The organism is Kitasatospora sp. RG8 (assembly GCF_017813315.1).
In the GTDB taxonomy this organism is placed as follows: domain Bacteria; phylum Actinomycetota; class Actinomycetes; order Streptomycetales; family Streptomycetaceae; genus Kitasatospora.
Genome location: NZ_JAGIYX010000029.1, coordinates 1 through 55,997, shown reverse-complemented (window position 1 = coordinate 55,997; position 55,997 = coordinate 1). Strand labels below are relative to the sequence as shown.

The following is a 55,997-nucleotide window of genomic DNA, read 5'->3' as shown; positions in this document are numbered from 1 at the left end:
GCGCGCCGCCGGCCTGCCGGTCACGCCCGAGCGGGCGGCGGCCGTCACGCTGGCCCTGCACGCGGCCGTCCCCCACCTGCTGGCGGGCGGGCCCGGGACGCTGGCCGCAGCGGGCCTGGACGACCTCGGGCGCTTCGTGCGGAGCCTGCTGGACACCGTCTACGGGCCGCCGCCCGCCGCCTGAGGACCATCGTCGCGGGTCGGCCCGGCCGACCGGCAACGGCGGTGACCCCCAGACGGTGAACGTCGGACGGCGAACCTCGAAGGGCGGGCCTCGAGCGGCGGGCCTGAGACCGTGAACCTCAGACGGCGGGCTCATGCGGCGAGCCTCAGCGGCGGAACACCCGGGTGAGCGCGTTCCACCAACTGCGGCGCTGCCGGGGGACGGTGGCGCCGCCGGCGCCCGCAGCGGCCGCCTGCACCGACGGTGCGCCGGGTGCTGCCGACGGTTCCGCACGGTTCAGGGGCGCGGTGAGCGCCGGATCCTCCGGCGGGATGGTCCGCGGGGTGAAGCTCACCGGCAGCTCGACCAGGTGGCGGGAGATCCACGCGGACGTCCACCGCAGGTCCTCCTCGGGGACGGCGATGACGAGGTCCGGCAGTCGGGTGAGGAGGATGTCGATGCCGGTCTCGGCGATGGCCCGGCCGATGTCCTGGCCGGGGCACTCGTGGGGACCGGCGCCGAAGGCCAGGTGGGAGCGGTTGCCGTGCAGGGGCTTGGACGGGTCGGGGCGGACGACCGGGTCGACGTTGCCGGCGGCGAGACCGAGCAGCAGCATGTCGCCGGTCCTGATCTGCTGGCCGCCGAGCTCGGTGTCGCCGGTGGCCCAGCGGCCGGCGACCAGCGACATCGGCGCGGAGTCCCAGAGGACCTGGTCCAGGGCGTCGGCCAGGGTCATGTGGCCGCCGGACAGGTGGGCGCGGAAGCGGCGGTCGGTGAGGACCATCTTCAGCGTGTCGGCGATCAGGTTGACGGTGGTCTCGTTGGCGGCGAGCAGGACGACCCGCAGGTGTTCCATGACCTCGTCGTCGGTGAGCCCGGCCGGGTGCTGGAGGAGCCAGGACACGAGGTCGGCGCCGGGGGAGTGCCGTTTGCGTTCCATGGTGCGGCGCAGGGTCGCCACGACGTAGTCGTTGCTGGCGATGGCGGTCTCGGTGCCCTTCATGAGGTCGCGGGCGGCCTCGACCAGCCGGGGACCGTACTCGTCCGGCATGCCGAGCAGTTGGGTCATCACGAGCATCGGCAGGTGCTCGGCGAACTGGGAGATGAGCTCGGCCCGGCCGGTGGGACCGAACTGGCGGACCAGTTGGTCGGTGGCGCGGGTGACGTGGCGGCGGGTGCCGCGCCGGTCGAAGCGGTTGAGGCTGTCGGTGACGGCTCCGCGCAGGCGCTTGTGCTCCGCGCCGTCGGCGAAGACGCAGAGCGGCTGCCAGGCGATGACCGGCATCAGCGGGGAGTCGGGGGCGACGAGGCCCTTGCGGAACGCCGTCCAGCGGCGGGAGTCCCGGGAGAACCGGGACGGGGTGCGCATCGCGGTGAGGTTCGCGGAGTGCCCGAGGACCAGCCAGGCCGGGAGGTCGCCGTGCAGGAGGACGGGGGCCACTTCGCCGTGCTCGGCACGGAGCTTCTCGTACAGGCCGGCCGGGTCGGCCTCGGCCTCCGGCCCGTAGAGCCGCCGGAGGCCCCCGGCGCCGAGGCCGCCGGGCTGGTGGGCGGGGCAGCCGGGCGGCGGGGTGGGGGAGGCGTCGTCGGTGAACGGGGTGGTCACGGTTTCTCCGGGGTCAGCGGGAGGCGGTGGTCAACGGGAGGCGGTGATCGGGGGGTGATCGAGGGGTGATCGAGGGCGGGCGACGGGTACGGAGTGGCCTCAGCCCCCGGGCGGGACCGAGAGGTTGTACAGGTAGTGCATCAGCGCCAGCAGGACGTCCCGGCTGGATTCGCGTGTCCTGGCGTCGCAGGTGACGATCGGCACCTCGGGCGGCAGGTCGAGCGCGGCTCGCAGCTCCTCGGTGGGGTAGGTCGGCGACTCCGGGAAGGTGTTGGCGGCGACGACGAACGGCACGCCGCGGTCCTCCAGCCGTCCGATCACGTCGAAGCTGACCTCCAGCCGGCGGGTGTCGACCAGGACGACCGCGCCGAGGGCCCCTTCGAACAGGCCGTTCCAGAGGAACCAGAACCGCTCCTGCCCGGGGGTGCCGAACACGTACAGCACCAGCTCCTGGTTGATGCTGATGCGGCCGAAGTCCATGGCGACGGTGGTGGAGGTCTTGCGTTCGATCCCGGCGGTGTCGTCGACGTCGGCGCCGGCCTGGGTCATCGTCTCCTCGGTGGTCAGCGGTCGGATCTCGCTGACGGAGCCGACCATCGTCGTCTTGCCGACGCCGAAACCACCCACGATCACGATCTTGACGGCCATGGTGGCCGTGTCCGGGAGCAGGTCCGCGCTGGGCGGACCCGTCACGGTGTCAGAGCTTCTGGAGTCCATGCATCACCGCCTCCAAGAGGGCGCGGTCGGGGAGGATCGCCTGGGGAACGCAGGCGCGGGCTTCGATCCGTTCCTCGAAGAGGAGGTCGTGGAGCAGCACGGTGACGGCGCTCATCGGCAGTTCCAGGTAGGCGGAGATCTCGGCGACGGACAGCGGGGAGCCGCAGATCCGCAGGATCGCCGCATGCTCGGGCTGCATGGCGGGCGTCGGCTCCGCGCGGGAGACGATGAGGGTGACCAGGTCGAACGTGGTCTGCTCGGCGCCGCTGCGGCCGCGCGTGATCACGTAGAGGCGTTCGGGGTCGTCCTCGTCCCAGTCCAGTCCCTGGTCGGCTGCACTCATGCGACCTGCTCGCCGTTGCGCGGGGGTGTGGTGAGGTGTTCGCCGATCCTGGCGACGAGGTCGCGCATCCGCTGCCCCATCAGCCCGGCGTCGACGCCCTCGTCGGCGAGCACGGCCAGGTAGGCGCGGGCGCCGGCGGCCATCAGGTAGAAGAAGCCGCCGCCCATCTCGATGACGACCAGCCGCATCCGGCCGTCGCCGTAGGGGAACTCGTGGCCGACCGCGGCGGCCAGGCTCTGCAGGCCGGCGCAGGCGGCCGCGAGGCGGTCGGCGGTGTCGGTGTCGGCGCCGTGCTGGGCGATCCGCAGACCGTCGGCGGAGAGGACGATGACGTGACGGGTGTACGGGACGCTCTCCGCCAGGTCCTTCAGCATCCAGTCCATGTTGGTGCGCTGCTGCATCACTGCTCGCCCTTTTCTGCCGACTCTTCGCCGGCGCGGACCGCCGGATCGGCCGACGGTGCTTGTCCGTTCACCCCTTCGGTGAACGCGGCCAGCCACAGACCGGGCTGGACCGGCTCCTTGGCCGGTTCGGGAACGGCGGCGGCCCGGTGGGAGACCGTGCGGGGCGCGGCGTGACGGCGGCGCTGCGGCAGGCCGTTGGCGGTCCGCTCGTTGATCACCGGGATGTCGTCGTCGCCCGCGGCCCGCGCCGCACCGCCCGGGGAGGAGCCGCGCGAAGCGGCCCCGGCGGACGATCCGGCCGGCGATCCGGCGGCCAGCGTCCCCGTGGCGGAGGCGGACAGCGTCCGCGTCCCCCACGGCTGCGGCCCGCCCGCCGCCCGGGAGATGCCGGCCGTGCGGGGCGGCGTCGCGGCGGGCCTGGGCGCGGTGGCCGGCCGGGGGTTGGCGGCGGCGCCGATGCCGTGGGCCCGGCCGGTCGCCGGGGCCGTGGTGATGCACTCCTGGGGGACGATCAGCACGGCGCGCACCCCGCCGTACGCGGAGGGCCGCAGCGAGACCTGGAAGCCGTACGCGCGTGCGAGGCGGCCGACGACGGCCAGGCCGAGCCGGGGGGTCTCGCCGAGGTCGTTGAGGTCGATGCCGGCCTGCGCCTCCCTGAGCATCCGCTCGGCGCGGGCCCGGCCCTCCTCGCTCAGGCTGAGGCCGCCGTCCTCGATCTCGATCGCGATGCCGGTCTGCACCTCGACGGCGGTCAGGTGCACGCTGGTCTGCGGCGGGGAGTAGCGGGTGGCGTTGTCGAGCAGCTCGGCCACGGCGTGGATGAGCGGCTCGACGGCCGGTCCGACCACGGCGACCTCGGACACCGGGTGCAGCTCCACCCGCCGGTAGTCCAGGATCCGGGAGATGCCGCCGCGCAGCACGCTGTACAGCGGCACGGCGCGGCCCCACTGACGGCCGGGGCGGGCGCCGCCGAGGACGGCGATGCTGTCGGCGAGCCGGCCGATCAGCGCGTTGCCGTGGTCCAGCCGCAGCAGGTCGTCGAAGACGGCCGGGTTGGCGCCGTGCCGGTTCTCCATCTCGCGGAGGTCCTGGGCCTGCCGGTGGACGATGGCCTGCACCCGGCGGGCGATGTTGACGAAGGCCCGCTGGGCGGACTCGCGCAGCGCCTCCTCGTTGTCGACCGCCTCCAGGACGGTCCGCAGCATCTCCTGCCGGGAGGCCTCGAACTGCGGTCCGGCGACGGCGTCATGGGACTCGTAGGCCCTCAGCACCTCCGTGACGGAGACGCCGCCGTGCAGGCGGGCGACCGCCGCCGGAAGGTCCTCCCGGGCCAGCCGTGCCGTCTCGCTCTCCTGCCTGGCCAGCCGGGCGAGCAACTCGCGCTCCTGCCGGGCGTACCGCTCCCGCAGGGCGTCCAGCGCGCGCCCCCGGCGCGCCGTCTCACCGGCCACCAGGGCCGCCGCCGCCGTCCCCACCACCCCGCACCAGACGACTCCTGCCCGGGCACCGGTGGAGGCGGTCGCCGCGACGACGGCGACCGCCGCCGTCACCACGACGGGCAGTATCCACACCAGCACGGGAGTGGAGCGCCGACCTCTGGGTGACGATCCAGCACCAAGCATCAGCATCCTCAAACGATCGAAGGAGTACGGGACGACGAGCGGGCACCGGCCCCTGCTGACGGCGTGCGGCGGGTGCGTGGGGCGCCGGTGCGGGCGGCGCTCGGCCGGCCGTCGGCGGTCCTCCGGCCGGACCTCGGCAGCGCTGCTCGGCGGCTGATTCGGTGCCTCCCCGGTCGGTTGTCCCACGCGTCGCGCACACCGCCGGGACGTGCCGGGACGGGGCTGCCGTCCCGCCGTCCGGGTGGTGCGGGAAACAGGTTTACCGCGCCCCGGGCTCGCCGGACCGCAGCCCGCGCCCAGTTCGCCCATGCGGGGGGAATCCCGGCGAAACCTCCACGCACCGCAGGGGGCCGTGCTAGGCACCTCACCCCGAACTCGCAGGAGCAGAAGGGTTCCTGCGGGCGCAGGTGGATGACGGCGGCCACCGTCTGGCAGCATGAGCGGATGGAACGGACGGAACAGGTGGAACGCTTGGAACACGTGGGGCGCATGCGACAGAACGTCGGTTCGGGTTCGCCGTTGGAGCCGCAGATCGGCTTCTCCCGCGCGGTCCGGGTGGGCGACCACGTCGCGGTCGCCGGAACGGCGCCCATCGCGGACGACGGTTCCACGGCGGCGCCGGGCGACGTCCACGGGCAGACGGTCCGGTGCCTCGACATCGCCGAGCAGGCGCTGAAGGAGGCCGGGGCATCGGTGCAGGACGTCGTGCGGACGCGCATCATGCTCACCGACGTCACCCGTTGGAAGGAGGCCGCGCGGGCGCACGGCGAACGGTTCGCGGCCGTCAGGCCCGCCTGCACGTTCGTCGAGGTCTCGCGCTTCATCGACCCGGAGTGGCTGGTCGAGATCGAGGTCGACGCCGTCCTCGGCGGGGACGCGCCCGCCGGCCCCGCCCGGTAGGCGGGCCCGGGCAGGGACGGGCCTGCGCACGGACGGCCTGCGCACAGACGGGCCCGCCCGGCAGCGCTGGAGGCCGGTCCGCCGCAGCATCGCGGGGCCCGATGAGATCGCCTTCCCGTGTCAGTGATCTCCCGGGTCAGTGGCCGTCCGGGGCAGTGACCTCCCGGGTCAGTGGCCGCCCTTCGGCTCGGTGCAGCCGCCCTCCAGGTAGTACCCGTGGGCCTCGACCTTGACGGGGTTGCCGAGCCGGCCGGCGACGCAGGGGCCGGCACCCGGGATGGTGACCTCGAACGAGACCTCACCGTCCGAGAGGTTGACCTGGGCGCTGTTGCGCGGGTAGCCGAGCGACTCCAGGATGCCGTGGACGTCGTCCTGGGAGAGCGGTGATGCGGCGGCGCGAGCCTTGACGGCGGCGGAGATGCGCTTGCTGTGTGCCTCGCCCCGGCAGCGGTCCACCGCGTCGAGGACCACCATCTGCTTGTACATCGAGTTCTCGGCGTGCTTGGCCGCCCAGGGGTCGGCCGGCTCGGCCGGGGCGGTGCCCGTGCCGTCGGCGGAGGGGCTCGGCCGTGCGGACGCGCAGCCCAGCGCCGCCACCTGGGGGAAGAGCCGGTCGTGCTCGGCGAGGCCCTGCCGGCGCTGCTCGGCGTAGTCGGGCGGGACGGACCCGGACGCGGTGGCCCCCGAGGCGGTGGGAGCTGCCGTCCCGACGCCGCCGGCACCGGTGGTGCTCACGCTCCCGCAGCCGGTCGTCGCGACCAGTCCCGTCAGCACGCCCGCTGCCGCCGCCACTGCCAGACGTCTCATCAGCCCGCCCTCCCCGGTCCGACGCGCGCCCGGCCGGGGCGCTTCGTACGGCACCCATCATGCCGGACGGCCGGATCCACCGGGGCCGGGGGGCTGTCGGTGGCAGTCCCATGAGCTCACCGCCGCCCGGGAGTTCACTGCCGTCCGGGAGTTCACCCCGGGCCGGGCGTGCCGATCGCCGTTCCCGTCCGGTACAGCTCCACGAGCAACGGTCGCAGTGCCAGCCCGGTCCCGGTCAGCCGGTAGCTCGTGCGCACCGGGAAGCCGCGCAGCCGCTCGCACCTGGCCAGCCCCCGCTCCTCCAGCGTGCGCAGGCGCTCCGCGAGCACCTTCGGGCTGATCTCCGGCAGCCGCTCGCGCAGTTCGCCGAAGGACAGCGGCCCGTGCATCAGCTCCCGCAGCAGTAGGGTCGTCCACCGCCCGGACACCGCGGCCAGGGCCACCTCGACCGGGCAGGTCGCCTCCGGCCGTGCCGTCCGGCCCTGGAGGCCGGGCACCAACTCGGTGTCCCAGGACCGGTCCGCGGCGTCGCTTTCCGTTTGGTGACCTACGCGGCCGCCGAATTCACTGCCCTCATGACGCATGAAGCCACTGTCACCCTGACCACCGATCCCGGGCAACACCCGGCCGTCTTCGCCGCCGCCTTCGGCACGGGCGACCCGGCCGCCGTCCAGCGGGTCTACGAACCGGGAGGCGTTTTCGTCCCCGCCCCCGGAACGGCCGTGACCGGACCGGAACTCGCCGCTGCCAACGCGGAGTTCCTCGCCCTCGGCCTCCCCATCACGGTGCGCCCGCGCCACACCTACGTCGCGGACGACATCGCCCTGCTCATCGTCGACTGGTCGATCTCGGGCACGACCCCCGACGGCGAGGACGTCCACCTCGAAGGCACCGCGACCGACGTGGCCCGCCGGGGGAAGGACGGGCGGTGGCGGTACGTCATCGACAACCCCTTCGGCACGGCCGGGGCACCCCAGGCAACCCACGCACCCGGAGGGCCCGAGGCAACTGCAGCACCTGAGGCACCCGGATCAGCGCAGGCACCCGGAGCAGCCGACGCACCCGGAGCAGCGCACGCACCCGCGGCCGCAGGCCCTGCCTGAGACCGGCCGCCGGCCGGGCGCAGATGCGCCCGGCCGGCGGCCGCGTAGCGGGTACTCGGGGCTGCCTGCCGTCAGCCGATCGCCCAGAGCTGGAGCGCCGAGCCGGTGTCGGCCTGCTGGGTGACCTTGGCCCCGTCCGCGGTGGACGCGGTGGTGAGCAGCAGGCCGCTGTCCGAGGCGATCCGGTAGCCGCCGGGGGCCGGGGTGATCCGCCAGCGCTGGTTTGCGCCGCCGGTGCAGGGCCACTGGATCACCTTGGCGCCGGCCGCCTTGGAGCCGCCGCTGACGTCCATGCAGAGCCCCGACTCGCCGTTGGCGATCTGGTAGCCGCCGTCGGCCTGCCGGGTGAGGACCCAGTTCTGGTTGGCGCCGCCGTTGGCCGTCCAGGTGACCAGCTGGGTGCCCCGGGTGGTGGAGTGATCGGGGGCGTCCAGGGCCTTGCCGGAGGCCGTGAGCGTGTGGGTGCCGTCCAGCGGCGGGTCGGGGACGGTGCCGGTGGCGGTGAAGGTGAGGGTCTGCTCGGCGGCGGTGCGGGCACCGCCGACGGGGTTGCCGCTGGTGTCGGTCCAGCTCCGGACGGGGGTGGTCTCGGCGGAGCGGCCGCTCGCCGAGGAGAGTCCGAGGACGAGACCGCTGTAGCGGTTGACCAGTTTGAACGCGCCGGTGGCGGCCCCGGCGGAGGAGCTCCCGGGGACGACGAACCACTGCTGGCCGACGCCGGGCCCGCCGGTGCCGGCGGCGGTGACGGTGGGGCGGGCGCCCCAGGCACGGCCGGCGACGGCGGTGGAGTCGACGCCGAGCAGCAGGCCGGTGGAGGCGTTGGCGATCCGGTAGGAGCCGTCGCCGTTGGCCGCGAAGCGCCAGGACTCCAGTGCCGATCCCGTCGCGGCCGCCACCGAGGTGGTGGTGGAGCCGCCGGGGACCTGGGCGAGCACCCGGCCGTCGGCGCTGCCGATCCGGTAGGTCCGGCCGAGGTCGACCGGGGGAGTGGCGGGCGCGGAGCTGCCGATCGTCACGTCCACGTACTCGCCGTCCGAGGTGCCCGAGCAGCTGATGGCGCAGTACGAGCGGAAGGACCTGCCGACGATCGCGGAGCTGCTCCGGTTGGCGCCGTCGAGGAACCAGCGGTACCAGGACGCGGTGTGGTACTTGTCGGTGTCGCCGATCGGGACCCACTTCTGGGTGGAGAGGTCGGCGGTCGCGTAGTACTGCTGGGGCGCCGCACCGCTCTGGTCGACCGCCTGGGGTTCGCCGATGTAGAGCCCCAGGTAGGCGTTGTAGGTGATGTCCATGACGAACAGGGGCGAGGTCGGGGGCATCTTGCCGGCCGCGACCTGCTGGGCGACGGTCCCGGGGTTGGCCGGGTCGTAGTCGCCGGAGGCCGGGGTGTAGCCGGTCGGGTGGGCGGGGTCGGCGGGCACCATGTTGCTCTCCCGGCCGCCCACGCCGGGCTGGGACCAGGCGCCGTCGTACCACTTCTGCCACGAGCCGGGCGCCATCTTCTCGGAGATCGGCGCCCGGGCCACGTGCTCGTGGTAGGCCTTCCAGCCGTCGCCCTTCTCGACGACCCGCGAGCCGTAGAAGACGTAGAAGTAGCCCGAGGCGGTGTCGACGAACAGCCGCTGGTCGCCGTCGCCGTAGTGGAAGGTCTGGTTCGGGAAGGCCGCGTCGTCACCCCGCGCGGTGCTGTACGGCGAGGTGATGACGTGGTCCTCGATGGTCCACGTCCGGCCCTGGTCGGTGGAGACCGCGTAGTCGATCGCGTCGAAGTGGACGCGGTCGCCGAAGGGTTGCGGCGTGAACTCGTTGTGCACCAGCCCGTACCAGTGGCCGGTGTCCGGGTCGACCCAGACGCCGGAGAGGTCGCAGTAGTTCTTCTGGGAGTACGAGGAGCCGGCGGGCGCGTAGCTCGCGGTGCGGCCGGTGGGGCTGTTGTTGCAGCGCCAGGTGGTGTCGTTGTTCCGGTCGTTCGCGTTGGCCGGGTTGACGGCGTCGCTGATCGCGCCCGACCGGGTGGCGGAGTCGAAGTCCCGGCCGGTGAAGAAGTCCCAGTACCGCGCTTCGGTCGCGCCGTACAGGGCGGCGGACTGCTGGAAGTAGAAGGTGCCGTCCTTGTCGGTGTAGGGGATGGCGGGGGTGTCGGTGGGGTGCTTGTAGACGACGGGAGTGCCGACGCTCACGGTGTAGCCGGCGGATGCGGCGGCGGGCAGCGCGATGACGGGTGCGACGGGGGCGGCGGGCGGTGCGGCCGAGGCCGGAACGGCCAGGCTCGCGTTCAGCGCCAGGAGCGCCGGGGCGAGGGCGGCGGCGAGTGCTCTGAGGGGTGGGGCGGACATGGGGGTCTCCTTCGCTGGGGCGGGAGCCGGCGGCGGGGCCGGTCCCGACGTCGAGTGCAGCGGCCTGCAGTATCCGACCCGGGAACACACAAATGTCAACACCTTCGATCAGAAATCTGCAATCCAGGTTCCCCAATCTGCTCGAAGCTGCTTGAATCAAGCCCCAACGCGTCATGTCTAGGCATTCGCCGCGTCTGTCGGCAAGCACCGCGCCCGCCGGCAACCACAGCACCGCTCGCCACCACCGCACCTGTCGCCACCACCGAACCCCGAGGGCCGCATGCTCCAGATCTCCCCGACCGGCTTCACGCTCGACGGACGCCCGCTGCGCCTCCTCTCGGGCGCCCTGCACTACTTCCGCAGCCTGCCCGAGCAGTGGCCCGGCCACCTGCGGATGCTCCGCGCGATGGGCCTGAACACCGTGGAGACGTACGTCCCGTGGAACCTCCACGAACCGAGCCCCGGCTCCTACGACTTCACCGGCCGGGCCGACCTCGGGGCCTTCCTCCGCGCCGCCGCCGACGCCGGACTCCACGCGATCGTCCGCCCGAGCCCCTACATCTGCGCCGAATGGGAGAACGGCGGCCTGCCCTGGTGGCTGCTGGCCGACCGGAGCCTGCCCCTGCGCACCGGCGACCCGCGCTACCTGGCCCACGTCGACCGCTGGTACGACACGCTGATCCCGCTCCTCGCCGAGCACCAGACCACCCGCGGCGGCAACGTCCTGATGGTCCAGATCGAGAACGAGTACGGCTCCTACGGCACCGACCGCGGCTACCTCGCCCACCTCGCCGAGGGCCTGCGCGCCCGCGGGATCGACGTCCCCCTCTGCACCTCCGACGGCCCGGAGGACTTCTTTCTCACCGGCGGCACCCTCCCCGGCCACCTGGCCACCGTCAACTTCGGCAGCCGCGCCGGGGAGGCCTTCGCCGAGCTGCGCCGGCACCGCCCGCAGGACCCGCCGATGTGCATGGAGTTCTGGAACGGCTGGTTCGACCACTGGGGCAAGCCGCACACCACCCGCTCCGCCGAGGACGCCGCCGGGACCCTGGAGGAGATCCTGGCCGCCGGGGCCTCCGTCAACCTCTACATGGCCCACGGCGGAACCAACTTCGGCACCTGGGCCGGCGCCAACACCGACGACCCCCGCACCGGCGAGGGCTACCTGCCGACCGTCACCTCCTACGACTACGACGCGCCACTGGACGAACGCGGCGCCCCCACCGCCAAGTTCTGGGCGTTCCGCGAGGTGCTGTCGGCGTACGCGGACGGCGCCGTGCCGGAGCCGGAGGAGCTCCCGCCCCTGCTCGCACCGCGCCGGGTGGAGCTCGACCGGTCGCTGCCGCTGTCCGACGTCGTCGACCACCTCTCCACCGGGGCGGTCCACTCCGCGGTGCCGCTCTCCTTCGAGGAGCTCGGCGTCCAGCACGGCCTGGTGCGCTACCGGGGCACCATCCCGGGCCCCCGGGCGGACCACCCGCTCACGGTCCAGGGGCTCGCCGACCGGGCCCACGTCCACGTCGACGGCGTCCACCTCGCCACCCTGGAACGCGACGTGGAGCACGAACCGCTCAAGGTCGCGGTGCCCGGCCGGGAGGCCCGGCTGGAGCTCCTCGTCGAGTCGATGGGCCGGGTCAACTACGGCGCCGCGACCGGCGACCGCAAGGGCGTCGCCGCCCTCCTGCACACCCAGCAGTTCCTGCACGGCTGGACCGCCGACCCGATGCCGCTGGCCGACGGCACCCCCGACCGGCTGCCCTGGGGCGCGGCCCGGGCAGCGGAGGGAACGGCGCCCGGCGGGCCCGCCCCGACCTTCCACCGCGGCACCTTCGAGGTCGCCGAGCCGGCCGACGGCCACCTGGCGCTGCCCGGCTGGACCAAGGGCTACGTCTGGGTCAACGGCTTCCTGCTCGGCCGCTACTGGGACCGCGGACCGCAGCGGACGCTCTACCTGCCCTGGCCGGTCCTGCGCAGCGGGACGAACGAGATCACCGTCCTCGAACTCGACCGCTGCGCCGACCCGGCCGTGGAGCTGCGCCCCGGCCCGGACCTCGGCTGACAGCCCCCGGTCCCCCGGTCCCCCCGTCCACCATCTCCCGTCCACCATCTCCCGTCCCCCACCCACCGGCCCCGTCCACCTGGCCGCGGGCCGTGTCGAAACCGAGACCGCTTCGTGTCTCGCCCTCTCTAGGCAGATGCTCGCATCTGAACAATACTGCTCAGAAATAAACACCCGAGAGCAGAGTTGCGGGCAGACCCGAACAGCTTCCCCCAGCATCCGAAGGAACAGATCCATGGCCAAGACAAGAATCCCCACCCGCCTGCTGGCCGCCGCCGCGGTGCTGCCGCTGCTCACCGCCGTCGCCGCCTGCGGATCGGGCGGCTCCGGCGGCGACGGCGCGGCGAAGGCCGGCGGGACCGCCGAGGTCACCTTCTGGGGCTGGGCTCCGGGCTACGAGGAGGCGGCGGCCCAGTTCAACGCGACGCACACGGACGTCCGGGTCAAGTTCGAGAAGATCGTGTCCGGCAGCAAGGGCGGCTACGCCAAGATCTTCGCGGCCGTGAAGGCCGGCAACGCGCCCTGTCTCGCCCAGGTCGGTTACGAGTCGCTGCCCAGCTTCGTCGTGGAGGGCGCCGTCCAGGACGTCAGCGGCGAGGCCGGAAAGTACCAGTCGGGCTTCGGCGAGGGCGCCTGGAACTCGGTGAAGGTCGGCGGCCAGGTGTACGGCATCCCGGTGGACATGGGCCCGATGGCGCTCTACTACCGCACCGACCTGTACGCGCAGTACGGCCTGAAGCCGCAGGCGACCTGGGAGGAGTTCGCCGCCGACGCCGCCAAGGTGCACTCCGCCAACCCGAACGGCTACCTGAGCGTCTTCAACCCGGACGACCCGTGGTGGTTCGCCGGGATGTCCGCCCAGGCCGGCGGCAGCTGGTTCGGTACCGACAGCAAGGGCTGGAAGGTCTCGCTCGCGAGCGACCCGGGCACCGCCAAGGTCGCTTCGTACTGGCAGGGTCTGATCAACAAGGGCCAGGTCAAGTCCGAGCAGGGCTTCAGCCCCGACCTCTACAAGGACCTGCAGGACGGCACGCTCGCCGCCTACCCCGGCCCGGTGTGGTTCTCCTCCATCCTCGAACAGAACGCAGCGCAGGCGTCCGGCAAGTGGGCGGTCGCCCCGATGCCGCAGTGGCAGGACGGCACCAAGTCGGTCGGCAACGACGGCGGCTCGTCCACCGCGGTCGTCAAGGGCTGCAAGAACGCCGCGGCGGCACTGCAGTTCGCCAACTGGATGAGCACGGACGCCGCCGCCGTCGGCACGCTCGTGGACAAGGCCGGCATCTACCCGGCGTCCACCAGCGGCACCTCGGCGCCGGCCCTGGCCAAGCCCAGCGCGTACTTCGGCAACCAGCCGATCTTCGACGTCTTCAAGCAGTCCGCGGCGCAGGCCCCCAAGTGGAGTTGGGGCCCGACCATGACCCAGACCTCCAGTGACCTCACCGACGCCTTCGGCGCGGCCGTCGCCGCCCACGGCGACCTGACCGCAGCCCTCGGCACCGTCCAGAACAAGACGGTCGAGGCGATGAAGGCCAAGGGGCTGACGGCCACCACCGGCTGACCCGGACCGTGGGCGGAGCGCGCGCACCCGACGGAGCGCGCGCTCCGCCCACCCGGCACCGAGCCACGCACCGAGCCACGCACCGAGCAACGCACCGACCGGCGGACCGACCGACCGCCAGCACGAGAGAGAACCCCAGATGAGCGCAGCAACCCCGGTGGTGACGGGCCGCACCGGCCCGAAGACCACCACCGCCCGACGGGGGCCGGCCCGCAACCGCGCGGTCCTCGGCTTCCTGCTCCCTTTCGGACTGCTCTTCACCGCCCTGTTCCTGCTGCCCATCGGGTACGCGGTCTGGCAGAGCCTCTTTCGGATCGAGCGCTCCGGTCTCGGCTTCGGCCCGGCCAGGACGGTGTTCGCCGGGTTCGACAACTACGCCGCGGCCCTGGGCGACGGCTCGTTCGTCGCCGGCATCGGGCGGGTCCTGCTGTTCGGCGCCGTCCAGGTCCCCCTGATGCTCGGACTGGCCCTCGGCCTCGCCCTGCTGATCGACGCCAAGGGCACCCGGCTGCGGAAGTTCTTCCGGCTCGCCTACTTCCTTCCGTACGCGATCCCCGGCGTCGTGGCCACCATCCTCTGGGCGTTCCTCTACGTGCCCGGCACCAGCCCCCTCGTCGCCGGCCTCAAGGACATCGGCATCGACGTCGACTTCCTCTCCCCGGACACCGTCCTGTGGTCGATGGCCAACATCGTCACCTGGACGTGGACCGGCTACAACATGCTGGTCATCCTCTCCGCCCTGCAGGCCATCCCCAGCGACCTCTACGAGGCCGCCGACCTCGACGGCGCAGGCCCCTGGCGGATCGCCTGGCACATCAAGATCCCCCTGGTGGCCCCCGCCCTGGTGCTGACCGGGATCTTCTCCATCATCGGCACCCTCCAGCTCTTCACCGAGCCGATGGTCCTGCACTCGCTGGCGTCGACCGTCTCCGCCGACTACACCCCCAACATGGCGGCGTACAACGCGGCCTTCGGCAACAACGACTACGGCAAGGCGGCGGCGATCGCCGTCCTGCTGGCGCTCGCCACCTGCGTCCTGTCCTTCACCTTCCTGCGCCTCTCGGTGCGCATCACCGGAAACCGGGTGACCGCATGAGCACCGTCGACCTCCGCCGCCGCTCGACCGCCGGTCCGACCGGGGACCGCCCCGCCGGGACCGCCCGCCCGTCCGGCCCCGCCCGCCGGCCGCGGCCCAACGTCCTCGGCACGGCCGTCCTGTTCGTGCTCTCCGCCTACTTCCTGCTGCCCGCCTGGTGGCTGCTGGTGGCCTCCACCAAGAGCAGCAGCGACCTGTTCGGCAGCGACGGCTTCTGGTTCTCCACCTTCCACCTCGGCGGCAACCTGCACGACCTGGCCACCGCCAACGACGGCCTCTACTTCCGCTGGCTGCTCAACACCGTGCTGTACGCCGGGGTCGGCGCCGCGGCCGCGACGCTGCTCGCGGCGATGGCCGGCTACGCGCTCAGCAAGTACCGCTTCCGGGGCCGCGAGGCGGTGTTCAACACGATCCTCGCCGCCGTACTGGTCCCGGCGCCGCTGCTCGCCCTGCCGGTCTACCTGCTCCTGTCCAAGGCCCACCTGGTCAACACCGTCTGGGCGGTCCTGCTGCCCAGCATGATCAGCCCGTTCGGCGTCTACCTCTGCCGGATCTACGCCGCCGCGTCCGTCCCGGACGAGATCCTGGAGGCCGCCCGGATGGACGGCGCGGGGGAGTTCCGGATCTTCTTCACGGTGGTCCTGCGGATCTTCTCGCCGGCGCTGGTGACCGTCTTCCTGTTCCAGTTCACCACCATCTGGAACAACTTCTTCCTGCCCCTGGTCACCCTCTCCGACCAGAAGCTCTGGCCGGTCAACCTCGGCCTCTACTACTGGAACGGCCTCAAGGACCACACCCCGTACAACCTGGTGGTCACCGGCTCGCTGGTCTCCGTGGTTCCGCTGGTCGTCGCCTTCCTGATGCTGCAGCGGTTCTGGCGCACCGACCTGACGGCGGGCGGCGTCAAGGCCTGAGGCCTGGGGCTCGAAGGCTGAAGCCTGAAGCCTGAAGTCCGTAGCCCCATGCCTGCGTCCTGAGGTCCGACGCCCAAGGCTCGAAGCCCGAAGCCGCCGGACCTCGGGGCGAGCGCGGTGCCCGGGACCCGCCCGGGCCCGTGCTCAGGCCCGGCGGACCGTGACCCCGCAGTTGGCGAACGCCTTCTGCTGCTCGTCCGAGAGGCCGTCGTCCGTGACCAGGTCGTGGACGTCGGAGAGCGGGCAGATGCGTGCGAAGGTGACCCTGCCGGCCTTCGTGCTGTCGGCCAGGACGACCGAGCGCGCACTGCTGCGCAGGAACGCCCGGTCGGTCTGGGCCTCCATCTCGTCGTGCGTCGTGCAGCCCTCCTCCGCCGTCAGGCCGTCCACCCCGATGAAGGCGATGTCCAGGTGGTACTGCGAGAGCATCCGGTCGGCGGCCGGGCCCACCAGCTCGTAGCTGGCCGTGCGGGCGATCCCGCCGATCACCACCAGCCGCACCTCGGGGCGGACGATGAGGTCCGCGGCGATGTTCACCGCATTGGTCACGACGGTGAGACCGCTGCGCTCCGCGAGCACCCGGGCGAGCTCACTGGTGGTCGTGCCGCCGCTGAGGCCCACCACCGCACCGTCCGGCACGAGTTCGGCCGCGGCGTGGGCGATCCGGCGCTTCTCCTCCCGCTGCTTCTCGCTCCGGTGGCGCAGCGGCAGTTCGAGGTTGACCGACCCGGTCACCGCACCGCCGCGGGTGCGGTGCAGCAGCCCCTGTTCGTGGAGCTCCTGGAGATCGCGGCGCACTGTCGCGGTGGAGACGTCCAGCAGTTCGGCGAGCGCGTGGACGTCGGCGCTCCCCGCTTCGGTGACGTGCGAGAGGATGCGGGCGGCGCGGTCGGCTTTGAGCATGTCCCGAGTCTAGCCGGGTCGGACGCTCACGGACCGGGGAAGGCTGGACGAAGATGACCATGCGGGGAGTCAATCGATCAACTCCGCTCACGCTCCTGCGCGGAGGGCGCCGAGGCCGCGCAGCGCAGCTCGGGAAGAACCGGTTCCGCGCGCGCATGGATCCGCACGGCGGCTGGGAACAATCGCCGGGACGCGACAGGTCGATCAACGAACGGGAGCCGGGATGGACGCGGAACTGAAGGCGGTCACCGACGCGGTGCGCGAGGTCGAGAAGGCGTTGCGCGACACCGTGGTCGCCCCGGGACGGGGTCGCAGCGGGCGGGTCGTCCTGGCCGACGAACCGGCCCTCCTGGCGGCGGCCGCAGCCCTGTTGGAGACCCTGGGCGGCTTCACGGGCGGCTATCCCGACCGGATGACCACCCCCGGGGCCCGCGCGGCCTTCCACCGGGCCACCACCGAGCTGGCCGGCCTCGCCCGTCAGTTCCGTGAGGCCGAAGGCGGGTCCGCGAAGCAAGGGGCCTGATCCGGAGGCGCGCTGCGGTGTGCCCGCTCGGCCCCGGTGCAACGGCGGCAGGGCGTAACGGCGGCAGGGCGTAACGGCGGTGGGGTGTAACGGAGATGGGTGCTACGGCAGTGGCAACGGCGGCGGGGTGCCGGTCGGGGCCGTCCGGTCCCTGTTGACCAGCACCCCGCCGCCGGCGACGCGCCTTACTTCAGGGCGGCCAGGGCGGCCTCGTAGTTCGGCTCCTGCGAGATCTCGTTGACGAGCTCGGCGTGCAGGACGGTGTCGTTCTCGTCCAGCACGACGACGGCGCGGGCGGTCAGGCCGGCCAGCGCGCCGTCCGCGATCGCCACACCGTAGTCGGCGTGGAACTCGCGGCCGCGCAGGGTGGACAGGCTCTTCACGTTGTCCAGGCCCTCGGCACCGCAGAAGCGGGCCTGCGCGAACGGCAGGTCGGCGGAGATGCAGAGCACCACGGTGTTCGCGAGCTCCGCGGCGGCCGCGTTGAACGTGCGCACCGAGGTCGCGCAGGTGGGGGTGTCGACGCTCGGGAAGATGTTGAGGACCTTGCGCTTGCCGGCGAACGTCTTCAGCGACGTGTCCGCCAGATCGCCGCCGACCAGGGTGAACGCCGGAGCCTGGCTGCCCGGGGCGGGCAGGGTGCCGTTGACCTGGACCGGGTTGCCCTTGAGTGCGACCTGAGCCACGAGAAGTCTCCTTAGGAAGATGATGCCGACAACGCGTGATCGTACTCCGTGCGGGCGACGGGCGGGTTTGTCCGAAGCTGCAGAATCTGCCCGTCGATCATGCGGCGGATGCGGTAGACCCCCACAACCGCCCGCACCACCCGCCCGGTCGGCCCGGGGCGCGCGGACCCCGCGGAGGCGGCGCGAACCGGCTCCGGACGCCCACGCGCACGTCCATGCGCGCGCCCATGTGCACATCCCACGCCCACGTCCTGCGCGGGCACGCCGAGCCGTCTGCACGGGTGCGCCCGGCCCCTTGTACGGGCATGTCGCGCGTGGTCGTTCGCCGGGCGGACCTCAGTGCCCCGAGGTCCACTCCTCGGCGAGCAGGCCGAGGACGACCTCGTCGCTGTAGGCCCCGTACGTCCAGGCGGAGCGCCGCAGGGTGCCTTCGAGGACGAAGCCCGCGCCGGTCGCGGCGGCGATCATCGGGGCGTTGTCCGCGAGGGTGTCCACCTGGAGCCGGTGCAGTCCGCGCACGGTGAACCCGTAGTGGCAGAGGGTGCCGACCACCTCGCGCGCCAGGCCGCGGCCACGGAAGGCGGGGCGCAGTGCGATGCCGAGGTGGGCGGTGCGGTTGTGGGTGTCGATGCCCCACAGCAGCGCCTCACCGGCGAGCTCGCCCGACGGGAGCTCGACGACCGAGAAGCAGGCCGCTTCGTCGGAGGGCGCGGCCACGGCGTAGGGGGATTCGGCGGATCCCGGCGAAATGGGCCGCCAGGGGCGGGAGTCGGCCCGGGAGCGGGTGGCGACGTCGTCGTACAGCTCCGCCTGGAGGACGGGGACGTCGCTGTCGTGCCGGGCCCGGAGGGCGATCTTGGAAGCCAGTAGCATGTCACATGGTCTACAGCTGCGGGGACGCCCGCGCAATCGATTTTGGCTGCCCCAGCCGCCTGGTCACCGGGCGGGCGGGCAGGCAGGATCGGGTTCATGGCAACAGATCCCTTGATGGTCAGGGCCCGCGGGCTGTGGGAGGAACTGGCCTCGGCGCCGGTGTCGTTCGCGCCGACGGGGGGCGTGAGCGTCGTCGTCTCGCCGCAGTCCCGGCTCTGCCCGGCCGGCTGGGTCGGCATCGCGGCCCTGGGTGACGCGGCGATCGTGACCGCGCCGGGGGAGGACACTGCCCGGATCGTTCGTGACGCGCTGGCGAAGCTGCCGGTCGGGGCGGTCACCGACGCCGACGCGGTGCGCGAGGTGCTGCCGGTGGCCCGGCTGCTCGGGCCCGCCGCACTGGCGTACGCGGCTCCGGACGGCCTCCGTCCCGTCCCGCCCGGTGCACCGGCGGTGGCACAACTGCCGGGCGAGCACCCGGACCTGCGGAGCCTGGAGAAGCTGGCGGGGGACGAGGAGGCGGGGGAGGCCGGCCTGGACGAGATCACCTCGCCGGCCTTCGTCGTCCGGGAGGGAGGTGAGGTGACCGCCGCCGCCGGATACCGGATCTGGCCGCGCGGCACCGCCCACATCAGCGTGCTCACGGCGCCACGGCACCGCGGGCGGGGACTGGCCCGCGCGACGGGCTCCGCGACGACGGCCCACGCCCTCGCCGCCGGCCTGCTGCCGCAATGGCGCGCCCGCCTACCGGCCTCCCGCCGGGCGGCACTCGCCCTCGGCTTCCGCGAACTGGGCGCCCAGCTCAGCGTCGAGCTGCCGTAGCCGTAGCCGTAGGGGTGGCGGTAGTCGTCGCCGAGGACCTCTCCACGGCCGCGCGCCGGACCCGCTGCCAGAAGCCGAACGAGCACCACCGCCACCGCCGTCCCCACCGCCTTGCCGTCCCCACCGCCTTGCCGTCCCCACCGCCTTGCCGTCCCCACCGCCACCGCCGTCCCCACCGTCTGGCCGGAGCACACGGCCGACGACCATGGCGGTCCGGCGCCACACCCGACAGGATGGGCCCATGCCGAACTACCGACCTCTCCCCGCGATGCCCCCGGGTGCCACGTGGCACGACACCGGCACAGGTGTCTTCTGCTACGCGGCCCGGGCCGAAGGACGCTGGTGGGTCCTGCGGCTCAACGACTTTCCCGAGCATCCCCTCTACACCTTGTTCATCGACGCGCAGGTCATCGGTGACGTGGTCGATGATCCGGCCGTCTGGCAGCAGTTGCCGTCCTCGGGGACGCCCCCCGTCCTCGGTGCGCCGGAGCGTGCGGAGGTGCTCCGCCTCATGGCCGGTCTCGGCCCCTACGGCGCCGAGACCGGCACCCCGTGCACAGGCGACTACTGCAGCTGCACCGTCCTCACCGACGAATATGCGGCCCGACCCAACACCCCTCCACGAACGTCCGCGGGGCGGAAGTAGCGGGGCGGCCCTAGTAACGTTACGAGGCGCCGATGGTCGCCTCGGAACACCTGTCACCGGTCCGTCCGAGGCTTGAGATCCGGACAGGAGAGCAGCACGTGAGCACAGCGCATGCCGGCCCGGGTGACTACAGCAGGGTGCCGAATCCGGAGCAGGCCCTGAAGTACGCGATTCAGCACATCGCGGGTGACCGCGTCGAGATCGTCGAGGGAGTCATCACCCCCGTGTCGCCTTCCTGGGCCCATGAGACCGCCGTCGACCTGATCCGCGAGCAGATCGGGCCCCGGATGCGGGAGCTCGGTCTCCGCGCCGGCTCGGGGAACCTCGACCTGCCCGGCACGGAGAACTTCTACGTGCCGGACCTGGCCGTGGTGCCCGCCGAGCTGGCCAAGACCGAAGGGGCGCTGCTGCCGGACCAGACCGTCCTGGTCGTCGAGGTGACGTCCCCGTCCAACGGCGACACGGACCGGACGGCCAAGCGGCGCCGCTACTCGCAGTTCGGCGCCCCGGTGTACCTGCTGGTGGACCGTCAGGAATGCACGTGCACGCTGCTCTCGCAGCCGGGTCAGCTCGGCTACACCCGGGTGGAAGGGCCGCATCCGTTCGGCACCCCGCTGCAACTGCCGCCCCCGTTGGCGCTCGAACTCGACACGACGGGCTTCTGAGCCGGCCCGGGGCCTCCGTGGGCCCGGTCAGAACTCGTCGGCGCCGTTGCGCAGCTCGGGCGTCCAGTAGCCGGTGGCCCAGACGGCAGGGTCCACGGCCATGCCTCCGCTGCCCGGCGCCTTGACGGCGGCCTGGCCGCCGACCCCGGCAAGGGTGACGGAGAACGCGGTCACGGGCTCGTTGTCCTCGTGGGCCTTCCCGTCGGAGAGCCTGACGAGTGCGTACGCGGGAGCGCCGGGGGTGAGGACGACGGGGGCGGCGGGCCTGCTCTTGGCGACGGCGAGGACGTCCTCGCGGTGGCTTTCGAGGAACCGGATCTGCGGGTAGTCGGTGAGCCGGCAGTCGTGGCCGGTGGTGTTCTTCGCCGTCAGGACGATGTGGGTGTAGGGCGGCCCGTCCTGGTAGACGGCGCTGATGGCCAGGTCCTTGACGGCGCACAGGGGCGTGCCGGCCGCTGCCGCCGGGGCCGACGCGCCGCCGGCGGTCTGCGCGGCACCGGCGCCCGATCCCGCCTTGGCGCCCTGCGAGGCGGTCGTGCCCTGCGAGGCGTTCGCGCCCTGTGCGGCACCCGTTCCCGGGGTGGCACCCGTTCCCTGGGTGGCTTTGGTGCCCGGCGCCGGCTGCGCCTGGGTGGAGGCCGGTGCGGCGGTCCGGGTGCCAGAGCCCGCGGCACCTCCTCCGCCCTTGCCGCCGTCCCCGCCCCCGTTGCCGTCGCAGGCGGTGAGGGTCAGGACGAGTGCGGCGGCGCTCAGGGCGGCCAGGGCGGTGGTGCGGCTGCGGAAGGTGGCCATGGGAGTTCCCCCGTTGTCTCTGGTGCGGTGTGACGCATGCTGTGGTCTCGCTGGGCACCACCGTGCCCCGGGGACCGTCCCGTCTTCCAGGCCCGGCCGCCGATCCGGGACGCTGGAACGTTTCGTGGCCTCTGACCTGCACGAACGTTCGCGCCTGGAACGGCGGAACGGGACGGCGCGCGGCTCGCGCCCTGTGCGGAGGGGCCGGGACGGGGCCGGAGCCGCCGTTCCGGGGGAGGGCCCGCGCGCACCGGCGGCGGGGCGCTGAGACTCCGGGGCGACCTCGCGGAGGCCCCCGGTGACACCGCGGAGGCCCCGAGGCGACCCCGGGGTGTTTCACGGGAACAGGGGGGTCTTGGGGGAAACCGGATGACTGCCTGTCAGGTACGCCGCGTACCCCCTAGCCTGTGAGGCTCACGGGAGGGGAAGGCGTTGGAGCAACTCGTGGCCGCGGACCCGCGGCACGTCGGCCCGTACGCGCTCATGGGGCGTCTCGGGGCCGGCGGCATGGGTGCGGTGTACCTGGGGCGGTCGGCGGGCGGGCGGGCCGTCGCGGTCAAGGTGGTGCGGCCGGAGCTGGCCGAGGACGGGTCCTTCCGCTCGCGTTTCCGGCAGGAGGTGGCGGCGGCGCGCCGGGTCTCCGGGGCGTTCACCGCGCCGCTGGTGGATGCCGACACCGAGGCCGCGACGCCCTGGATGGCGACCGCGTTCGTGGCCGGCGTCCCGCTCCAGCAGGCGGTGGCCCGGCACGGCCCGCTGCCCGAGGAGACCGTGCGGACGCTGGCGGCCGGGCTGGCGGAGGCGCTGGCGGAGGTGCACCGCGCCGGGCTGATCCATCGCGACCTCAAACCGGGCAACGTGCTGCTGGCGCTGGACGGGCCGCACGTCATCGACTTCGGCATCTCGCGGGCGGCCGACGGCACCGGGCTGACCACGACGGGCGCGGTCATCGGCTCGGCGCCGTACATGTCGCCGGAACAGGCGTTGGGGGAGCCGCTGACCCCGGCGAGCGACGTGTTCTCGCTCGGCTCGACGGTCGCCTACGCGGCACTCGGCAGCCGGCTGTTCGGCGAGGGCGCCGGGGCGGCGGTGCTGTTCCGCGTGGTGAACACCGAACCGGACCTGAGCGGGCTGCCGGACGGCATCCGGCACCTGGTCGCCGGCTGCCTGGCCAAGAACCCGCAGCACCGCCCCTCGCCGCGTCAGCTCGTCGAGCTGGTGGAGCGGATCGGCCGCCCGGACCCGGCGGCCGGCTGGCTCCCGCCGGCCGTCGTCGCGGACGTGCTCGTCGTCCGGGGCGTGCTGACCGCATTGCCCGAGCCCTCGCCGGCGCCACCGGAAGGCCTGCCGCCGGAAGACCCGCCACACCTCCCGCCGCAGGGCCCGCCGTTGGGCCAGCCACCGCCGCCGTTCCCCGCGGATCGGGCACCCCGGGACGCGGTGCCCGGCCGCCGCCCGAGCCGCCGGGCCGTGCTGCTGGGCGTCGGCGGCGGTGTGCTCGCGGCGGCCGGGGCCGCCACCACGATCGCCCTGCTGAGCGACCACGGCGGCCGCACGGATGCCGGCGGCGCGGCCACGGCGGGCGCTTCGAGCGGCACGCCGACCGCCCTCGTGCGCCCGTCCGGCGCGGACGTGCCCGAGGCCAGACCGAACTGGCAGGTGACCCAGCAGAAGCCCTGCCCGCAGGTGCTCTCCGCCGACGGCGTGGTGGTCTGCGTCTCCATCGAGCAGATCTGGGGAGTGGACGACGCCGGCCGGACCAAGTGGACGGTGGACTCCACCAGCACGGGCAGTGTCTTCGCGGCCGACCCGAACACCGTGCGGGCCGTCGCCGCACTGGACGGCGGCCGGCTCTACGCCTCCGGGTGGACGGGCTCCGGCACCGAACTCCTGGCCTTCACCCTGGCCGACGGGAAGCTCGACTGGAGGGTGGCGCAGGACCGGAAGAAGACGATGGCCACCTCGTTCGTCGGCATCCGCGCCGGCAAGGCCTACCTGCTCGGCATCGGCGACGGCAAGGACCACGGAGCCGGCCTTGGAGGCGGCAACGTCTGGGCGGTGGACCTCGCCGCCCGCAAGAGCCTCTGGTTCCACGGTGAGGACACGACGCCGATCCAGGCGACGATGCTGCCGGGCGACCGGATCGTGGTCTCCGATCTCGACCAGCTGAAGGCCCTGGACGCCAAGGGCGAGATCGCTTGGGCGCGCAAGCTGGCGACGTACGGCATCGGCACCGCCGGGAAGTACGTCCTCGCCCCCAACCCGGACGGCACGCTGACCGCCCTGGACCCGGATGCGAGCGGCAGCCCGGTGTGGACGGTCAGCGGCGTCACCGGAGCCTCGAAGGGTGGCGGCGGCTTCGCCGCCGGCGAGGACGGAACGGCGCTGTACTTCCTCTGGAAGGACACGGACGGCGGACACTCGGTGGGCACGCTGGACACTTCGAACGGCCGCACCGGCCGGCGGGCCCCGCTCCCGCTCGACTCCCAGGAGAGCGCCGCCATCGGCTCCCGCATCCTCTGCGCCGACGGCAACCTCTACCGGATGGGATCGGACGCCGTGCTCTGGGCCCTCGACCCGGCGACCGGCAAGGCCCGCTGGAAGTACTCCGGACTGAAGGGCAAGGACACCACGAAGCTGGCCTGGACGGCCGGCGCCGGACGGCTCTGCGTCTCCGACACGATCACCCAGACGATCACCTCCCTGCCCGCGAAGGGGTCCTGAGCATGCGCCCGCTGGAATCCACCGATCCCACCAGGATCGGTTCGTACGCCCTGCTCGGCCGGCTGGGTGCCGGGGGCATGGGGGTGGTCTACCTCGGCCGGTCGGCCGGCGGGCGGACCGTCGCGGTGAAACTGGTCCGGGCCGAACTGGCCGGTGACCAGTTGTTCCGTGCCCGGTTCCGGGCCGAGGTGTCGGCGGCCAGGGCGGCCTCCTCGGCGTTCACCGCCCCGGTCGTGGACGCCGACCCCGACGCGCCCATGCCCTGGATGGCGACCGCCTTCGTACCGGGGGTCGCGCTGGACGAGGCGGTCCGGCGGGTCGGCGCCTTCCCCGAGCACGTGCTGCGCATCCTCGCCGCCGGGATCGCCGAGGAGCTGAGGAACATCCACGCCGCCGGGCTGACCCACCGGGACCTCAAGCCGAGCAACGTGCTGCTGGCGCTGGACGGGCCGCACGTCATCGACTTCGGCATCGCGCGGGCGGCGGACGGCACCGCGCTGACCGCCGAGGGCGCGATCTTCGGCACACCCGCCTTCATGTCGCCGGAACAGGCGATGGGGGAGCGGGCTGGCGCGGCGAGCGACGTGTTCTCGCTCGGCTCGACCCTGGCCTTCGCCGCCACCGGCGGGACCGGCCCGTTCGACGGCGGGCATCCGCTGGAGATCCTGCGCAAGGTGGTGAGCGAGGAACCGGATCTCGCCGCGGTGCCGGGCGGGGCGCGGCTGCTGGTCGCGGCCTGTCTGGCCAAGGCCCCCGGTGAGCGGCCGACGCCGCAACAGCTCGCCGCGTCCCAGGGGGTGGGGCCGCTGGTGCCGGGGACCTGGCTGCACCCGGCGCTGGTCGCGGCGATCGAGGAGGCGGCGGCGGTGATGGCCCCGCCGCCGGCCGCCGCGCCCCTGCCACCCCCGCCGGCCACGCCACCCCCGCCGGCCACGCCCCCGGGGCCGGGTGGGCCGCACCGTCCGGAGCCCCCGTCCGAAGTGCCGACGGGGCAGCAGACGCTGCTGCTCGGCCTGGGCACGCCCGCACCGCCGCCCCGGCCCGGTCGCCGCAAGCTGCTGCTCGGCCTGGCCGGCGGGGCGGTGGCCGCGGCCGGCAGCGGCACCGCGCTCTTCCTCAGCCGTAGGGGCGACCGCGAGAAGTCACCGGCCGCCAACGGGCCCGGGACGGGATCCGGCAGCCCGCCCCCGACCCCGGCGGCGGACCCGACCGACTACACGCGCTCGCTGGATACGGACGTCCTGGCGACCCCGCTCTGGACGACACCGGTGGACGAGTCGCTGATCGCGGTCACCGGGGACGGCGACACCGTCGTCGCCGCCGGGATGAAGGGGGTCTGGGCGTTCGACCGCGCGGGGAAGCCCCGGTGGGGACCGCTGGCCAACTACTCCGCACCGGCCGGGGTCGGCATCGGCGACTGCCCGGTGGCGGCCGCCGGGGGCATGGCCTACGTGATGGGGTACGGCAGCCCGACCGACCTGACGTACGTCTTCAAGGCCGTCGACCTCGTGACCGGAACCGTCGCCTGGACCTTCAACCGGCCGGACCTGCGGATCTCCCGCTCCGCCTCGGTGGTGGGACTCCTCGACAACCTCGTCTACGTCCACGGCGAGGCCTTCGGCACCTTCCCCCTCCCCGACCCGAAGGCCCCGGTCGCCTACAGCGGCAGCTTCGTGTGGGCGGTGGATCCGGCGACGCGTCAGCTCCGGTGGCAGCTCGTGCGCCCGACCGGGGTGACGGAGAACACCAGGCTCTCCATCCCCTCCTCCGGGACCCGCCTGCTGTGGGAGACGTACGGCATCGACCTCAACACGTACAAGAAGACGGGGAAGCTTGAGGGCCTCGACGCCGGCGACGCCGGCAAGAGCGTCTGGGAGCAGTTGGCTCCCGGCAGCGGGGCCCTCATCGCCAGCCTGCCCTTCTTCGCGGACGGTCAGCACAGCTCGGCCGGCGGCTACTTCCTCTACCTGGGTGACCGGCTCTACGCGGTCGACCCGGCGAACGGGAAGGTGGCCTGGCAGTCCGCGGGGGAGTGGGCCTTCAAGGGGGCGGTGGCGAGCCCCGACGGCGCCACCGTCTACGCCGTGGGGGCGCACTACGCGAAGGCCCGCACGGTGGTCCAGGCCTTCGACGCCAGGACCGGTGCCGTCCGCTGGTCGGGCTCCCTGCCGGCGGGCGCGCTCCAGGACATGGCGGCGCACTGCGCGGACGGGACCCTCTACATCTGGGTCCACGGGAAGGTCTGGGCACTGGACCCGGCCACCGGCGCACCGCGCTGGACCTTCGACTTCCAACCCAGCGGCGGCACGGCGACCCCCGTGCCGTACTGGGCGGGCGGCGGGCGGCTCTACGGCCCGACCGAGAAGGGCCTGACGGCGATCGCCGCCGACGGCCGGGCGGCCCACGGCTGAGCCGCCCGGGCGGCCGGGGGCGGACCCCCCGGCCGCGGGCCCTACCCCCGGTCCGCGCGGCGTTCCCGTGCCACCGCCTCCAGGGCCCGGACCAGGGCGGCCAGGCCCTCCTCGGCCTCGGCCTCGCTCAGGGTGAGGGGCGGGGCCATGCGCAGCGTGTTGCCGTGGAGGCCGCCCTTCCCGATCAGCAGGCCGCGCGCCCTGGTCTCCTCCATCACACGGCCGGCGATGGCCGGCGAGGGCTCGCCGGTGGCCGGGTCGACCAGGTCGACGGCGAACATGAGGCCCTTGCCCCGCACGGCCCCGACGACGGGCAGGCCTTCGGCGGCCCTGCGGAGCTCCGTGATCATCTTCGTGCCGAGCCGGTGCGCGTGGGCCTGGAGGTCGTGGCTGAGCAGGTAGTCGAGCGTGGCCTGGGCCGCCGCCGTCGAGAGGGGGTTCCCGCCGAAGGTCGAGATGCCGTTGGCCGGCAGGGCGTCCAGGAGTTCGCCCCTCGCGACGACGCCGCCGATCGCGAAGCCGTTGCCCAGCCCCTTGGCGAAGGTCATGGCGTCGGGCGTCACCCCGTGCGCCTGGATTCCCCAGAAGGTCTCGCCGGTGCGGCCCCACCCCGTCTGGACCTCGTCCGAGATCAGCAGGATGCCGTGCTCGTCGAGGGTCTTCTTGAACTCCCCGATCAGCCCGTCGGGCACGGCGGTGAAGCCGCCGACGCCCTGGACCGGTTCGATGATGAGGCAGGCGACGCCGCCGGCCGTGGCCGAGTCGAGCACGCTGGCCAGGTCCTCGACGCAGAACCGCGCGTACTCCTCGTCGGACATCCCCGGGAACCGGTCGCGGTCGGTGCCGTGCAGGTAGTGGACGTTCAGGGGGGAGAGCGAGGAGTTCTTCCAGCTCCGGTTCCCGGTGACCGCCGTCGCGGCGTACGAACGGCCGTGGTAGCTGTTGCGCATGGCCAGCACCTGGTCGGAACCGCGTGCGTGGGTGGCCAGCAGGAGCGCCGTCTCGTTCGCCTCGGTGCCGGAGTTGGTGAAGAACACCTTCGGGTTGTCGATCCCGGAGAGGGCGGCGATCTTCTCGGCCAGTTCCACCTGGGAACGGATCAGGTAGAGCGTCGACGTGTGCACGACCCCCGACCTGAGCTGCCGGTTCACCGCCTCCTGAACCTCGGGAACGTCGTATCCGAGCATGTTGGTGAGGATTCCGGCGAAGAAGTCCAGGTAGCTGTTCCCCTGGGCGTCCTGCACGCGGCAGCCCTTGCCGCTGACGATCTCCAGGGGCTCGTCGTAGTAGAGGGCGACCCAGTTCGGCATGACCGCCCGGTGCCGCTTCAACAGGTCCGACATGTCACGTCTCGCTTCCTGGAGGGATGGCAGAAACCGGTGAAGGCACGATCGGGGACAACGGGCAGCCGCGCCCGGTCCGACGGGCGATCCGGTCATCATCATCGCCTACCCGGCGGGCCGGCGGCAGTGCGCGACGCGGGTCCGGCGTGCCGTCCGGCGAAGGTCCGGGCGTGCGCGGCCCGGCCGTTGACCCGGCCGACGACGCCGGGCGCGGTGGAACCGGCAGGTGTGCGCCCCGCGTCGAAGGCCTCGGGGGTGCCGCCGGCCCGGCGGCCGTGCCAGGAGGGGGCCGCAACGGTCATGGCGGTGGTGATCTTGCTTCTGGTGCTCGCCGGTGGCGTCGGCCTGGTCCTCTCCGGCGCCGGCAAACTGCAGACCGAGGTGCCCACCTGCTACGGCCGGCCGATGGCGCCGGGCGACATCTGCCACGCCAGGAATACCGGACCGGTCACCGAGGGCATGCCCGAACCCCACGACACCACCTACCAGGAGCAGTTGGACAGCCTGACCAGCGGCGGCTGGACCTCGATCGGGCTCGGCCTGGTGCTCGTGGCGCTCGCCGTGGTGATCGGGCTCGCCTGGGCCGCCGGCGCCGCGGCCGACCGGAACCCCTGAACATCAACCGCCGATCCCCGGGAGGGCGGGGCGGGCGTGACCGGGGCGGGCCGGTGGCTGCCCGGCCGCCGGAGAGCCACGAAGCCGCCAACTTACCTGAGCAGAAAGCGCATTCGCGGTCCAGCCCCGGCTTGGACCGGCCCGGGCCGGCGCGACCGCACGGCCCGCCGGGCCCGGTGTGCGCGCGGACGGCGGGGTGGTCGACGCCGTCGAGATCCGCCGCCCCGGGTGATCCGTACCCGGGGCCGTGCCGCCGCCGGGGGTTTGTCAGGGGGCGGCGATACCCTGGCGGCACTTCGCCGTCCGAGGTCCGCCTCCCGCGCGGCCTGCGGTTCCGCCCGAATTCCGCCACGAACGGAGCAGACTGATGAGCCGCCACATCCAGGTCACCTTCGACGCCCACGATCCGCGGGCGCTGTCGGCCTTCTGGCGCGACGCCCTGGGCTATGTGCACCCCGGCCCGCCCGGGGTCGACCTGCCGGAGGGCGCCGACCCGTTGGCCGCGTGGGACGAGTTCCTCGCGCGGATCGGCGTGCCGGAGGAGCAGCGCAACACGAGGTCGGCGATCGAGGACCCGGACGGGCACGGCCCGCGGGTCTTCTTCCAGCAGGTGCCGGAGGACAAGGTCGCCAAGAACCGGGTCCACCTGGACGTCCGGGCGGCGCCCGGGTTGCAGGGCAAGGAACGGATGGCGGCGCTGGAGGCCGAGTGCGACCGCCTCGTGGCGCTGGGGGCGAAGCGGCTGCACCGCGAGGAGCCCGCTCCTCCGCTGGGCGCCGGCCACATCGTGATGACCGACCCCGAGGGCAACGAGTTCTGCCTCGACTGACGAGGCCCGGCCGTGGCACGGAAGGCCCCGCAGCGGGCGGGCCTTCCGTGCCCGTCACGGGGGCGGGGGCTGCGGCGGGAAATTCGGTTGCGCCGATCTTGGGAGGAGCTAGGCTGTGGCCGTTCCGCTGCGCTGATGCCGTGGCCGTGGTTCCTTTTTGCCGCGTGAGGACTGACGTAGAGCCGTAGAGGAGGTGTGTACCGGTGGTTGCCGCGATCTCGCGGCGCGCTTTCGTGTGCGCGCCATACGCCTCTCTCTTCCGTCATTCGCCCACCGGCTGACGACGCGTCGCATCCGGCGCACCGGTGGGCCGTTCCTCAGGAGCCACCGCAGTGCGCGAGCGCTTTTCCGACAGCGATTCCTTCTCCCGTATCCGCCCCAAGGGCGCACCCCGGCGCGGCCGCCGGTCCGAGCGGTTCGACGACTACGAGCCCGCGCCCGCCCACGCCGGGGCCTTCGAACCCTTCCAGTCCTTCGAGACCTTCGAGTCCTTCGAGCGTTCCGACGCCTTCGGGACCGACTCGGCCTTCGGATCCGGCGACTCCGCGTTCCCGGGGTCGGCACCTGCTGCGGCGCCCACGGCGGGGTCGGCCGCGGCACCGGTGGCCGACGGCCCCGCCGAAGGCGACCGCTGGTCCACCTGGGACCAGTCCACGCCCACCGAGAAGGGGCCCGAGCCGCGCCCCGCGTGGGTGGTGACGGAGCTCGCCGCCGTCGACACCGAACTCGGGATGGTCAAGACCGGCAAGGAGGCCGACGTCTTCCTGCTGGAGCGCGGCGTGCCGGGCACCGACCGGCGCACGCTGATGGCGGCCAAGCGCTACCGCGACGCCCAGCACCGGATGTTCCACCGCGACTCCGGGTACCTGGAGGGCCGTCAGCACAAGGAGAGCCGGGTCACCCGGGCGATGGCCAAGCGCACGGCGTTCGGCAAGGAGGCCATCGCCGGGCAGTGGGCCGCGGCCGAGTTCACGGCGCTGTGCCGGCTCTGGTCGGCCGGCGTGGCCGTCCCGTACCCGGTGCAGATCACGGGCACGGAGATCCTCATGGAGTTCGTCGGCGACGAGAACGGTACGGCCGCACCGAGGCTCGCCCAGCTGCGCGCGGAGGAGGCGGACGTCGACGACCTGTGGGAGCAGCTCGGCCGCAGCCTGTCGCTGCTCGCCGTCGACGGCTACGCGCACGGCGACTTGTCGGCGTACAACATCCTGGTCCACGAGGGGCGCCTGGTGATCATCGACGTTCCGCAGATCGTGGACGTGGTCGCCAACCCGCGCGGTCGCTCGTTCCTGGAGCGGGACGTGCGCAACGTCGGCGCGTGGTTCGTCGCCAGGGGGCTGCCGGAGCGGCGGGTCGGCGAGCTCGTCGAGTCGCTGGAGTTCGACGCACGGCTGGGGTGACCCCTGGGCCCGGGCAGGGGACCGGCTCCCTGCCCGGACCCCCTGCCCGGCTCCCTGCCCGGACCCCCTGCCCGGCTCCCTGCCCAGGCCCTGTGCGTTCACCCTGCCCGGTTCCCGCCCGGTTCGCGCCCGGCCACCCGCGAAGGCCGCCCACCCCCGGCACCGGCCCGTGGCACGCGTGTGAGAGGGTCGGCAGCCCGGAAACGAGGAGGCGCCGATGAGCGGGAACGGGTCCGGGGCCGTGGGCGGCCCCGGCGGCCGGGTGCTGGTGGTGGACGACGACGCGGCGATCCGGCGCACCCTGGAGCGCGGCCTGCGGCTGAGCGGCTTCTCGGTGACCCTGGCCGAGGACGGCGAGGCCGCGCTCGCCGGGCTGCCCACCGCCGCGCCGGACGTCCTGGTGCTCGACGTGTCGATGCCCGGCATCAGCGGCGCCGAGCTCTGCCGCACCCTGCGGGCGCGCGGCGACGACATCCCCGTGCTGATGCTCTCGGCCCTGGACGAGCCCGCCGACCGGGTCGCCGGGCTGCAGGCGGGGGCCGACGACTACCTGGTGAAACCGTTCGCGCTGGAGGAACTGGTGCTGCGGCTGCGCGCGCTGCTGCGCCGCCGCCCCCCGCAGCCGGACGACCGGGTGACGGCCGGCCCGCTGACGATCGATCCGGCGACCCGGCGGGCCAGCCTTGACGGCGAGGAACTCCGGCTCACCCGGCGGGAGTTCGAACTGCTCACCCAGCTCGCGCGCAACGCCGGGCTGGTGCTCTCCCGGGAGGTGCTGCTGGAGCGGGTCTGGGGCTACGACTTCGACGTCCGCAGCGACGCCGTCGACACCTTCGTCAGCTACCTGCGGCGCAAGCTTGAAGCGGGCGGGCGGCCCAGGCTGCTCCACACCGTGCGGGGCGTCGGCTTCGTCCTGCGGGTGCCCGGCGGCGACGGGCAGGTGCCGGCATGAGGCTCTCCACCCGGATCGCGCTGTGGGCGGGCGCCGTGGTCCCGCTCCTGGTGGTGCTGGCCGGGCTGCTGCTCCTGCCGCTGGTCGGCCGGGACCTGCGGCACCAGCAGGACACCCGGCTCAACGACCGGGCGGCCGCCGTCCTCCCCGGCGTCCGCGCCCTGCTCGCCGCCGACAGCAAGGGCCGCCCGAAGGCCGAGCAGACCCAGCAGCGGAAGGTGCTGGACGCGGCCCTGGACTCGGGCCTGCGGGTGGCCGGCGAGGACGGCTCGGTGCTGCTGTCCGTGGGCCCGCAACCCGCCGACCCGCTGGCGTTCCCCGCCCTCCCGGGCGGTCCGGCGACCGTGCACGACCAGGGCCGGGCCTGGCGGGTGCTGACCGTCAGGGTCGCCGCCGGGGCGGGAGGCGCCACCGGCACGCTGTGGGTGGTGGCGCCGGCGGGGCAGGAGGACAGCCAGACGGCCGCCGTCCGTCGGCGGGTACTGCTGGTGGTGCTGATCTCCGCGCCGGTCTCCGCGCTGATCGGGTTCGTGGTCGCCGAGCGGGCGACCGTCCCGTTGCGCCGGCTCAGCCGCCGCGCGGCCACGCTCGACCCCGCGGCACCGGCTGCTTCCGGCGGCCCGGGCGACGGCACGCGCGATCCGGGCGGCGCGGGCGGTCCGGCCGCTCCCGGTGGCCCGGCCGGGCACGGTTTCGTGGCGGAGCGGACCGGGACGGCCGAGGTCGACGAGCTGTCCGCCGCGCTCGCGCTCCTCCTCGCCCGCTACGACGAGCAGGCCCGGCGCACCGCCCAGGCCCTCGACACGGCCCGCGCGTTCTCGTCCACGGCCTCGCACGAACTGCGGACCCCGCTGATGAGCCTGCGCACCAATCTCGACGTGCTGGCCGCCCACCCGGACCTTCCCGCAGCCGAACGGGCCGAGGTCGTCGCCGAGTTGCGGGACGACCACGCCCGGCTGCTCGACCTGCTCACCGCGCTGAGCACCCTGGCGCGGGGCGACCTGGTCCAGCTGGACGCGTTCCGGTCGGTGGACCTCGCCGAGGCCGCCGACGCGGCGGTCCGCGAGGCCGCGCGCCGCCACCCACAGGCCGGGTTCACGGCGGACGTCCCGGACGAGACGCGGGTGTTCGGCTGGGAGCCCGGACTGAGGATCATGCTCGCCAACCTGCTCGACAACGCGGCGGTGCACGGCCGCACCGGGCGGGAACCGGCGCAGGCCACGCTGCGGCTCGCGGCCGAGGACGGGGCCGTGCTGCTCACCGTCGACGACCGCGGCCCCGGGATCGGGGCGGCCGAGCGGGAGTCGGTGTTCCACCGGTTCCACCGCCGCCGGGACAGCCCCGGCTCGGGCCTCGGGCTCACCCTGGTCGCGCAGCAGGTCGCGCTGCACCGCGGGACGATACGGATCACGACCCCGCCCGGCGGTGACGGTTGCCGGATGGAGATCAGGCTGCCGTCGCCCCGACCGGACGCCCCGACCGTCGAGCTCCCGGCCGGCCGCGACTGGATCTCGGGCCCGCACCACTGAGTCGCCCGGCCGTCCCACCGCTGCCGTCTCCCCGGCCGTCAGCCCCCGGCCGCCACCCCTGCGGGCGGTTCCACAGGGAATCCACAAGAAGCCGTCCTACGCTCCTGGCCACCCTCCCGGTGCCGGCCGCTCCACGCGCGTCCGGCCGGTGCCGGGACCCGTAACGGAGAAAGGACGCTCCATGCCTGCCAACCGCGTGTCCATCAGCCGCAGGGCCGCCGCCCTCGGAGCCCTTGCCCTCGCCGGCTCGCTGCTCACCGCGGCGCCGGCCCACGCGGGAGGGGGTAACGGCACGCCCTCGGGCGCCCCGACCGCAGCGGCGACGCCGAAGAACGACGGCGCGAAGGGCATCTGCAAGCGGCTGCCCAAGACGGAGGAGCGGATCACCAAGGCGCTGGAGCGCCTCAACGGCGACGCCACGGTGGTCGGCTCGGTCGCCCGCCTGCAGCAGCGGGCCGGCGAGGCCAAGGCCGCCGGCCACTCGGAGATCGAGACCTACCTCAACAACCGGCTGACCGCCCGCAAGGCTCTCGTCACCAACCTCCAGGCCCGTCAGGCCGACCTCAAGGCCGTCGGGACCTGGTGCGCCGCCCACGGCGAGGGGACCGGCAAGTGACGCGCCGCCCGGCCGCCGCGCTCGCGGCGCTGGCTCTGGCCGCAGCCGCTCTCCTCACCGGCTGCGGTCCCTCGGGCGGCCAGTCCGGCACCTCCGCCGGCTCGTCCGCGGGCAAGCAGGACGGCGGTGCGGCCGACAGCGCCCAGGTCCAGGACATGCAGCAGAAGCTGGACGCCGCCGAGAGCGCGGCGGCCCAGGCGGACACCGACACGGCGGCCGACAACGGCTGACCGCCCCACGGCGCCCCACGGCGGCCCGCCATCGCGGCAGGCCGCCGTCCCGCTCAGGGCGCCGACAGTCCCGGACCGGGGTCGGCGCCGTTCCTGGGGCCGTTCCTGGGGCCACGACCAAGTCCAGAATCAGAACCAGGACCTCAAGGAACGACGCCCGCGGGCGGGTCGTCCTCGTTCACGATCCGCAGCATCTCGGCCGTGGGCCGGTGCTGATCCGTCACGATCTGCGGGCAGCGCCGGCAGAGCGAGGGCCCTTCCTGGTGGAACCAGCGGCACTGGGCACGGATCGGACACCTCGGCAGCTCCTCGACCACCTCGTCCAGCAACACGGCGCTGCGGGAGGCGATCTGACATGCCGACTGCTTGAAGTGGACGCAGCCCGACGTGCGGCAGGCCGAGGCGAAGCGGAAGACCTCGCCGGGCGAGGCGGGCCGGGCCAGTTCGGTGATCTCAAGGGTGACGGGCATCGCGTGCGCGGTCGGGACGACCCGCGGTGCGCCCGGGGTGCCCGACACGACTCCGATCAGGACCGACCCGGCCGATTCGGCCGGCGCGCTGGGGCAGAGCAGTCCGCCGCCGTCGTCGGCCTCGTCCTGCGGCATCGCGGGTCTACCGCGGGGCCTTGAGCGGCTGGACGTTCTTCACCGCGAACTGTCCGTCGAAGCTCTGGGCCAGCGTCACTTCGAAGAGCTCCTCGGGGAAGAAGCCGGCGACGATGGGCCGGGAGATGTCGAACTCGTCCGAGGCGTTGCGGGCCGCGATCGCGATCGCGACGCCCTGGGCCGCAGCCGCGGCGAGCTGCTTCGGTTCGATGCGGTTGGCGCTCATGAGGTTCTCCTTGTGTTGCTTTGCCACGGTCTGGTGGCGTAGCAACCGTTGCACGGGGTTGCTGCCGTCGCACGATCTGCGACCTGTTGGAGTGCGTTCGCTTCTGTTCCGCGCGGAGGACCGAACACCGCGACCCTGGTGGATCACCCAGTCCCGGGGCCACGGCGCCGTGTTGATCACCAGTGGGGTGCCCGGGTGTGCCGGTCGAGGATGCCGGCGCTCGTCCCCGACGCCCTCGTTCCGTCGACCGCCCGGTCCTCGATCGCCACCGTCTGCACCGGCGCACGACGCTTCGCATCCGTCCGCTCCGGGCCGGTCCGCCGGTCCGCCCGACACCCGGACCCCGGATCCCGGATTCGGCATTCTCCGCCTGCCTCGGCCGGATCGCCTGCCCGTCCCGACCTCCGCCCGCGCACCTGCCTGCCGAGGCCGTTGCGACCTGAGCAAGCTGCATGGGGACCTGCTGGTCGGCTGGCGAGCCGGTCGACTGCACGGCGCGAGGTGCTGAGCCTTCGCCGACACGGCGAACGGGGGCCGGGGCCGGGTGACCCCGGTGTGACGACGGGAGGAGGTATGCAGGAGGCATGGAATCTCGGTGGCATGTGGATCTGCGGTGGTCGCGACAACGGAGCCGCCCGCTGATCCTCATTCCGCTCGTGCTGATCGTGGTCATCTCCGTCGTGGACATGCTGGCGCCGCCGGAGGTGCACCTCGGGCCGCTCCTGGTGGCCGCCCCCGCGATCACGGCCTCGTTCGCCGGCCCGGGGGCGACCGTCGTCGTGGGTGCGGCGGCCGTCCTGGCCCAGGGAATCGTCGCGGCCGTGCGGGCCACCCTGGTCGACCTCAACCATTCGGTCCAGATCGTCGCCCTGGCGTTGATCTCCCTGCTCGTGGCCCTCCTCGCCCATCTGCGGGAGCAGCACGAGAAGGAGATGACGCAGCTGCGTTCGGTGGCCGAGGCGGCGCAGGCAGTGCTCCAGCGGCCCATTCCGGCTCGGATGGGCCCGCTGCGGATCGCGTCGGTCTACCTCGCGGCGGAGGCCGAGGCGCAGATCGGCGGTGATCTGTACGCGGCCGTGCGTACCCGGCGCGGAAGCCGATTCCTGATCGGCGACGTCCGGGGCAAGGGCCTCGAAGCGATCGGCGAGGCGTCCTTGGTGCTCGGTGCCTTCCGGACCGCGGCCTACCGTCAGGTCGACCTGCCCATGCTGGTCACCCACCTGGAGGGAGCGGTCTTCGGAGGCATGGGGGACACCGGTGACCCGGCGTACGACACCGCGGACGCCGACGGCACCGAGTCGTTCATCACCGCGGCCGTTCTCGACATTCCCGACACGGAGCCGGTGATCCGGCTGGCGGGCTGCGGGCACCCGCCCCCGCTGCTGCTCCGCGGTGGCCGTGTCACCTCGCTCGATACCAGCCGGCCCGCCCCTCCGCTGGGCCTCAGCGAGTTGGCCGGATCGCCCGGTGTCGAGGTCGAGACCTTCGCCTTCGAGGCGGGTGACATCGCGCTGCTGTACACGGACGGTGTCATCGAGGCGCGCGACGCATCAGGGGCCTTCTATCCGCTCGCCGAGCGACTGGCCGCCTGGCCGCACGGCGATCCCCACACCCTCCTGCGCCGACTGTGCCAGGACCTCCTCGCGCATGCGGGCGGGCGGCTGGGCGACGATGCGGCGATGGTCGCCATCAAGCGCGACACCACGGCCGCGGGGGAGGGGTAGTCGTCGAGGGCGGTGGTCGGATCTCACGAACCCGTGTGCGAGCTGACGGTCGACTATGCGACCTCCTCCGCGGTGAGGCGCCGGAGCATGCCGCGCAGGGCCGCGCGGTCGGCTTCGGGAAGGGGGGCGAAGCAGGCGGCGAGGACCTCGTCGGCGATCTTGTGGCCTGCTGCCAGGACCTGCTCGCCCGCGGGGGTGAGGTGGTGTTCGATGCGCCGGCCATGTCCCGGTCGGCGCTCGACCACGCCTTGGGTCGTCATGCGGCGGACGAGCGTTCCGAGGGCCTGCTCGGTCTGGAACGTCGCCGCGGCCAGCTCGCGGGCCGATGCCCCTGGTGCGCGGCTGATCGCACGCAGGGCGTCCCACTGGGCCAGTGTGGTGCCGGCAGCCGAGAGCGCACTGTCGAGCGCCCGGTGCTGCCGGTACTGGGCCTGCTTGACCGCTCTGCCGAGTTCTTGCAGCTCATCACTCATGGACCAAGTCTACGGCGTTACCAAGCTAGCTTATATAAGCATGTTTAGTTACTGTGGGGGCATGACCACAGACCGCACGGCAGCCGTGTACCCCGACCTGTCACTCACCATGTCCGAAGCCGGAAGCGGCAGGCCGGTCCTGCTCCTGCACGGCGGCGGGGGCCCGGCCACCGTCGCCGGCCTCGCCGGGCACATCGCCCGCACCGCACACGCCATCACGCCCGTGCACCCCGGCTGGGACGGCACCCACCGTCCCGAATGGCTCACCGGCATCGACGACCTCGCCCTCGCCTACCTCCACCACCTACGCGACCGCCGGCTGGACGACGTCCTCGTCATCGGCTCCTCACTCGGCGGCTGGACCGCCGCCGAGATGGCCGTACGCGACACCGCGGGAACCATCACCGGCCTCGTCCTGATCAACGCCGTCGGCGTGAACGTCGAAACGGAACCGATCACCGACTTCTTCGCCCTCGACGCGCGCAGCGCGGCGGAACACTCCTGGCACGACCCCGACCGCTACCACGTCGACCCCGCCGGCATCCCCGCCGGCGAACTCGCCCGTCGGCAGGGCAACACGGCCACCGTGCGCACCCTCGCGGGCGACCCCTACATGCACGACCCCAAACTCCTGCGCCGGCTCGGACGCGTCCACGTGCCGACTCTCCTGGTCTGGGGGGAGAGCGACCGCATCGTCACCCCCGCATACGGCGCCGCGTACGCCGACGCCTTCGCCAACGGCACACTCGAGGTCGTCCCCGAGGCGGGTCACCTTCCGCAGATCGAACAGCCGGAGGCCACCATCGCCCTGATCGACGCCCACCTGCGCCGGACGAGCACCCGTCTCATCGACGCGGGGTGACCGGGGCGTGTGCCGGTTCGGTCAGGGCCGGCCTGTGGCGTGCGGCGGACTCCCGGGCCAGACTTCGAAGGACTGTGAGAATCCCGAGGGCGGTCCGGCGCGGAAGCGGGCGCGGATCAGCGCATCGACCTTGACGACGGCATCGCGTCGGCCGCTGAGCTCCACTTTCACCGGGCCGGCGCCGGCATCTGCGAGGGCAACCGACGGTTCGGTTTCTTCGATCGGCGCCGACGTGTCCACCTGCCAGCGGGTGCGGACGACCTGATCGGCGGGTGAGACGTAGTCCCCTGCTGGGCCGAGGCCGGGGACAGCGGTCAGCCTGTACGACTGCGCCACGGTGTCGGCGACCACGTTCGCCGCGGATGGCGCACCGGAGATCGACATGTGCACCATGGCGCTCGGTTCCCGTGAGCCACTGGTACTGGTCATCGCTCTCCTCCGAGGTCGGTTCCTCTCCCAGGGTCTGCCAGTGCGAGGCCTCCCGCATCTGTTCGGCAGGGGTTCGCTCGTGTTCGACCACGCCGACGGCTCGATCCGACCGAAGCGCGTGCGGGCGCCACGGTCACGCCACTTCGTGTCCGGTGCGACTCCCCGGCTGTGGGGTCCCCTGCGGTGTAACGTTTCGATCAAGCAGTCGTGGTTCCGAAGTCCTCGCTTGCGGCTACCTGCCGCGGGGTACTTGCTGTTCAACGCATCTCCGGACCAGGGCGATCACCTCCGGGCCCACACCAGTGGGACCCGATCGGTTCCCACGAGGGAGAAGCGCATGGCGACCGGCACAGTGAAATGGTTCAACGCCGAAAAGGGCTTCGGCTTCATCGAACAGGACGGCGGCGGCCCCGACGTGTTCGCCCACTTCTCGAACATCGACGCCCAGGGCTTCCGTGAACTCCAGGAGGGCCAGAAGGTGACCTTCGACGTCGTACAGGGCCAGAAGGGCCCGCAGGCCGAGCACATCCGCCCCGCCTGACCTCCGGTACATCAACGGGCGCCCCGCACGTACCCGTGTGCGGGGCGCCTTCGCGTCTCCGCCGGCCACAACGCCTCGCTCGGGAGACCGCGCAGATGGGCGCGGTCGGGAGCCCCGTCGCGAAACGGGTACGGGCCTTGGGTGATCACAGAGCTGCCACGCTCCGTGATCACCCAGGGCCTGCCGCGAACGGAGTGGTTCTACGCCTGACCGGGAAGGCGCAGGGGATCCGTGCTGGACCGGTCCTCGGGGGTCACACCTGGATCTGTTGGACGTCGGCCGTGGTGCTCGTGAATCCGTTGGTGGTGATGATCCTCAGCCGGACCTTGTCGCCCGGGCGGAACTGGCTGCGGTCCACCTGGAGCAGAGGGTCCTTCAGGCCGACGCCGATCGTCTGCCAGGTGCCGCCGTCGTCGGTGCTGACCTGCGCGGCGAAGGTCTGGCCGGGGTCCGGCTGCTGCTCGAAGTCCAGCGCCAGCTCGAACGTCCCGGGCCGGGCCTGCGCGTGGCGGGCGGAGCGCAGGGCCCGGGGCGGGCCCCCGGGGCGGAAGGTGTCCACGACCTGTCCGCCGACGACCAGTTCGATCGCCTCCGGGTCGGCCCCGAGCGGTACGACGGCGTCCACCAGGCCGGTGCGGTCGTCGCCCGGGGCCAGCTCGGAAGCGAGCCTGACCGTGACCGGGACCTCGCGCGGCGGTGCACCGTCCGTCTGCCGGATCCGCAGGAGCACCGCGCTCCCGCCGTTCGGGCCCGCCCCGCCGTCCGGGCCGGCGGCCACACCGTCGGGGCCGGGCGCGCCGGCGGGCGGGGCGGACCGGGCGGCCAGGGGCGTGACCGGGTTGACGAAGCGGATGCCGCCCTCGCGCCGGGTGAGGTTCACCGTACCGACGACGCTGACGAGTTGCCCGCCCTCCGGGGCCGCCTCGGCCGTCCGCAGGGCAGGTGCGGCCTCGGGGGGAGGCGCCGGGGTGACGGCCAGGCTCGGGAACCGCTCGTCAGGGCGGCCGCCGGCGGACCCTGCGGATCCGGGGGACCCGGCGGACCCGGGAGGTGCCGGACGCCCGGCGACCGGGACGACGGTGAGCGGGGCGAGGGCGGGTGGTGTCGCGCCCTCGGGCTGCGGGGCGCCGGCCACGAGCGCGTTCTCGGCCACCAGCCGTCGCCGGATGCCCTCGTAGGTGTAGCTGCTCATCCACTGGCGGTCGCAGTAGGTCATCACGTCGTGCCACTGCATCCCCGGCCGGGCCTTCATCGGCAGGTTCAGCGCGGAGTCGCCGACGTCGAACCCGACGAAGGTGTCCGGACCGTCGGCGATCTGCCCGCTCTGGAACGGGTAGTTCTGCCGGTCGTCGGCGGACTCGCCGCAGAAGCCGGGGTGCAGGCGGCCGAAGGTGTGGCCGAGTTCGTGGCCGCCGTACCAGTCGCCGTAGGTGCCGTCGAAGTCCCAGCCGAAGGAGGCCGAACCGCAGGGCGACGAGGCGACGACGGTCGGGTCGGCCACCACGGGGAGGCCGGAGGAGCAGCCCCGCATGAAGAACCCGCCGTCGGCCACCTGGCCGATGTAGTGGGTGCGCGGGTCGGCGCCGGCGCTGACGTCCAGGTTGCGGATGGCCGCGAGCTGGGCGTTGGTGTCCTCGCACGTGAAGGGGACGGCGGGGGTGGCGTCGATGACGGCGTGTGAGCTGATGACCTCGGCCACCGGGTAGGCGCGTCGCAGCCAGCTGACCAGGGCGGTGAAGTCCCGGTCCCGCGGGGCGAAGGTGCCCGGCGGGTCGGTGCTGGTGTAGCGCAGCCCGAGGACGCGGATCCGCAGCGGGGGACCGGTGCGGAACAGTACGGTCGGGCCGCCACCCGTCGGGCCGAGCGGGAGGGTGGCGCCGGTCAGGGCGTCGCTCAGGGTCACCGAGCTCACGCTGAGCGGCCCCTCCGCCGTCAGGGCGGGCGGCACGAGGAAGTTGAGGCTGAGGTCCGCGTCGGCGCGGCGGGCGGAGAGGTTCTGCGTGGCGTCCGGGTCGAGGGCGATGGCGTTGGCCGACGTCACCTTGACGCCGGGGTCCGTCGTCGACCGGATCAGCGTCACCGTGCCGCGCACGCGGGTGGCGGGGCCGCTGGTCCCGCTCACGTAGACGCGGACCACGGTGACCTTGCCGGCGACGAGGGTGACGCGGTGCTGGAGGTCCTGCACCGACTGGGTGATCTCCGTGGCGTCCCAGACGGCATGCGTCGGAGCTGGAGCTGTCATGACTGCCCCCATGGAGGAGTGGTCGGGCTCTTTCAGGCTATGCCGGGCAGGGAGGCCCCGCCCGTTCGGCGGCGCTGCCAGAACGGGCTCAAGGGCCAGCGCCGTTCCTGGTCGTACGCATACGCATGGTTTCTTCGGTAGGCGTCCGCGACGCCGCCCAGGAACGCCGTGTAGTCGGCGAGGGCGTGGGCCGCGCGGCCCGGGGCGGCCAGGCACGCGGCGACGGCCTGCCCGGCGCGGGCCCCGGTGAGCAGCGCGGTGAGGATGCCCTGCGAGGAGAGCGGGTCGAAGGCGAGGGCGGCGTCCCCGGCCGCCACCCAGCCCGGGCCGGCGGCCGGGCCGAGCCGCACGCCGTGGGCGGGCGTCCAGCGCGGGACGGGGGTGGTGGCGGGGTCGTAGCTGTCCAGCCGCCGACGGACGTGGTCGGTCCGGGTGATGCCATGCCAGAAGCCCTGCGGGGTCCGCAGGGAGGGGTCGGCGAGGTCGGGGTCGGTCAGGTGGGCGACCAGGCGCCCGGCCGGGACCCGGGTGGTGTACCACCAGCCGTCCGGCGCCGCCTCGACGAGTGTGCGCGCCTCGGCGTCCTCCGGGCCCGACCGGTGAGCGGCGTCCTCCCGGTGCGCCCGGCGGGCGCCGTCCTCCGTGCCCGCCCGGTCCGCGGGGTGCCGGCCCGGGAGCACGGCGTACGCGGCGACGAGCCGGTCCTGCCGGTGGCGGCGGCCGCGCCGGCGGCCGATGACGCAGCGCCGGCCGGTGGCGTCCACCGTCCAGCGGCCCCGCAGCTCCGCCACCGTGCCGGTGTCGTGCTCACGGACGATCAGGCCCTCGCCGGGCTGGGCCAGTACGGTGGCGCGTCGCAGTTCGGCGCCGGCCGCCACGGCGGCGTCCCGCAGGAAGGCGTCGAAGCGGAGCCGGTCGAGGTGCCAGCCGTGCCCGTTCGGGTCGAAGAGGTGGCTGCTGCCGTGCAGTGCGGGCGAACCCCAAGCGGAGTACGTGCCCGTGGACGCGGGGTGCCCGGCGGCGAGGAAGCCCTCCAGCAGCCCGAGGTCGCGCAGGAGCGGCCGGGCGGCGGGCGGCAGGGACTCCCCGATCTTGAACGCGCCCGGGCCGGCGGGCGGTGCGGGGTGCCCGCCGGCGTCGAGGAGTAGGACGCGCCGGCCGGCGGCCGCCAGCACCAGCGCCGCGACGGAGCCCGCCGGGCCGCCGCCGGCCACCACGGCGTCGACGGGCCCCGGCGGGCGCAGGCGGGTCGTCACCGGTCGCGCCGCAGGCGTTTGACCTTGTCGATGTAGCCCGCCGAGACCTCCTCGTCGGGCAGCTCCGCCATGGTGACGGCGGTGGCCATCGCGGCCTCGCCGAGCACCGGGTCGGCGCCGAGCGGCACGTGCAGGGCGACCAGGTTGCGCCGGGCCGGCGGTGCGGGCTCGGCCGGGAAGGTCACCTCGGACTCGACCAGCAGCTCCGCCGGGAGGCGGGGGTCGTCGGTGGGTCCGGGGCGGCGCTCGACGACACCGAGCTTGCCGAAGTCCGTCACCATGGCGTTGATGGCGTCGACGTAGCGCGGGGGGAGCCAGCGGAGCCAGGCCCGCCGGTTGCCGAACGCGGCCAGGCGCTCCGCCATCGGCCGGGAGGTGTCCATGACGATCTCGTACTCCTCCTCGGCGATCACGTGGTTGGGCACCCGGGCCGGCCAGAAGGTGGGGAGGTACGGGTCGTAGATGCCGAAGCCGGAGAGGTACTCGTAGCCGGACCGGCAGCTCGCGGTGTCGGTCTGCCAGGGCACGGCCATCCACCGGGTGAGGTCGCCAGGCTGCTGGGCGTAGAGCGGGCCGTCGAAGGAGAGGGCGGTCTGCGGGGTGAGCGTCGGTCCGTAGGAGGGCGGGGGCGGCAGGTCCGGATCGCGCCGGCGCACCCGGAAGGGGCTGCTGTACAGGGTGGTGTGGCGCATCGGCCAGGTGAGTTCGCAGCCGGGGTGGAAGGCGTCGGCGAGGCAGAACGACAGCGCCGCGCGGTCGAGGGTCCGGGGCCGCTCGGGGAAGGGGACCTCGTCGAGGGAGGCGGGCGGTGCGGCCTGTGCGTCGAGGTCGGCGGCGAAGTCCCCGCGGGCCCAGCGTTCCAGGAGGCGGTACTGGAGCGGGGAGAGCGTCACGTGCTGGCGCACCGACTGGGCCGGTACGTTCATCGCGTCGCCGTAGACCCCCGGCCACGGCACGGGGGAGAAGCCGTCACGGTCGTAGTTGCGGATCGTCAGCCAGACCTGCCGGCGCAGCTCCCGGTGGACGGGCGAGGGGTCCGCCAGGGCGGCGAGGCGGTCGGGGGCGAGGAGGTCCTCGCGCCCGCCGTGACCCAGTTGGACGGCCACGCCCTGGTTGACCCACTGCAGGTCGCACAGGCGGCGCAGGACGGGCAGCACGTCGCGGGTGAAGGAGGGCTGCGCCGGTTCGGGGAGGAGTCCGGCGGTGACGAAGGCGTCGCGGACCAGGTCGTACATCGTGCGCACCGAGGTGAGTTCGGGCGCGTAGTTGGGCGGTGCGGTCACCACCCACCCCGGCTCGACCGGGATCGGCCGCCCGTCGATGCTGACCTCGGCGGTGACCGGGCCGTCGGAGACGTCGTCGTGCCAGCCGTCGTTGTTGGCGAAGGTGTCGGCGGGGGTGTCGGTGGCGGACGCCGAGACTCCCCGGCCGCCGAGGAAGATCAGTCGTCCGCTCTCGTCGGTGCGCAGCTCCCCGAGGTAGACGGGCCGATCCAGGAAGGTGCCGGTGTCGAACAGGAGCCCGGGGCCGCCGGACCGGTTGCGGCCGCGCACCGACCGGTGGCCGGGGTCGATGACCAGGCGGTCGCGCTGGGCGGCCGGGACCTTGGGGTTGCGCAGGTTGCTGTCGTCGGTCCGGTCGGCCTCCGGGATGTCGAGGGCCAGCTGGAACTGGTACCAGGCGGCCTTGCGGTTGGCGACGTGCACCGTCCAGCGCAGGTCCGCGTTGTCGGCGGTCAGTTCGGCGACCGGTTCGCCGGCGGCGTTGTAGCCGTAGACGCGGAACCGGACGGCCTGTCGCTTCAGGGCGCCGGTGGCGTCCTTGTAGCTCCCGGCGGGCAGCGGCTGCGGCTGGTCGACCTCGGGGGCGAGGACGTACTCCTCCGCGCTGTCGCCGACCCGGGCCACCCCGATCGCCGGGTGCACGGCGGCGCGGACGATCCGGGTGTCGCGGCCGGGCGGCGGCGTGATCAGCGGGCGGGCCGGGCCGGGCTCGGTCGCCGGGATGCCGTTGACGTCGCGGCGTTGTTCCGCCGAGGCCTGGTAGACGGTCCTGCGCACCTCGGCGATGCTGCCCACCGGGCGGTGCTCGGCCAGGGTGTGCCACGGGTTGTAGGCGAGGTTCTCGCCGTAGGCGGCCTGGCCCCGGGCGGCGACGTCCTGCTTCCGGAGGGTCAGCCGGGCCACCGTCACCGGTTCGCTCTCGGCCTCCTCCCAGCGCACGGTGGCCCGGTCCAGCGGCATGCGCTCCGGGTCGGTCCGGAACTGCAGCATGAGATCGAACGCGGCCGTGCCCGCCGCGAGCCGGTGCCGCAGGTCGGCGGCCAGGTACGCGGGGTTCTCGTCGGGCGGCACGGCGGCCGGGTCGCCGGGTTCGCAACCGGCGGGCACCAGCTTGTACTTGACGAAGCGCTCGGAGCCGAATGCGTAGGGCAGCACGCCCCAGTACGTGGCGGTGAGCACGCTCTCCTCGAACCGGGCCATGGCGTCGAGGATCTCCTGGGTGACCGGGTGGTCGCGCAGGTACCGGTCGTAGGAGCCTTCGACGACACCGGCCTTGGTGAACTCGCACATGTCCTGGGCGGTGTCGACGAAGAAGACGTCGTGGTTCTGCAGCAGCAGGTCCTGGGTGCCGGCCCCGTGCTCGCCGTCCAGCAGCTTCGGACCGGGGACGTCGAACAGCTTGACGCCGATGCCGAGGGTGGTGTCCAGGTCCGGGCTGCCGGGCACGGTGTCGCTGGAGAAGCGCACCCAGGCGGTCAGGCCCTCCGGCCGTTCGTGGGCGGTCTTCAGGAACCCGAGGCGCAGGTCGGCGGGCAGGTCGGGGGAGACCGTCAGCACGCCGCGGGCCACGCCGTGCGGCTTGAGGAACACCGGCCGTTTGACGGGGTCCTGGCCGCGGGAGATCCGGCCGCCCTGCGTCAGGCCGACGAACATCTCCTTGAGGGCGGCGGCCGCGTCCTCGGCGCAGCCCGGCAACTGCGGAGGTCCTGCGTTGGCGCCGTCCGTTTCCTGCGGGCTGTTCGGGCGGTTCGGGCCGTTCTCGTCATCGGCGTCGAGGGGTGCGGGGGTCCCGGTCATGCGGTGCTCCGATCCGTGCAGCGGTCTGCCGGGCGGGCGGTCCGGAGGGCTTCGCCTCCGTCCACCCGCCCGATCCAGCGTGCACAGACCTGTGCGGCGCGGCGCGCCGACGTACGCCCGAACCGAGCACACGGCCGGGCCCGCGGCCGTCGGCTCACTCCAATCGGCCAGCAGCGCTCGCACTCCCCGGGCCCCGGTGGATGCGCCACCGGGCGCCGCCGGCGGGCCGGCCCGCTCGCCGCAGGCATCCCCGCCGGCCTGGGCGGCGCGGGGCGGCGGCCGTGGGTCAGACGCGGGTGAAGGTCACGTGCGTCACGCCGCTCGGGCTGGTCACCGACTCGGTGCGGAACCGCTCCTCGACCCCTTCGAGCCCGTCCCACAGGCGTTCGCCGCGGCCGAGGACGATCGGCACCACGACGACGTGCAGGTGGTCGACCAGGTCGGCGGCCAGGAAGGCGCGGATGGTGGCGGGCCCGCCGCCGATCCGGACGTCCAGGCCGCCGGCGGCCGCCCGGGCCTGGCGGAGCGCCTCCTCCGGGGCGGCGTCGACGAAGTGGAAGGTGGTGCCGCCCTCCATCTCCACCGAGGGCCGCGGATGGTGGGTCAGCACGAAGACCGGGGTGTGGAACACCGGGTCCGGCCCCCACCAGCCGTTCCAGTCGTGGTTCTCCCAAGGGCCCCGCTGGGGGCCGAACTTGTTCCGCCCCATGATCTCCGCACCGATGCCGTCGCCCCACGCCCGGGCCATCGCGTCGTCGACGCCGGTGTCGCCGCCCTCCTGGCCCTGCATCCGGCGGAACGTCCTGGTGCGGAAGAACCACTGGTGGAGGCGGTCACCGGCGTGGCCGAACGGGGCCTCCAGGCTCTGCCCCTCACCGGTCCCGTAACCGTCGAGCGAGACCGAGAAGTTGTGGACGCGGACCAGGGACACGGGCAGACCTCCGGAACTCGGCACGCCGGCGCGGGCGGGCCGCACCGGCCGGAGTCCGAGGCTATCCCGCCGCCTCCGGGCCGCCCGGCGACCGACTCGCCCGCGAGGCGTCCGGGCCGAGGGTGCGGGCGACGGCGAGGGTGTCCCAGTAGAACGGCCGGATGTCGGCGATCCGGCCGCCGCGCAAGGTCATCAGCTGCATGACCGCCGTCTCCAGCCGCCGTCCGCTGCCGCGCGCGGTCAGGGTGCCGCGGTTGAACACCACCGCGGTGTCCCCGTCGATGACGAACCGCTGTTCCAGGAAGTCCAGCGAGGTCCAGTACCTGCTCATCTCCGCCATGAACCGCTCGACGCCGTCCGGCCCCCGGTAGACGCCCCCGTAGGGGAGGCCGTCCGCCTGGACGAGCGTCACATCGGGGGTCAGGCAGCTCGCCAGGTCGTCGAACGGAGCCCGGCCGGGGCCGCCGGCGGCCAGGTACGCGGCCTCGGCCCCGAAGAACCGGTCCAGGACGGCACGGACGGGAGGGTGTTCACTCGTTGTGCTCATGCGGCCATCGTGGCGGCCCCGGCCGCGGCCGGCTGGCGGCTATCGGACGGCGCGTTCGGGCGGGCACGGACCGGCCGGTCCGTGCCGCCGCCGGGCGGGGGCGGCCCGTCCGCGCCACCGCCGCCCGCCTCGCGAGGGCGGCGGCCCGGCGCGGGCTCAGCCCGCTTCGGACGGGAGCCGGCCCATGCGGACCGCCTCGACCAGAGCCGCGTGGTCCCGTTCGTTCTGGTCGGCGTACGCCTCCGCGAACCGCACCAGGGCCCGGTCGAACGCGTCACCCTTCCCGAGGTAGGCGGCGATCGCGATGCGGTCCCCGGACCGCGCGTGCGCCCGGGCCAGCGTGGCGCCGCACAGCTCGCCGAAGGCCAGCATGCCGCGCGGCACCATGTTCTCGGCCACCGCGATGCCCTTCCAGTCGCGGAGCTGGCGGACGTAGAAGTCCCGGGTCTTGCCGTCGATCCCCTCGACCCGCTCCCAGCCGAGGAAGATGTCACTGGTGGCCTGCATCAGCCGCTGGCCGGAGACCACCCGTTCACCCTGGTTGCGGTACCGGCTCGCACCGACGTGCGCTGCCAGCACCGAGGGGCCGGCCTCCTTGGCCTGGAGGAACAGCGGGTCCTCGGAGTCCCGGCCGAGCAGCAGGAAGATCCAGCACCGGGTGCCGACGCTGCCGACACCGACCACCTTGCGGGCCACGTCCACCAGCTGGAATCCGCTGAGCAGGGCGCGCCGGTCGGACGGCAGGGTGTGTGCGTAACGCTCGACGAGGTCGTGGAACTGCGCCATCAGGGACGTCCGCTCGATATCCGGCAGGAAGTCGGCGATCGGGACCAGCAACGGCGGATCGGCGGCGATCCGCCGCCGGCCGTCCACCACCTCGGTGAGCTTCTCGAAGGCCTGGAGGCTGTCGCGGGTGCGCGCCTTCGACATCGCCACGTCGAGCTCATGACGCGCCCGTTTGGACACCCGGCCCACCGCCATCTCCTGCAGGCGCTCCGAGTCCAGCTGCGCGTACCAGACGTCCAGGTTGCGCATCTCGGCGAACCGCCACATCGCCTCCCGGTAGGAGCGGACCGTCGCGGCGACGATGTCCGCACGCACCGACTCGTCGAAGTCGTTCGCCCTGCCCGCGATCACCAGGCTGGACGACAGCCGCTTCACGTCCCACTCCCAGGGGCCCGGCAGCGTCTCGTCGAAGTCGTTGATGTCGAAGACCAGCCGCCGCTCCGGCGAGGCGAGCAGCCGGAAGTTCAGCATGTGGGCGTCACCGCACAGCTGAACCCGGACACCCGAGTCGGGGGTCCCCGCGAGATCGGACGCCATGATCGCGGCCGCACCCCGGTAGAACCGGAACGGGGACTCGGTCATCCGTCCGTACCGGATCGGCACCAGCTCCGGTACGCGCAGCGCGGACTGGGCCTCCAGGATCGCCAGCGGATCGGGCCGGTCCGGGCCCGGCCGGTACTCGGCGTGGGCGGAACGCGGCGCCGTACGGCGCGCCGCACGGCCCTCCGCCGCCCGCTCCTCGGGGGTGGCGCGCCGCACCGGGCGCCCCTTGTCGTGGCCCATTCGGTCCTCCCGTGCGACCGCGCCGAACTCCCAGCCCCCGTCTGCCAGGGGGCACCGGCCTGCCCGGGGAGCGCCGGCCGCCGTCCTCCGATCATCCCCGCCCCCGCCCGATCCGGCGCGCCGCGCGAGCCCGCCCCGGCCCTGAAGGACGCCCCGCCCCGGTCCCGCACGACGGCCCGGAGCTGCCCACGCGGGCGGGCGGTCGCCGGAAATCCCTGCGCCGGAGGCCGGCCTGCTGAGAGAGTGGCCGTCGTGCACGAACCGGACACCGAAACCACTGGGCCGACCGTCCCTCAACTGGTCGAACAGCGCTGGGGGAGCGCCCTCCCCGCCGAGGGCCTGCTGCTGCGCTTCACGGAACCGGGCTGGAGCTACCAGGAGCAGGTACCCCGCCCGTGCCCGGACTGCGGCGAGCCGCTGCACTCGTTGCGCCGCCCGTACGAGTCCGGCGGGCGCCAGTACCGGTACGTGGCCGTGGTCTGTCCGACCTGCCCGCGCGCCTACACCCTCGCCGACCTGGGGGTGAAGACCTACGACAAGCTGCTGCGCCCGGCCGGCGCCGCGCCCGCTCCGGTGCCCGCCCAGCGGACCACGACCACGCGCACCGCCGCCCGGATCCTCGCGGGCCTGGAACCCGGTCCCTGTCCGGAGGGCGGCGGACCGGCCGTGACCGTCACACCGGTCACGCCCTGGCGCCCGCCCGGCTTCCCGGCCCGCCCGAACCCCGCCCCCGACTGGCCCGAGGACCTGCCCCGGCCCACGCAGCCGGAGACCCGCGCGCTCTGGTGGGGCAAGCTCACCGACCCCGCCCGGCCACTGCCCGAAGCCGCCCTGCGCGCCGCCGACGACGCCCGGGTCATCCTCCCGGCCGGCGAGGACTTCGACGCACTGGGCGGTGAACTGACCGCCCTCGGCGTACAGGTGCGCCGCGCCGCGCACTGGGCCGAGGCCGAGCTCGTGGCCACCGTCTCGGACCTCGGCGGGCCCACCGACCTGGTGGCCTGGCCGGCCGGCACCGTCACCCCGGCCGCGGGCCCCGCCGCCCACGCGGCCCGGGACGCGTTCGCCGCCCAGTGGGACGCCCTCGACGACCTGCCCGCCGACGACGCGGACACGTTCGTGCCGGTCCACGAGCTGGTGCCCGAACAGTGGGCCGAGCTGCTGCCGCACCCCACCTTCAACCCGGTCCAGAGCGCCGCCGTCCCGGCCCTGCTGGACGGCGACGGGCACGTCATGGTGGTCGCCCCCACCGGGGCGGGCAAGACCGCGATCGGCGTGGTCGCCGCGCTCACCGCCTGCGAACGCGGCCGCAAGGCCGCCTGGCTCGTCCCGCAGCGCTCGCTGACCGACGAGCTCGACCGCGATCTCGACGCCTGGCGCCGGGCCGGCCGCCGGGTGGTCCGGCTGACCGGCGAGGCGGCCGTCGACACCGACCTGATCCGCGACGCCGACCTCTGGGTGGCCACCACCGAGAAGTTCGAGGCGATCTGCCGGACCAGCTCACTGCGCGCCGCCCTCGCCGAGGTCGGCTGCCTGGTCGTCGACGAGATCCACCTGCTCGGCGACCCCGTCCGCGGCCCGGTCCTGGAGGCCCTCCTCGCCCGGGTGCGGGAGGACGCCGCCCGGGTGCGGATCGTCGGACTGTCCGCCACCGTGGCCAACGCCGAGGAGACCGCCGCCTGGCTGGGCGCCCGCCTGATCCGCTCCCCCTGGCGGCCCACCCGGCTGACCTGGCAGCTCCCCGCGCTGCCCCCGGACGCGGATGCCCCCGACTGGGCCACCCGCAACCAGACCCGCACCCGGGAGGCCGTCCGGCTGGCCCGCCGGCACACCGCCGACGGCGGCAGCGTGCTGGTGTTCTGCGGCAGCAAACGCTCGGTGCGCACCACCGCGCTCGCCGTGGCCCACGACCGCGGCGTCGACACGACCGGCGCGGACGCGGACGACGTCGACCTGGTGGAGCGCCTGTGCAGCAAGGCCGGAGTGCAACTCCACTACCGGGACTGGCCGTTCAAGCGGGAGGCCGAACAGGCGTTCCGGACCCGCCGGGCCGACGTCCTGGTGGCCACCTCAACCGTCGCCGCAGGCGTCAACCTGCCCGCGCGGGCCGTGATCGTCCGGGACACCCAGATCGGCCTCGACCGGATCGAGGTCTCCATGGTCCAGCAGATGTTCGGCCGGGCCGGCCGGATCGGCGCCGGCGAACGCGAGGGCTTCGCCCACCTGCTCACCGCCCCCGGAGAGCGCCACCACTGGCAGGCACGGCTGGCCGCCGGATACACCGTCACCTCCCGCATCCGCGACCGGCTCTCCGACCACCTGCTCGCCGAGGCCGTGCAGGGCCGGATCGCCACCCTCACCCAGGCCGAACAGTGGTGGACCCGCACCTTCGCCTTCCACCAGGGACAGCACCCCTTCGACCCGCTGCACGACGCCACCGAGTTCCTCACCGCCGCCGGCTACCTCGGCCGCACCGACCCCGCCGACGGCGACGCCGGGCTGGCCGCCACCGAACTCGGCAAGCTCACCAGCCGCTTCATGGTCGAGGCCGAACTCGCCGCCGGCCTCGCCGAGGCCGCCCACGCACTGCCCGTCCCGGACGACCCCGACAACGCCGAGAACGCCCTCATCGCGACCCTGGCCACCCACCTCCCCGGACTCGAACAGGCCCCCTTCACCGAACGGGCCAAGCAGGCGCTGTTCCACGTGCTGCGCACCCTCGGCCGCCCCGACACCCCCGGGGAGCCGGGGGAGGAGGCAGTGGAGGACACCAAGCCCGTGGCCGGCGACCTCGCGCGCGCGGTCCTGCTGCTGGTCGCCCACAGCCCCCAGGCGTTCCGCGGCCGCAGCGCCTACGTCCTGGGCATCCCCACCGACTCGATGACCCCCGTGCTGGACGAGGCACAGCGCTACCTCGCCTGGCTGGGTGCCCAAGGCCACCTGGGCACCGTCCACCCGTGGATCGCCACCGTCGCCGCCGACCTCGCCCAGCGCATCCGCTGGCGTTCCCTCGGGCCCCGCCGCGGCGCCGGCCGGCTGCTCTGGATGTGCGAGCAGATGGCCACCCCCGCCCACACCACCGCCCTCGTCCCGGACATGTGGAAGGCGGCCCGGGCCCGCGGTGTCGACGCCCCGGACTGGTCCGGCACCACGCCGCCCAGCACCTGCCGGCTGTCCGCCGAGGAGTACCACAGCCTGCTCGCCGCCCGGGCCACCCGCACCACGATCACCCTGCACACCGGCCACGCGGAGGTACAGGCCCCGCGCGGCGCCACCGTCCTCACCTGGAACGGCGCCGCCACCGCCCGCCACACCGGCACCGGCACGCCCGTCGAGCTCCCGTACCCGGTCCCCGGCCCGGACGACCCGGCCGCCGGCCGCACCGGCGCCGCCGTCTTCACCCGCGGCGACCACACCGCGGGCGGCTGGGCCGAGGCCTACCGCAGCGTCGGCTGACGGTGGGCCGGGGACCGCATGCCGGCGGCGGCGGGACGCGGCGCTGTACGGCCCTCCGCCGCCCGTTCCGGCACGCGGCGCGAGCCCGGGCGGGTAGCCGCAGACGTGCAGGCGGCGGGCCGGGGGAGACCGGCACGGCTGCGACAAGTCGCGGTCGGTCCGGTGGCGCACCATGCCCGTGAGGCCCGGCCCCTTGGTGTGCACTCGCTCCCGAAAGTCTCATTTGTGACACACGACTGACGGGGCGTGGGCGGGTCCCCTAACGTGACGGCTGCCCGTCGACCAGTCACGTCCAAGGGAGCACCACATGTCCCGGAGCAGGAAGCTCCACCGCCTCGGCAACCCCGACACCGACGAGCGTCGCGCGCAGCGCATGCTGTTCCGCCACCTTCGCGATGACACCACCGCGAACCGTGGCCGGATGGCGAAGCGGGTCCGTGAGCTCCAGCTGCTGCTGGCGATGGACCCGGTCGGGTTCGAGCAGCTCATCGCCCGGTTGATGGAGGCCATGGGCATGAAGGTCGAGCTGACGTCCCGTTCACGGGACGGCGGCGTCGACGTGCGGGGGATCGACACGGACCCCTTCCGCGGCGGAAACGTGATCGTCCAGGTGAAGCGGTACCGGGACACGGTCACGCCGTCGGCCGTACGGGACCTGTACGGCACGCTCCAGCACGACGGCGCGGCGACGAAGGCCGTTCTCGTGACGACCAGCAGGTTCGGCCCGAGTTCGCACCAGTTCGTCGCCGGCAAGCCGATCACTCTGATCAACGGCGCCGAGCTGGTCGGCCTGCTGAAGCACCACGGGTTCCACGAGGTGTTCGAGGCCGCCCAGGACGGGGCCCAGGCCGCCGTCGGCGACGACCTGCCCGAGATCGAGGTCGCCGCCGAGCCCGCCCGGCTCCTCCTCCACTGGACCGGTGAGGAGGAGTACGACATCGCCGCCCTGGTGTGCCAGGGGAACCGGGCGATGTCGGACGAGCACCTGGTGTTCTACAACAACTGCTCGACGCCGGACGGCTCGGTGCGGCTGGTCACCGGCTACGGTGACGCCAACGCCTGCCTGATGGTCGACTTCGAGGCCCTTCCCGCCGACGCCGACCGGCTCGTGATCGTCGCCGCGGCCGACACCGAGAACCACCCGGCCGCGACCATGGCCGGGTTCGCCGGACCGGCACTGATCCTCGAAGCCGGCGCCGACCAGGACCCGGCCGTGGCGCACCTGGCGGACGGCGCCGCGGCCAACACCGCGATGCGGCTGGGGCGGTTCGACCGCGACGCCGCTGGGGACTGGGACTTCACCCCTGCCCTCGCCGGCTACCCGGGCGGGCTGCGGCAGGCCGTCGTCGCCTACGGTCTGGAGGTGGAGGACGCGTAGGCGGCGGCGTGGTTGCCGGTGCCGGCACCTGCGCCGGCTACCGGCTACCGGCACCTGGTGACCGGTCCTACTGGGGGATGGCCTTCCAGTAGTGGTCGTTCCAACTACCGCACGAGTACTGGATGGCGCTGGCGGCCTCGGCCGTGCTCCCGTCGGCGATCGCCAGGCACTTGTTGCTGTTCCTGTTCCTGACGTGGTCGCCGCCGGTCCTCGGGTCGGTGTCCTCGAACCGCCAGTACTGGTCGGGGTACAGGGGTGTTCCGCACGGGTACTGGGTGATCAGTGCCCAGTCGTCCTGGGATGCCGCGTCCACGGACAGGCACAGTCCGCTGTTCACATTGACGATCTTGTACCAGGCCTTCCCGCCGGATTCCCCGGCGTAGACGAGGTTCCAGACCTGGTCCACGTAGACCCCGCAGTGGAACTGGTTGAGGTAGGCGAACTCCGTCGACGCGGCGGGGACCGACAGGCACCTGCCGGAGTTCGTGTTGCGGATCGTCATGTTGACGCGGGCGGCCTGGCCGGTGCCTGCCGTCCCGGCCAGCAGGGCGAGGGACGCGAGTACGGTGCCGGTGAGACGTATTGCCGTCTTCATTGTCACCTTCCGAAAGAGAGTCCTTTCACACGGTGACGGCGCGGGTGCAGCGCTTCAAGAGTGCGCGCCACGGTCACGGGGACGACGGCGTGAACCCGTTGACCGCTGGCCGCTTATGCGTCCTTGCCGGAGCCGGGCGCATCGGCGAGGGGGGTCGCCGGGGACGGGGCCCGGGGTCGGGGCCCGGGGTCGGGGGCGAGGCGGGCGAAGTTCCCCGTGGTGCGCTGGTGGCGGGCCGGGCCGGGGTGACGGGGGTGGTGCGCAGGTCGTGCCCGGTGTTCGGTGCCCGGTGCTCGTCGGGCGTCGCCCCGGCCTCAGTGTGCGGCGCGGGCCCGCAGCATGGAGTCGAGGGAGTCGACCACCCAGTCCCAGGACTCCTGCGGGTCGACGGCGGTGTGGCTGAAGCTCCCGCCCAGCTCCAGGCTGGCGTAGCCGTGGAAGACACCGCCGAGCATCCGGACGGCATGGGTCTGGTCCGGCTCGGCCAGGTCGTAGCCGCGCAGGATCGCCCGGGTCATCTGGGCGTGCCGGACCCCGGCGCTCGCCGCCGCGTCACCGGGGTCGAGCCGGTACTGCGTGGCGGCGTAACGCCCGGGGTGCTGCCGTGCGTAACCGCGGTAGGCGTCGGCGAAGGCGGCCAGGGCGTCCTTGCCGGCCCGCCCGGCCAGGGCGTCGGCGGCCCGGTCGGCGAGTTCCTCCAGAGCGAACAGGGCGATCCTGGTCCTGAGGTCGTGGGAGCTCTTCACGTGCGAGTACAGGCTCGCCACCTTGACGTCGAACCGCCTGGCGAGTTCGGACACGGTCACCTGCGCGAAGCCGACCTCGTCGGCGAGCTCCGCGCCGGCCCGGGTCAGCCGCTCCGTGGTCACTCCTGATCTGGCCATCGTGTGCCCTTCCGCTGCTGCTGCTCCTCTGCCTGCACCGATCATGCTCTCGCCTAAAATGCTTAGGCAAGTTCTGTGGCAGGCTAGGCGCCGGCGGCCGCTCCCGGGCCCCGGCCTGCTCCTTGCCCGGACTGCCCCTGCCCGGTCCGGTTCTGCTGGTCCCGCTCGCCCGGCCCGGCGTGCCCGTCTCCCGTCCCGACCAGGAGGTCGCATGACCACTCTCCGGCCCGAGGCCATTCACACCGACCGCCTGACCCTGCTGCCGCTCGCGGTCGAGCACGCCGGGGAGATGGCCACCGTGCTGTCCGACCCCGGCCTGCACACCTTCATCGGCGGCGCCCCGGAGACCGCCGAAGCCCTGCGGGCCCGCTACGAGCGCTGGGAGGCCGGCTCGCCCGACCCCTCCGAGTCCTGGTGCAACTGGATGATCCGGCTCCGCGACGAGGCCTGCGCGGCCGGCACCCTCCAGGCGACCGTCACCGCCGACGACCGTGGGGCCACCGCGGAGATCGCCTGGGTGGTGGGCACCCCGTGGCAGGGGCGCGGCATCGCGACCGAGGCCGCACGGGGGCTCGTCGGCTGGCTCCGGGAGCACCCGGTGCACACGGTCATCGCCCACATCCACCCCGACCACCGGGCCTCCGCCGCCGTCGCCACCGCGGCCGGTCTCGCTCCCAGCGACCGGTGGTGCGACGGCGAGGTCGTGTGGAGGGCGACGATCGGCTGACTCCGGCTGGCTGTCGGGCTGTCCGGCTCGCCGCGTGACGTTGGCGGGTCGGGAAACGTCCCTCTTCGGGTCGGGAAATGCCACGACGCCGCTGTACCGTTCCGGGCCCGTGGTGGGTCGGTGGGGTGCAGCGGCGTGGTCGTGGTGGCACCGGGGTGGGGTGCGGGGGGGTGTTACTTGGTGAGGCCGGCCTTGACGGAGCAGACGGGCCAGGCGCCGGGGCCCTGGGCGGCGAGGACCTTCTCGCCGATGGCGATCTGCTGGGCCTTGGTGGCCTGGTGGGCCTGG

The 55,997-nt window shown here is 73.6% G+C and carries 51 protein-coding genes and 1 pseudogene (1 of these 52 running past the window's edge); 26 read left to right on the top strand and 26 right to left on the bottom strand.

The features are described 5' to 3' along the window. A protein-coding gene (locus tag J5Y04_RS32485) for a TetR/AcrR family transcriptional regulator (protein WP_209415987.1) crosses the window boundary here: on the top strand, positions 1-184 show its end. Its footprint begins 392 nt before the window's first position; 184 of the gene's 576 nt are visible here — the last part of the coding sequence; its start codon lies beyond the left edge, outside the window; it ends in the stop codon at positions 182-184. Between the two features lie 145 nt (positions 185-329). On the opposite strand, the gene J5Y04_RS32480 is transcribed toward J5Y04_RS32485, so the two are convergent. The 5 genes from J5Y04_RS32480 to J5Y04_RS32460 form a co-directional block, all read right to left on the bottom strand. Beyond that, entirely contained in the window at positions 330-1,769 is a 1,440-nt protein-coding gene (locus J5Y04_RS32480) for a cytochrome P450 (protein WP_209415986.1), read from the bottom strand. A gap of 99 nt (positions 1,770-1,868) precedes the next feature. Further along, positions 1,869-2,486 (bottom strand): ATP/GTP-binding protein, encoded by a 618-nt coding sequence (locus J5Y04_RS32475; protein ID WP_209415985.1) that lies wholly within the window; start codon positions 2,484-2,486, stop codon positions 1,869-1,871. Beyond that, positions 2,467-2,829: a DUF742 domain-containing protein gene (locus J5Y04_RS32470; RefSeq protein ID WP_209415984.1), complete on the bottom strand. Its 363-nt coding sequence runs from the start codon at positions 2,827-2,829 to the stop codon at positions 2,467-2,469. Before J5Y04_RS32470 ends, J5Y04_RS32475 begins: the two co-directional genes overlap by 20 nt. Next, positions 2,826-3,230, bottom strand: coding sequence for a roadblock/LC7 domain-containing protein (locus J5Y04_RS32465; RefSeq protein ID WP_174315834.1), 405 nt, complete (start codon positions 3,228-3,230; stop codon positions 2,826-2,828). Before J5Y04_RS32465 ends, J5Y04_RS32470 begins: the two co-directional genes overlap by 4 nt. Next, positions 3,230-4,855, bottom strand: a complete 1,626-nt coding sequence (locus tag J5Y04_RS32460) for an ATP-binding protein (RefSeq protein ID WP_209416052.1) — start codon at positions 4,853-4,855, stop codon at positions 3,230-3,232. The genes J5Y04_RS32465 and J5Y04_RS32460 overlap by 1 nt, the downstream gene beginning before the upstream one ends. 489 nt (positions 4,856-5,344) lie before the next feature. On the opposite strand from J5Y04_RS32460, the gene J5Y04_RS32455 reads away from it, so the two are divergent. Further along, positions 5,345-5,755 (top strand): RidA family protein, encoded by a 411-nt coding sequence (locus J5Y04_RS32455; protein WP_209415983.1) that lies wholly within the window; start codon positions 5,345-5,347, stop codon positions 5,753-5,755. A gap of 168 nt (positions 5,756-5,923) precedes the next feature. On the opposite strand, the gene J5Y04_RS32450 is transcribed toward J5Y04_RS32455, so the two are convergent. Together J5Y04_RS32450 and J5Y04_RS42355 are read right to left on the bottom strand one after the other, a co-directional pair. Then, positions 5,924-6,562, bottom strand: coding sequence for a hypothetical protein (locus tag J5Y04_RS32450; RefSeq protein WP_209415982.1), 639 nt, complete (start codon positions 6,560-6,562; stop codon positions 5,924-5,926). Positions 6,563-6,714: 152 nt separating this feature from the next. After that, positions 6,715-7,059: a helix-turn-helix domain-containing protein gene (locus tag J5Y04_RS42355; protein ID WP_307853411.1), complete on the bottom strand. Its 345-nt coding sequence runs from the start codon at positions 7,057-7,059 to the stop codon at positions 6,715-6,717. A gap of 78 nt (positions 7,060-7,137) precedes the next feature. On the opposite strand from J5Y04_RS42355, the gene J5Y04_RS32440 reads away from it, so the two are divergent. Continuing rightward, positions 7,138-7,665, top strand: a complete 528-nt coding sequence (locus tag J5Y04_RS32440; protein WP_209415980.1) for a DUF4440 domain-containing protein — start codon at positions 7,138-7,140, stop codon at positions 7,663-7,665. Between the two features lie 71 nt (positions 7,666-7,736). Here J5Y04_RS32440 and J5Y04_RS32435 read toward each other — a convergent pair whose 3' ends face one another. Continuing rightward, positions 7,737-10,001: an RICIN domain-containing protein gene (locus J5Y04_RS32435; protein ID WP_209415979.1), complete on the bottom strand. Its 2,265-nt coding sequence runs from the start codon at positions 9,999-10,001 to the stop codon at positions 7,737-7,739. A 280-nt stretch (positions 10,002-10,281) separates the two neighbouring features. On the opposite strand from J5Y04_RS32435, the gene J5Y04_RS32430 reads away from it, so the two are divergent. The 4 genes from J5Y04_RS32430 to J5Y04_RS32415 all read left to right on the top strand — a co-directional run bounded on the left by J5Y04_RS32430 (position 10,282) and on the right by J5Y04_RS32415 (position 15,628). After that, a complete protein-coding gene (locus tag J5Y04_RS32430) occupies positions 10,282-12,060 on the top strand; it encodes a beta-galactosidase family protein (RefSeq protein WP_209415978.1) in 1,779 nt (592 codons plus the stop codon). A 235-nt stretch (positions 12,061-12,295) separates the two neighbouring features. Beyond that, entirely contained in the window at positions 12,296-13,618 is a 1,323-nt protein-coding gene (locus tag J5Y04_RS32425) for an extracellular solute-binding protein (RefSeq protein ID WP_209415977.1), read from the top strand. Between the two features lie 139 nt (positions 13,619-13,757). Then, positions 13,758-14,714 carry a carbohydrate ABC transporter permease gene (locus J5Y04_RS32420; protein ID WP_209415976.1) on the top strand — a complete coding sequence of 319 codons (957 nt, stop codon included), beginning with the start codon at positions 13,758-13,760 and terminating at the stop codon, positions 14,712-14,714. Next, a complete protein-coding gene (locus tag J5Y04_RS32415) occupies positions 14,711-15,628 on the top strand; it encodes a carbohydrate ABC transporter permease (protein ID WP_209415975.1) in 918 nt (305 codons plus the stop codon). Before J5Y04_RS32420 ends, J5Y04_RS32415 begins: the two co-directional genes overlap by 4 nt. Before the next feature lie 144 nt (positions 15,629-15,772). Here J5Y04_RS32415 and J5Y04_RS32410 read toward each other — a convergent pair whose 3' ends face one another. Continuing rightward, the gene (locus J5Y04_RS32410) at positions 15,773-16,531 is read right to left on the bottom strand and encodes a DeoR/GlpR family DNA-binding transcription regulator (RefSeq protein ID WP_209415974.1); all 759 of its coding nucleotides are present in this window, start codon (positions 16,529-16,531) and stop codon (positions 15,773-15,775) included. Between the two features lie 223 nt (positions 16,532-16,754). Between J5Y04_RS32410 and J5Y04_RS32405 the strand changes: the two genes are divergently transcribed. Beyond that, entirely contained in the window at positions 16,755-17,054 is a 300-nt protein-coding gene (locus tag J5Y04_RS32405) for a hypothetical protein (protein ID WP_209415973.1), read from the top strand. Between the two features lie 185 nt (positions 17,055-17,239). On the opposite strand, the gene tpx is transcribed toward J5Y04_RS32405, so the two are convergent. After that, positions 17,240-17,740 carry a thiol peroxidase gene (gene tpx, locus J5Y04_RS43035; RefSeq protein WP_209415972.1) on the bottom strand — a complete coding sequence of 167 codons (501 nt, stop codon included), beginning with the start codon at positions 17,738-17,740 and terminating at the stop codon, positions 17,240-17,242. Between the two features lie 336 nt (positions 17,741-18,076). Beyond that, positions 18,077-18,613, bottom strand: coding sequence for a GNAT family N-acetyltransferase (locus tag J5Y04_RS32395; RefSeq protein ID WP_209415971.1), 537 nt, complete (start codon positions 18,611-18,613; stop codon positions 18,077-18,079). Positions 18,614-18,709: 96 nt separating this feature from the next. Between J5Y04_RS32395 and J5Y04_RS32390 the strand changes: the two genes are divergently transcribed. The 3 genes from J5Y04_RS32390 to J5Y04_RS32380 all read left to right on the top strand — a co-directional run bounded on the left by J5Y04_RS32390 (position 18,710) and on the right by J5Y04_RS32380 (position 20,743). Next, positions 18,710-19,432 (top strand): GNAT family N-acetyltransferase, encoded by a 723-nt coding sequence (locus J5Y04_RS32390; RefSeq protein ID WP_209415970.1) that lies wholly within the window; start codon positions 18,710-18,712, stop codon positions 19,430-19,432. A 241-nt stretch (positions 19,433-19,673) separates the two neighbouring features. Continuing rightward, the gene (locus J5Y04_RS32385; RefSeq protein WP_209415969.1) at positions 19,674-20,078 is read left to right on the top strand and encodes a hypothetical protein; all 405 of its coding nucleotides are present in this window, start codon (positions 19,674-19,676) and stop codon (positions 20,076-20,078) included. A gap of 98 nt (positions 20,079-20,176) precedes the next feature. Next, a complete protein-coding gene (locus J5Y04_RS32380) occupies positions 20,177-20,743 on the top strand; it encodes a Uma2 family endonuclease (protein WP_307853410.1) in 567 nt (188 codons plus the stop codon). Positions 20,744-20,770: 27 nt separating this feature from the next. Here the strand turns inward: J5Y04_RS32380 and J5Y04_RS32375 are convergent, their stop codons facing one another. Next, on the bottom strand, positions 20,771-21,535 hold the full coding sequence (locus J5Y04_RS32375) for a DUF4232 domain-containing protein (protein WP_209415967.1): 765 nt from the start codon (positions 21,533-21,535) through the stop codon (positions 20,771-20,773). A gap of 432 nt (positions 21,536-21,967) precedes the next feature. Here J5Y04_RS32375 and J5Y04_RS32370 point away from each other — a divergent pair, with 432 nt between their 5' ends. Both J5Y04_RS32370 and J5Y04_RS32365 read left to right on the top strand, forming a co-directional pair. Continuing rightward, positions 21,968-24,259, top strand: a complete 2,292-nt coding sequence (locus tag J5Y04_RS32370) for a protein kinase (RefSeq protein WP_209415966.1) — start codon at positions 21,968-21,970, stop codon at positions 24,257-24,259. Positions 24,260-24,261: 2 nt separating this feature from the next. Then, on the top strand, positions 24,262-26,670 hold the full coding sequence (locus J5Y04_RS32365; RefSeq protein ID WP_209415965.1) for a PQQ-binding-like beta-propeller repeat protein: 2,409 nt from the start codon (positions 24,262-24,264) through the stop codon (positions 26,668-26,670). A 41-nt stretch (positions 26,671-26,711) separates the two neighbouring features. On the opposite strand, the gene J5Y04_RS32360 is transcribed toward J5Y04_RS32365, so the two are convergent. Further along, positions 26,712-28,013 carry an aspartate aminotransferase family protein gene (locus J5Y04_RS32360; protein WP_209415964.1) on the bottom strand — a complete coding sequence of 434 codons (1,302 nt, stop codon included), beginning with the start codon at positions 28,011-28,013 and terminating at the stop codon, positions 26,712-26,714. 306 nt (positions 28,014-28,319) lie between these two features. Here J5Y04_RS32360 and J5Y04_RS32355 point away from each other — a divergent pair, with 306 nt between their 5' ends. The 7 genes from J5Y04_RS32355 (at position 28,320) to J5Y04_RS32325 (ending at position 34,184) form a co-directional block, all read left to right on the top strand. Further along, positions 28,320-28,628 (top strand): hypothetical protein, encoded by a 309-nt coding sequence (locus tag J5Y04_RS32355; protein ID WP_209415963.1) that lies wholly within the window; start codon positions 28,320-28,322, stop codon positions 28,626-28,628. Positions 28,629-28,995: 367 nt separating this feature from the next. Beyond that, positions 28,996-29,457, top strand: coding sequence for a VOC family protein (locus J5Y04_RS32350; RefSeq protein WP_209415962.1), 462 nt, complete (start codon positions 28,996-28,998; stop codon positions 29,455-29,457). Between the two features lie 332 nt (positions 29,458-29,789). Further along, entirely contained in the window at positions 29,790-30,857 is a 1,068-nt protein-coding gene (locus J5Y04_RS43735) for a serine protein kinase RIO (protein ID WP_209415961.1), read from the top strand. A 217-nt stretch (positions 30,858-31,074) separates the two neighbouring features. Beyond that, a complete protein-coding gene (locus J5Y04_RS32340) occupies positions 31,075-31,809 on the top strand; it encodes a response regulator transcription factor (protein ID WP_209415960.1) in 735 nt (244 codons plus the stop codon). After that, complete coding sequence (locus J5Y04_RS32335; protein WP_209415959.1) at positions 31,806-33,338, top strand: HAMP domain-containing sensor histidine kinase; 1,533 nt, start codon at positions 31,806-31,808, stop codon at positions 33,336-33,338. Before J5Y04_RS32340 ends, J5Y04_RS32335 begins: the two co-directional genes overlap by 4 nt. A gap of 181 nt (positions 33,339-33,519) precedes the next feature. Further along, positions 33,520-33,954 carry a hypothetical protein gene (locus J5Y04_RS32330; protein ID WP_245205873.1) on the top strand — a complete coding sequence of 145 codons (435 nt, stop codon included), beginning with the start codon at positions 33,520-33,522 and terminating at the stop codon, positions 33,952-33,954. Next, on the top strand, positions 33,951-34,184 hold the full coding sequence (locus J5Y04_RS32325; RefSeq protein WP_209415958.1) for a hypothetical protein: 234 nt from the start codon (positions 33,951-33,953) through the stop codon (positions 34,182-34,184). The genes J5Y04_RS32330 and J5Y04_RS32325 overlap by 4 nt, the downstream gene beginning before the upstream one ends. A gap of 143 nt (positions 34,185-34,327) precedes the next feature. Here the strand turns inward: J5Y04_RS32325 and J5Y04_RS32320 are convergent, their stop codons facing one another. Together J5Y04_RS32320 and J5Y04_RS32315 are read right to left on the bottom strand one after the other, a co-directional pair. Further along, complete coding sequence (locus J5Y04_RS32320) at positions 34,328-34,789, bottom strand: hypothetical protein (protein ID WP_209415957.1); 462 nt, start codon at positions 34,787-34,789, stop codon at positions 34,328-34,330. A gap of 7 nt (positions 34,790-34,796) precedes the next feature. Then, positions 34,797-35,015 (bottom strand): hypothetical protein, encoded by a 219-nt coding sequence (locus J5Y04_RS32315; protein WP_148647754.1) that lies wholly within the window; start codon positions 35,013-35,015, stop codon positions 34,797-34,799. A gap of 656 nt (positions 35,016-35,671) precedes the next feature. On the opposite strand from J5Y04_RS32315, the gene J5Y04_RS32310 reads away from it, so the two are divergent. After that, positions 35,672-36,739 (top strand): PP2C family protein-serine/threonine phosphatase, encoded by a 1,068-nt coding sequence (locus tag J5Y04_RS32310; protein WP_307853409.1) that lies wholly within the window; start codon positions 35,672-35,674, stop codon positions 36,737-36,739. 53 nt (positions 36,740-36,792) lie between these two features. On the opposite strand, the gene J5Y04_RS32305 is transcribed toward J5Y04_RS32310, so the two are convergent. Continuing rightward, positions 36,793-37,212, bottom strand: a complete 420-nt coding sequence (locus J5Y04_RS32305; RefSeq protein ID WP_209415955.1) for a MarR family winged helix-turn-helix transcriptional regulator — start codon at positions 37,210-37,212, stop codon at positions 36,793-36,795. Between the two features lie 61 nt (positions 37,213-37,273). Between J5Y04_RS32305 and J5Y04_RS32300 the strand changes: the two genes are divergently transcribed. Next, positions 37,274-38,074, top strand: coding sequence for an alpha/beta fold hydrolase (locus J5Y04_RS32300; protein WP_209415954.1), 801 nt, complete (start codon positions 37,274-37,276; stop codon positions 38,072-38,074). Between the two features lie 21 nt (positions 38,075-38,095). Here the strand turns inward: J5Y04_RS32300 and J5Y04_RS32295 are convergent, their stop codons facing one another. Further along, positions 38,096-38,503, bottom strand: coding sequence for a hypothetical protein (locus J5Y04_RS32295; protein WP_209415953.1), 408 nt, complete (start codon positions 38,501-38,503; stop codon positions 38,096-38,098). A gap of 337 nt (positions 38,504-38,840) precedes the next feature. Here J5Y04_RS32295 and J5Y04_RS32290 point away from each other — a divergent pair, with 337 nt between their 5' ends. Then, positions 38,841-39,044 carry a cold-shock protein gene (locus J5Y04_RS32290; RefSeq protein ID WP_209415952.1) on the top strand — a complete coding sequence of 68 codons (204 nt, stop codon included), beginning with the start codon at positions 38,841-38,843 and terminating at the stop codon, positions 39,042-39,044. A 253-nt stretch (positions 39,045-39,297) separates the two neighbouring features. Here the strand turns inward: J5Y04_RS32290 and J5Y04_RS32285 are convergent, their stop codons facing one another. From J5Y04_RS32285 to J5Y04_RS32260, 6 genes are all read right to left on the bottom strand, one after another. Next, positions 39,298-41,286, bottom strand: coding sequence for a hypothetical protein (locus J5Y04_RS32285; protein ID WP_209415951.1), 1,989 nt, complete (start codon positions 41,284-41,286; stop codon positions 39,298-39,300). Positions 41,287-41,318: 32 nt separating this feature from the next. Beyond that, positions 41,319-42,542, bottom strand: a complete 1,224-nt coding sequence (locus J5Y04_RS32280; protein ID WP_307853408.1) for an FAD-dependent monooxygenase — start codon at positions 42,540-42,542, stop codon at positions 41,319-41,321. Continuing rightward, complete coding sequence (locus J5Y04_RS32275; protein ID WP_209415950.1) at positions 42,539-45,622, bottom strand: LodA/GoxA family CTQ-dependent oxidase; 3,084 nt, start codon at positions 45,620-45,622, stop codon at positions 42,539-42,541. Before J5Y04_RS32275 ends, J5Y04_RS32280 begins: the two co-directional genes overlap by 4 nt. 286 nt (positions 45,623-45,908) lie before the next feature. Next, entirely contained in the window at positions 45,909-46,553 is a 645-nt protein-coding gene (locus J5Y04_RS32270; protein WP_209415949.1) for a dihydrofolate reductase family protein, read from the bottom strand. A gap of 61 nt (positions 46,554-46,614) precedes the next feature. Then, entirely contained in the window at positions 46,615-47,100 is a 486-nt protein-coding gene (locus J5Y04_RS32265; protein WP_209415948.1) for a nuclear transport factor 2 family protein, read from the bottom strand. Positions 47,101-47,256: 156 nt separating this feature from the next. Beyond that, a complete protein-coding gene (locus J5Y04_RS32260) occupies positions 47,257-48,669 on the bottom strand; it encodes a DUF2252 domain-containing protein (protein ID WP_209415947.1) in 1,413 nt (470 codons plus the stop codon). 252 nt (positions 48,670-48,921) lie between these two features. On the opposite strand from J5Y04_RS32260, the gene J5Y04_RS32255 reads away from it, so the two are divergent. Beyond that, positions 48,922-52,125, top strand: a complete 3,204-nt coding sequence (locus J5Y04_RS32255; protein WP_307853407.1) for a DEAD/DEAH box helicase — start codon at positions 48,922-48,924, stop codon at positions 52,123-52,125. 307 nt (positions 52,126-52,432) lie between these two features. After that, positions 52,433-53,503 (top strand): restriction endonuclease, encoded by a 1,071-nt coding sequence (locus tag J5Y04_RS32250; protein WP_209415946.1) that lies wholly within the window; start codon positions 52,433-52,435, stop codon positions 53,501-53,503. Positions 53,504-53,570: 67 nt separating this feature from the next. Here J5Y04_RS32250 and J5Y04_RS32245 read toward each other — a convergent pair whose 3' ends face one another. Further along, positions 53,571-54,098, bottom strand: coding sequence for an RICIN domain-containing protein (locus tag J5Y04_RS32245; RefSeq protein WP_209415945.1), 528 nt, complete (start codon positions 54,096-54,098; stop codon positions 53,571-53,573). Between the two features lie 314 nt (positions 54,099-54,412). Further along, complete coding sequence (locus J5Y04_RS32240; RefSeq protein WP_209415944.1) at positions 54,413-54,982, bottom strand: TetR/AcrR family transcriptional regulator; 570 nt, start codon at positions 54,980-54,982, stop codon at positions 54,413-54,415. A gap of 211 nt (positions 54,983-55,193) precedes the next feature. Here J5Y04_RS32240 and J5Y04_RS32235 point away from each other — a divergent pair, with 211 nt between their 5' ends. Then, complete coding sequence (locus J5Y04_RS32235) at positions 55,194-55,709, top strand: GNAT family N-acetyltransferase (protein ID WP_209415943.1); 516 nt, start codon at positions 55,194-55,196, stop codon at positions 55,707-55,709. 176 nt (positions 55,710-55,885) lie between these two features. Here the strand turns inward: J5Y04_RS32235 and J5Y04_RS32230 are convergent. Further along, positions 55,886-55,997: pseudogene (locus tag J5Y04_RS32230) on the bottom strand (transglycosylase family protein); the annotation flags it as partial.

Bases quoted from the DNA above. Each gene is read 5' to 3' on its own strand.
- J5Y04_RS32475 (WP_209415985.1), bottom strand. From the start codon at position 2,486: ATGGACTCCAGAAGCTCTGACACCGTGACGGGTCCGCCCAGCGCGGAC.
- J5Y04_RS32470 (WP_209415984.1), bottom strand. From the start codon at position 2,829: ATGAGTGCAGCCGACCAGGGACTGGACTGGGACGAGGACGACCCCGAA.
- J5Y04_RS32465 (WP_174315834.1), bottom strand. From the start codon at position 3,230: ATGCAGCAGCGCACCAACATGGACTGGATGCTGAAGGACCTGGCGGAG.
- J5Y04_RS32460 (WP_209416052.1), bottom strand. From the start codon at position 4,855: ATGCTTGGTGCTGGATCGTCACCCAGAGGTCGGCGCTCCACTCCCGTG.
- J5Y04_RS32455 (WP_209415983.1), top strand. From the start codon at position 5,345: ATGCGACAGAACGTCGGTTCGGGTTCGCCGTTGGAGCCGCAGATCGGC.
- J5Y04_RS32450 (WP_209415982.1), bottom strand. From the start codon at position 6,562: ATGAGACGTCTGGCAGTGGCGGCGGCAGCGGGCGTGCTGACGGGACTG.
- J5Y04_RS32440 (WP_209415980.1), top strand. From the start codon at position 7,138: ATGACGCATGAAGCCACTGTCACCCTGACCACCGATCCCGGGCAACAC.
- J5Y04_RS32435 (WP_209415979.1), bottom strand. From the start codon at position 10,001: ATGTCCGCCCCACCCCTCAGAGCACTCGCCGCCGCCCTCGCCCCGGCG.
- J5Y04_RS32430 (WP_209415978.1), top strand. From the start codon at position 10,282: ATGCTCCAGATCTCCCCGACCGGCTTCACGCTCGACGGACGCCCGCTG.
- J5Y04_RS32425 (WP_209415977.1), top strand. From the start codon at position 12,296: ATGGCCAAGACAAGAATCCCCACCCGCCTGCTGGCCGCCGCCGCGGTG.
- J5Y04_RS32420 (WP_209415976.1), top strand. From the start codon at position 13,758: ATGAGCGCAGCAACCCCGGTGGTGACGGGCCGCACCGGCCCGAAGACC.
- J5Y04_RS32415 (WP_209415975.1), top strand. From the start codon at position 14,711: ATGAGCACCGTCGACCTCCGCCGCCGCTCGACCGCCGGTCCGACCGGG.
- J5Y04_RS32410 (WP_209415974.1), bottom strand. From the start codon at position 16,531: ATGCTCAAAGCCGACCGCGCCGCCCGCATCCTCTCGCACGTCACCGAA.
- J5Y04_RS32405 (WP_209415973.1), top strand. From the start codon at position 16,755: ATGGACGCGGAACTGAAGGCGGTCACCGACGCGGTGCGCGAGGTCGAG.
- J5Y04_RS32395 (WP_209415971.1), bottom strand. From the start codon at position 18,613: ATGCTACTGGCTTCCAAGATCGCCCTCCGGGCCCGGCACGACAGCGAC.
- J5Y04_RS32390 (WP_209415970.1), top strand. From the start codon at position 18,710: ATGGCAACAGATCCCTTGATGGTCAGGGCCCGCGGGCTGTGGGAGGAA.
- J5Y04_RS32385 (WP_209415969.1), top strand. From the start codon at position 19,674: ATGCCGAACTACCGACCTCTCCCCGCGATGCCCCCGGGTGCCACGTGG.
- J5Y04_RS32375 (WP_209415967.1), bottom strand. From the start codon at position 21,535: ATGGCCACCTTCCGCAGCCGCACCACCGCCCTGGCCGCCCTGAGCGCC.
- J5Y04_RS32365 (WP_209415965.1), top strand. From the start codon at position 24,262: ATGCGCCCGCTGGAATCCACCGATCCCACCAGGATCGGTTCGTACGCC.
- J5Y04_RS32360 (WP_209415964.1), bottom strand. From the start codon at position 28,013: ATGTCGGACCTGTTGAAGCGGCACCGGGCGGTCATGCCGAACTGGGTC.
- J5Y04_RS32350 (WP_209415962.1), top strand. From the start codon at position 28,996: ATGAGCCGCCACATCCAGGTCACCTTCGACGCCCACGATCCGCGGGCG.
- J5Y04_RS32340 (WP_209415960.1), top strand. From the start codon at position 31,075: ATGAGCGGGAACGGGTCCGGGGCCGTGGGCGGCCCCGGCGGCCGGGTG.
- J5Y04_RS32335 (WP_209415959.1), top strand. From the start codon at position 31,806: ATGAGGCTCTCCACCCGGATCGCGCTGTGGGCGGGCGCCGTGGTCCCG.
- J5Y04_RS32330 (WP_245205873.1), top strand. From the start codon at position 33,520: ATGCCTGCCAACCGCGTGTCCATCAGCCGCAGGGCCGCCGCCCTCGGA.
- J5Y04_RS32320 (WP_209415957.1), bottom strand. From the start codon at position 34,789: ATGCCGCAGGACGAGGCCGACGACGGCGGCGGACTGCTCTGCCCCAGC.
- J5Y04_RS32315 (WP_148647754.1), bottom strand. From the start codon at position 35,015: ATGAGCGCCAACCGCATCGAACCGAAGCAGCTCGCCGCGGCTGCGGCC.
- J5Y04_RS32305 (WP_209415955.1), bottom strand. From the start codon at position 37,212: ATGAGTGATGAGCTGCAAGAACTCGGCAGAGCGGTCAAGCAGGCCCAG.
- J5Y04_RS32300 (WP_209415954.1), top strand. From the start codon at position 37,274: ATGACCACAGACCGCACGGCAGCCGTGTACCCCGACCTGTCACTCACC.
- J5Y04_RS32295 (WP_209415953.1), bottom strand. From the start codon at position 38,503: ATGACCAGTACCAGTGGCTCACGGGAACCGAGCGCCATGGTGCACATG.
- J5Y04_RS32290 (WP_209415952.1), top strand. From the start codon at position 38,841: ATGGCGACCGGCACAGTGAAATGGTTCAACGCCGAAAAGGGCTTCGGC.
- J5Y04_RS32285 (WP_209415951.1), bottom strand. From the start codon at position 41,286: ATGACAGCTCCAGCTCCGACGCATGCCGTCTGGGACGCCACGGAGATC.
- J5Y04_RS32275 (WP_209415950.1), bottom strand. From the start codon at position 45,622: ATGACCGGGACCCCCGCACCCCTCGACGCCGATGACGAGAACGGCCCG.
- J5Y04_RS32265 (WP_209415948.1), bottom strand. From the start codon at position 47,100: ATGAGCACAACGAGTGAACACCCTCCCGTCCGTGCCGTCCTGGACCGG.
- J5Y04_RS32260 (WP_209415947.1), bottom strand. From the start codon at position 48,669: ATGGGCCACGACAAGGGGCGCCCGGTGCGGCGCGCCACCCCCGAGGAG.
- J5Y04_RS32250 (WP_209415946.1), top strand. From the start codon at position 52,433: ATGTCCCGGAGCAGGAAGCTCCACCGCCTCGGCAACCCCGACACCGAC.
- J5Y04_RS32245 (WP_209415945.1), bottom strand. From the start codon at position 54,098: ATGAAGACGGCAATACGTCTCACCGGCACCGTACTCGCGTCCCTCGCC.
- J5Y04_RS32240 (WP_209415944.1), bottom strand. From the start codon at position 54,982: ATGGCCAGATCAGGAGTGACCACGGAGCGGCTGACCCGGGCCGGCGCG.
- J5Y04_RS32235 (WP_209415943.1), top strand. From the start codon at position 55,194: ATGACCACTCTCCGGCCCGAGGCCATTCACACCGACCGCCTGACCCTG.